The 57,671-nt window shown below is 75.5% G+C and carries 39 protein-coding genes (1 of these 39 running past the window's edge); 28 read left to right on the top strand and 11 right to left on the bottom strand.

All coding sequences use genetic code 11. The annotated features are described in order from the left end of the window. Window positions 1–1,193: the 3' portion of a hypothetical protein gene (locus KBX43_RS25710; RefSeq protein WP_210887524.1), read on the top strand. Its footprint begins 1,162 nt before the window's first position; the window shows 1,193 of its 2,355 coding nt (coding positions 1,163–2,355); its start codon lies beyond the left edge, outside the window; the stop codon is at window positions 1,191–1,193. Between the two features lie 32 nt (window positions 1,194–1,225). On the opposite strand, the gene KBX43_RS25705 is transcribed toward KBX43_RS25710, so the two are convergent. From KBX43_RS25705 to KBX43_RS31715, 4 genes are all read right to left on the bottom strand, one after another. Continuing rightward, window positions 1,226–3,247, bottom strand: coding sequence for a BTAD domain-containing putative transcriptional regulator (locus KBX43_RS25705; RefSeq protein WP_210887521.1), 2,022 nt, complete (start codon window positions 3,245–3,247; stop codon window positions 1,226–1,228). Further along, window positions 3,244–5,433, bottom strand: a complete 2,190-nt coding sequence (locus tag KBX43_RS25700; RefSeq protein WP_210887518.1) for a BTAD domain-containing putative transcriptional regulator — start codon at window positions 5,431–5,433, stop codon at window positions 3,244–3,246. Before KBX43_RS25700 ends, KBX43_RS25705 begins: the two co-directional genes overlap by 4 nt. A gap of 277 nt (window positions 5,434–5,710) precedes the next feature. Beyond that, complete coding sequence (locus tag KBX43_RS25695) at window positions 5,711–6,943, bottom strand: cellulose binding domain-containing protein (protein ID WP_210887514.1); 1,233 nt, start codon at window positions 6,941–6,943, stop codon at window positions 5,711–5,713. A gap of 178 nt (window positions 6,944–7,121) precedes the next feature. Further along, window positions 7,122–7,835, bottom strand: a complete 714-nt coding sequence (locus KBX43_RS31715) for a Clp protease N-terminal domain-containing protein (RefSeq protein ID WP_210873311.1) — start codon at window positions 7,833–7,835, stop codon at window positions 7,122–7,124. 226 nt (window positions 7,836–8,061) lie between these two features. Between KBX43_RS31715 and KBX43_RS25685 the strand changes: the two genes are divergently transcribed. Genes KBX43_RS25685 through KBX43_RS25655 form a run of 7 tightly spaced genes read left to right on the top strand, consistent with a single transcriptional unit; the run spans window position 8,062 to window position 13,896 of the window. Next, window positions 8,062–8,781: a class II aldolase/adducin family protein gene (locus tag KBX43_RS25685; protein WP_113974339.1), complete on the top strand. Its 720-nt coding sequence runs from the start codon at window positions 8,062–8,064 to the stop codon at window positions 8,779–8,781. Then, window positions 8,778–9,752 carry an ABC transporter substrate-binding protein gene (locus tag KBX43_RS25680; protein ID WP_210887511.1) on the top strand — a complete coding sequence of 325 codons (975 nt, stop codon included), beginning with the start codon at window positions 8,778–8,780 and terminating at the stop codon, window positions 9,750–9,752. The genes KBX43_RS25685 and KBX43_RS25680 overlap by 4 nt, the downstream gene beginning before the upstream one ends. After that, on the top strand, window positions 9,749–10,510 hold the full coding sequence (locus tag KBX43_RS25675; RefSeq protein ID WP_210887508.1) for an ABC transporter permease: 762 nt from the start codon (window positions 9,749–9,751) through the stop codon (window positions 10,508–10,510). The genes KBX43_RS25680 and KBX43_RS25675 overlap by 4 nt, the downstream gene beginning before the upstream one ends. Next, window positions 10,507–11,271 (top strand): ABC transporter permease, encoded by a 765-nt coding sequence (locus KBX43_RS25670; protein ID WP_064446292.1) that lies wholly within the window; start codon window positions 10,507–10,509, stop codon window positions 11,269–11,271. Before KBX43_RS25675 ends, KBX43_RS25670 begins: the two co-directional genes overlap by 4 nt. After that, on the top strand, window positions 11,268–12,053 hold the full coding sequence (locus KBX43_RS25665) for an ABC transporter ATP-binding protein (protein WP_210887505.1): 786 nt from the start codon (window positions 11,268–11,270) through the stop codon (window positions 12,051–12,053). Before KBX43_RS25670 ends, KBX43_RS25665 begins: the two co-directional genes overlap by 4 nt. Continuing rightward, window positions 12,050–12,967: an MBL fold metallo-hydrolase gene (locus KBX43_RS25660; protein ID WP_210887503.1), complete on the top strand. Its 918-nt coding sequence runs from the start codon at window positions 12,050–12,052 to the stop codon at window positions 12,965–12,967. The genes KBX43_RS25665 and KBX43_RS25660 overlap by 4 nt, the downstream gene beginning before the upstream one ends. Next, complete coding sequence (locus KBX43_RS25655) at window positions 12,967–13,896, top strand: amidohydrolase family protein (protein ID WP_166456528.1); 930 nt, start codon at window positions 12,967–12,969, stop codon at window positions 13,894–13,896. The genes KBX43_RS25660 and KBX43_RS25655 overlap by 1 nt, the downstream gene beginning before the upstream one ends. An 8-nt stretch (window positions 13,897–13,904) precedes the next feature. Here KBX43_RS25655 and KBX43_RS25650 read toward each other — a convergent pair whose 3' ends face one another. Then, window positions 13,905–14,468, bottom strand: a complete 564-nt coding sequence (locus KBX43_RS25650; RefSeq protein WP_166456527.1) for a DM13 domain-containing protein — start codon at window positions 14,466–14,468, stop codon at window positions 13,905–13,907. An 84-nt stretch (window positions 14,469–14,552) separates the two neighbouring features. On the opposite strand from KBX43_RS25650, the gene KBX43_RS25645 reads away from it, so the two are divergent. Together KBX43_RS25645 and KBX43_RS25640 are read left to right on the top strand one after the other, a co-directional pair. Then, the gene (locus KBX43_RS25645; RefSeq protein WP_140946063.1) at window positions 14,553–15,266 is read left to right on the top strand and encodes a response regulator transcription factor; all 714 of its coding nucleotides are present in this window, start codon (window positions 14,553–14,555) and stop codon (window positions 15,264–15,266) included. Further along, window positions 15,263–16,285, top strand: coding sequence for a sensor histidine kinase KdpD (locus tag KBX43_RS25640; protein WP_210887500.1), 1,023 nt, complete (start codon window positions 15,263–15,265; stop codon window positions 16,283–16,285). The genes KBX43_RS25645 and KBX43_RS25640 overlap by 4 nt, the downstream gene beginning before the upstream one ends. A 16-nt stretch (window positions 16,286–16,301) precedes the next feature. Here the strand turns inward: KBX43_RS25640 and abc-f are convergent, their stop codons facing one another. Continuing rightward, window positions 16,302–17,939, bottom strand: a complete 1,638-nt coding sequence (gene abc-f, locus KBX43_RS25635) for a ribosomal protection-like ABC-F family protein (protein WP_166456525.1) — start codon at window positions 17,937–17,939, stop codon at window positions 16,302–16,304. A gap of 294 nt (window positions 17,940–18,233) precedes the next feature. Here abc-f and KBX43_RS25630 point away from each other — a divergent pair, with 294 nt between their 5' ends. The 11 genes from KBX43_RS25630 to KBX43_RS25580 all read left to right on the top strand — a co-directional run bounded on the left by KBX43_RS25630 (window position 18,234) and on the right by KBX43_RS25580 (window position 44,787). Continuing rightward, entirely contained in the window at window positions 18,234–18,998 is a 765-nt protein-coding gene (locus KBX43_RS25630) for a thioesterase II family protein (RefSeq protein ID WP_240925724.1), read from the top strand. 212 nt (window positions 18,999–19,210) lie between these two features. After that, complete coding sequence (locus tag KBX43_RS25625) at window positions 19,211–20,173, top strand: class I SAM-dependent methyltransferase (RefSeq protein WP_223201121.1); 963 nt, start codon at window positions 19,211–19,213, stop codon at window positions 20,171–20,173. Further along, on the top strand, window positions 20,170–22,815 hold the full coding sequence (locus KBX43_RS25620; protein ID WP_307851580.1) for an amino acid adenylation domain-containing protein: 2,646 nt from the start codon (window positions 20,170–20,172) through the stop codon (window positions 22,813–22,815). Before KBX43_RS25625 ends, KBX43_RS25620 begins: the two co-directional genes overlap by 4 nt. Then, window positions 22,796–23,947 (top strand): potassium transporter TrkA, encoded by a 1,152-nt coding sequence (locus tag KBX43_RS25615; protein WP_210887497.1) that lies wholly within the window; start codon window positions 22,796–22,798, stop codon window positions 23,945–23,947. The genes KBX43_RS25620 and KBX43_RS25615 overlap by 20 nt, the downstream gene beginning before the upstream one ends. After that, window positions 23,944–25,299 (top strand): DUF6002 family protein, encoded by a 1,356-nt coding sequence (locus KBX43_RS25610; protein WP_210887494.1) that lies wholly within the window; start codon window positions 23,944–23,946, stop codon window positions 25,297–25,299. The genes KBX43_RS25615 and KBX43_RS25610 overlap by 4 nt, the downstream gene beginning before the upstream one ends. Then, on the top strand, window positions 25,296–27,659 hold the full coding sequence (locus KBX43_RS25605; protein WP_210887491.1) for a non-ribosomal peptide synthetase: 2,364 nt from the start codon (window positions 25,296–25,298) through the stop codon (window positions 27,657–27,659). Before KBX43_RS25610 ends, KBX43_RS25605 begins: the two co-directional genes overlap by 4 nt. Next, window positions 27,656–29,308 carry a polyketide synthase gene (locus KBX43_RS25600; RefSeq protein WP_210887488.1) on the top strand — a complete coding sequence of 551 codons (1,653 nt, stop codon included), beginning with the start codon at window positions 27,656–27,658 and terminating at the stop codon, window positions 29,306–29,308. The genes KBX43_RS25605 and KBX43_RS25600 overlap by 4 nt, the downstream gene beginning before the upstream one ends. After that, window positions 29,305–32,814 carry a non-ribosomal peptide synthetase gene (locus KBX43_RS25595; protein WP_210887486.1) on the top strand — a complete coding sequence of 1,170 codons (3,510 nt, stop codon included), beginning with the start codon at window positions 29,305–29,307 and terminating at the stop codon, window positions 32,812–32,814. The genes KBX43_RS25600 and KBX43_RS25595 overlap by 4 nt, the downstream gene beginning before the upstream one ends. After that, complete coding sequence (locus tag KBX43_RS25590) at window positions 32,811–35,126, top strand: lantibiotic dehydratase (protein ID WP_210887482.1); 2,316 nt, start codon at window positions 32,811–32,813, stop codon at window positions 35,124–35,126. Before KBX43_RS25595 ends, KBX43_RS25590 begins: the two co-directional genes overlap by 4 nt. Continuing rightward, window positions 35,123–39,472 carry an SDR family NAD(P)-dependent oxidoreductase gene (locus KBX43_RS25585; RefSeq protein WP_210887479.1) on the top strand — a complete coding sequence of 1,450 codons (4,350 nt, stop codon included), beginning with the start codon at window positions 35,123–35,125 and terminating at the stop codon, window positions 39,470–39,472. The genes KBX43_RS25590 and KBX43_RS25585 overlap by 4 nt, the downstream gene beginning before the upstream one ends. Continuing rightward, window positions 39,469–44,787, top strand: a complete 5,319-nt coding sequence (locus tag KBX43_RS25580) for a non-ribosomal peptide synthetase/MFS transporter (RefSeq protein ID WP_210887476.1) — start codon at window positions 39,469–39,471, stop codon at window positions 44,785–44,787. The genes KBX43_RS25585 and KBX43_RS25580 overlap by 4 nt, the downstream gene beginning before the upstream one ends. Here the strand turns inward: KBX43_RS25580 and KBX43_RS25575 are convergent. Then, window positions 44,755–47,070: a lantibiotic dehydratase gene (locus tag KBX43_RS25575; RefSeq protein WP_210887473.1), complete on the bottom strand. Its 2,316-nt coding sequence runs from the start codon at window positions 47,068–47,070 to the stop codon at window positions 44,755–44,757. The two genes, KBX43_RS25580 and KBX43_RS25575, sit on opposite strands and share 33 nt — an antisense overlap. 45 nt (window positions 47,071–47,115) lie before the next feature. Here KBX43_RS25575 and KBX43_RS25570 point away from each other — a divergent pair, with 45 nt between their 5' ends. The 6 genes from KBX43_RS25570 (at window position 47,116) to KBX43_RS25545 (ending at window position 53,485) form a co-directional block, all read left to right on the top strand. After that, window positions 47,116–48,126 carry a 3-oxoacyl-[acyl-carrier-protein] synthase III C-terminal domain-containing protein gene (locus KBX43_RS25570; RefSeq protein ID WP_210887470.1) on the top strand — a complete coding sequence of 337 codons (1,011 nt, stop codon included), beginning with the start codon at window positions 47,116–47,118 and terminating at the stop codon, window positions 48,124–48,126. Then, window positions 48,123–48,362, top strand: coding sequence for an acyl carrier protein (locus KBX43_RS25565; RefSeq protein ID WP_223201113.1), 240 nt, complete (start codon window positions 48,123–48,125; stop codon window positions 48,360–48,362). Before KBX43_RS25570 ends, KBX43_RS25565 begins: the two co-directional genes overlap by 4 nt. Beyond that, complete coding sequence (locus KBX43_RS25560) at window positions 48,359–49,261, top strand: thiamine pyrophosphate-dependent dehydrogenase E1 component subunit alpha (RefSeq protein ID WP_069090125.1); 903 nt, start codon at window positions 48,359–48,361, stop codon at window positions 49,259–49,261. Before KBX43_RS25565 ends, KBX43_RS25560 begins: the two co-directional genes overlap by 4 nt. Beyond that, on the top strand, window positions 49,258–51,402 hold the full coding sequence (locus KBX43_RS25555; RefSeq protein ID WP_210887467.1) for a 2-oxo acid dehydrogenase subunit E2: 2,145 nt from the start codon (window positions 49,258–49,260) through the stop codon (window positions 51,400–51,402). Before KBX43_RS25560 ends, KBX43_RS25555 begins: the two co-directional genes overlap by 4 nt. 264 nt (window positions 51,403–51,666) lie before the next feature. After that, entirely contained in the window at window positions 51,667–52,890 is a 1,224-nt protein-coding gene (locus KBX43_RS25550; protein WP_043324765.1) for a multidrug effflux MFS transporter, read from the top strand. Window positions 52,891–52,936: 46 nt separating this feature from the next. Next, window positions 52,937–53,485, top strand: a complete 549-nt coding sequence (locus KBX43_RS25545; RefSeq protein ID WP_113974309.1) for an adenylate kinase — start codon at window positions 52,937–52,939, stop codon at window positions 53,483–53,485. Here KBX43_RS25545 and KBX43_RS25540 read toward each other — a convergent pair whose 3' ends face one another. From KBX43_RS25540 to KBX43_RS25530, 3 genes are read right to left on the bottom strand one after another with little or no spacing between them, the layout of a single operon-like run. After that, complete coding sequence (locus KBX43_RS25540; RefSeq protein ID WP_210887464.1) at window positions 53,486–54,433, bottom strand: acyltransferase domain-containing protein; 948 nt, start codon at window positions 54,431–54,433, stop codon at window positions 53,486–53,488. 49 nt (window positions 54,434–54,482) lie between these two features. Next, on the bottom strand, window positions 54,483–54,797 hold the full coding sequence (locus tag KBX43_RS25535; RefSeq protein ID WP_210887462.1) for a TraR/DksA family transcriptional regulator: 315 nt from the start codon (window positions 54,795–54,797) through the stop codon (window positions 54,483–54,485). Between the two features lie 2 nt (window positions 54,798–54,799). Then, a complete protein-coding gene (locus KBX43_RS25530) occupies window positions 54,800–55,639 on the bottom strand; it encodes a rod shape-determining protein (protein ID WP_043324762.1) in 840 nt (279 codons plus the stop codon). 362 nt (window positions 55,640–56,001) lie between these two features. Here KBX43_RS25530 and KBX43_RS25525 point away from each other — a divergent pair, with 362 nt between their 5' ends. Further along, window positions 56,002–56,232 carry a hypothetical protein gene (locus tag KBX43_RS25525; RefSeq protein WP_043324761.1) on the top strand — a complete coding sequence of 77 codons (231 nt, stop codon included), beginning with the start codon at window positions 56,002–56,004 and terminating at the stop codon, window positions 56,230–56,232. A gap of 26 nt (window positions 56,233–56,258) precedes the next feature. Here the strand turns inward: KBX43_RS25525 and KBX43_RS25520 are convergent, their stop codons facing one another. Then, window positions 56,259–57,479, bottom strand: a complete 1,221-nt coding sequence (locus KBX43_RS25520; protein ID WP_064446529.1) for a CdaR family transcriptional regulator — start codon at window positions 57,477–57,479, stop codon at window positions 56,259–56,261. Between the last annotated feature and the right edge of the window lie 192 nt (window positions 57,480–57,671).

The following is a 57,671-nucleotide window of genomic DNA, read 5'->3' as shown; positions in this document are numbered from 1 at the left end:
CGGCCACCCGCGGGCGTACGGCGGTGCGTCCGTCCTCGTCGGTGGCGCCGGCCCGGGCACCGGCCCCGCCGCACGGGGCGCGCCGGCACGCGGCGGTTCAGGCCCTCGTGCCCCCGGTTCCCGCCCCACCGCCGGTCGACCTCACTGTGGCCGGCCCGGTCGCCGCGCCGGTGGCCCCCGAGGTGGCCGTGTCCGCAGTGACTGACGCACACGCGGCCCGACCCGCAGTGTCCCGAGGAGACGCGCCCCGTCCCGCCGTGGCCGGAGCGGCGGCGGCCTTCTCCGCCTTGGCCGGGGCGGAGGCGGCCGTTCCCGCTCTGGCTGGAGCGGAGGCGGCCTTCCTCGGCGTGGCCGGGGCGGGTGGCGGGGGCGTGACCTGGGCGAGCGCTCCGACGATGGCGCTGCCGGTGCACCGCCCGGCGGTGGCGCCCGCCCGCTTCCAGCGCACCCCGGTCGACGAGGCGCGGGGCGTCCGTCCCGGTCCCGACCTCGACGAGGAGCGGGCCTGGTTCCGCCGCGCGTTCCGGCGCCAGATCGCCGCGCTCGCCGCCGACGTCGCCCGCGTGCTCGCGGCGCACCCGGCCCTGCCCGACGGCGCGGACGCGCTGGAGTACGCCACAGCGGTCCGCCTCTACCTCACCGCCGCGGGGGACGGCGTCGACCAGGCGCTGCGGTCCGCCGAGCCGGGTGGTCACGTGCCGTTCGCCAGGTGCGTGGCCGCCGGTACGCGCCCGCTGCCGGTGCACAGTGGCGTCACGTACGCCGCCGCCGACCTGACCCGGGCGGACCTGCGCCGGATCGCGCAGCGCCGGGTGCTGACCGACTGGGGGTTCACCAACGCGCTCGCCGAACCGCCCGCCGACCTGCCGGGAGACGTCGAGGTGCTGATCTGGTCGGCCACCGGCCGGTGCACGGGCGCGCTGGAGACCGGCGACGGCGTGCCGTCCCGCGTCCTCTTCCTGCCCGGCACGGCCTTCGCGGTGCTCCAGGTGCGGGAGCCGGCCGCCGGGGCTCCCGGGCGGCTGCTGCTGCGTGAGCTGTCCGCCGGTGACGCGGCGGCCGACGGGCGGGCGCGGTACGACGCCCTGGCCCTGGCCGCCCTGGACCGGCACGTCGCGGGCGGCGCAGGCCCCGGCACGCCGGTCCCGCCGGCCGCGGCGCGCCGCTTCGTCGGCGTCCCCGGGCTGCGCTGAGCGCTAGCGGCCCAGGCCGTCGAGGAACGGCGCTAGCCGCCCAGGCCGTCCAGGAACGCGGCGAGCGTCTCCCGCTGCTCCGGCGCGCACCGGCCGCTGGCCAGGGCCCGGCGGAACAACTCGCGGGCCGGCCCCGGCGCCTGCCGGAACACCTCCTCGCTGTGCGCGACGAGCCAGCCCACCTGCCAGTCGTCGACCTCGGGCGGCCCGGCGAGCAGGTGTCCGGCGACCCGGGCGGCGGCGCTGCCGTTGTCCGCGAGCGCCTGTGCCGCGTACCGGTGCAGGGTCGGCCGCAGCGCGGCGGGGATGCTCCCGGCGAGCGCCCGCCGCAGCACCGGCTGCCGGAACGCCAGCTCGCGGCCCGCGCCCACGAGAACTGTCGCGGCGACCGCCTCCTCCAGGTCGGCCATCAGGTCGAACGGCGTCCGCCCGGTGACCGCGGCGAGGTCGGCGACGGCGAACTCGTCGCCGAGCAGGGCCGCGTACCGCAGCGCCTCCCGGGCGCCGGGGGAGAGGTGGTCGAGGCTGGCCCGGACGGTGTCCACGAGCGAGCGCGGCATGCCGTCGGCCCGCGCGTCGACCTCGGCGAGCCCGTCGACCACCCGTACGCCGTCCTCCGCCACCAGACCGCTCACCAGCTCCCGCGCGTACAGCGGGTTGCCGCCGGTCAGCGGCGCGAGCGACCGCAGCGTGGCGCCGGGCGGGACACCCACCGCGGTGCCGAAGATCTGCTCGATGTCCGCCCGGGGCAGGGGAGCGAGCCGGATCAGGTGCCCGTCACGTGTCGCCACGCCCCGCCGCAGCCGGGCCAGGTCGCGGCGGCCGGGCTCGGGCCGGGTCGTCGCGACGAGCAGCAACGGCAGCCACCGGGTCAGCGCGGCCAGCCGTTCCCAGGCCAGCAGGCTCGCCTCGTCGGCCCACTGGAGGCGCTCGACGGCCAGCACCAGCGGACCGGCGGCGGTCAGCCGACGGACGTGTGCGAGCACCCGGTCGAGCGCCGCGCCCGGCTCGTCGTGCGGTACCGCCTCCTCGCCCAGCGCCGCCCGCATCACGTGCAGCGGGATACGGCTGCTCAGTTCCTCGGCGACGCCACGCGCGACCCGCAGGCCGAGGGTCCGCGCCTCGTGCAGCGCCGCGTCCAGCAGCGCGGACTTGCCGATGCCGGGCTCACCCTCGATCCACACGATCGCGCTGCGTCCCTCGCGCGCCTGACCGAGCAGGCCGCGCAGCAGCTCCAGCTCGCCGTCGCGTCCGACGAGGCGGCGGCGACGCGGCGCGACCGGACGGGCGACGACGGCGACCGCGGCGGTCGGTCCCGACTCGGTGAGAATCCGGCTCTGCAGCTCGCGCATCGCCGTACCGGGCTCGACGCCGAGCTCGTCGGCCAGCACCCGGCGCGCCGCGTGGTAGACGTCGAGCGCCTCGGTGCCGCGACCGGCCCGGTGCAACGCGCGCATCAGCAGCTCGTGGAACGGCTCGTGCAGCGGGTGGTCGCGGACCAGGGCGGTCAGGTCGGCGATCGGGCTCTCGTCACACCCACCGTCGAGGATCAGCCGGGCCCGCCGCTCCGCCGCGGCGATCCGCAGCTCCGCCAGGCGGTGCCGGTCGAGCTCCGCGAACAGCGCGGCCACGTTCGCGTACGCGTCGCCGTGCCACAGCGCGAGCGCCTCGTCGAGCAGCGCCACCGCCTCGCCGGGCCGGCCCCCGGCGGCCGGCGCCTCGGCCGCCTCGCACAGCGACACGAACCGGTCGGCGTCGAGCGCGCCCGGTTCGAGCCGCAGCGTGTAACCGGCCCGGCCGGACAGCAGCCGCCCGCCGGCCGTCCCCAGGCTGCGCCGCAGGCCGGAGACGTACGTGTAGACGTTGCCGGCAGCGGCGCCGGGCGCGGAGCCGCCCCACAGCGCCCGGATCAGCTCGCCCCGGGTGACCGGCCGGTTGGCGTTGGCGGCGAGCATCGCGAACAGGGCCCGCCGTCGGGCCGGTCCCAGGTCGATCTCGGCTTCGCCGCGCCAGGCGCGTACCGGCCCCAGGACGTTGACGCGCAGGTCCGTCACGAGCGGCCGACGACGGCCTGCCCGGCGCTGCGGGGCGGGTCGTCGGAGCCGGCGATCCGGCTCATCTCGGCGCGCGTCGCGGCGTCCCCGGTGTGCGCCGACACCCAGGTCGCCTCGGTCCGGGCGGGAAGGCCGCAGCGGTGCAGCACCCGGGCCAGTTGCGCGGTGAGCAACTCGCGGGACGACGCGGAGAGGCCCGGTGAGGCGACGGCGTGCCGCAGCACCGCGATGGCCGGCGCGGGGGCGGCGGCGCTGAGCTGCGCGGCGTGGGCGGTCAGCCATCCCTGCACCCAGGCGTCCACCGGCACCGGCCCGGCCAGCAGCTGGCCGGCGACCCGGCCGAGGTCGCCGCCGGCCTCGGCGATCCGCTGCGCGAACTGCCTGTGCATCAGCACCCGCAGCGCGGTCGGGATCGCGCCGCGCAGCACCCGGCGGATCACCGGGTGCCGGAACCGCAGGCGGCGGCCGTCCTCGACGAGCACCCCGGCGGCGAGCGCCTCCTCCACCGCCGGGACGAGCTGCGGCGCCGACCTGCCGGTGACCGCGGCGAGGTCGGTGACCAGATAGTTGTTGCCCAGGAACGCGATCGCCCGCAGCAGCTGCCGGGTGTCGTCGGCAAGCGGTTGCAGGTGCCGGTTGACGGCTTCGGTCAGCTCGGGCCCGGGCGTGTCGGCGGTCCGGCCGTCGCGGTCGGCGAGCACGAGATGGCGGAGATAGAACGGATTGCCGGCGGCGGCCGCGACGAGCGCGCGTACGGTGTCCGCGCCCGGGCCGGGCGGGCGGGCCCAGGAACGCGCCAGCCGGGTCGCCGTGTCGTCGTCCAGCGGGCCGAGTTCGACGAGCGCGGTGCCGTTGCGGGGCAGCACCCTGCGCAGGAGCCGCACCTCGTAGCCGGCGGGCACCGGGCGGCAGGCGGAGACGAGCAGCAACGGCAGCCGCCCGGTGAGGTTGTGCAGCGCGTGCCAGACCAGCAGGGACAGGTCGTCGGCCCACTGGAGGTCGTCCAGGACGAGCAGCAGCGGCCGTTCGGCGCAGCGCGCCACCACGAACCGCTGGACCGTGTCGACGACCGTCATGGTCGGTGGCGCCCCGCCGGAGCAGTCGTGCAGCGAGGCGGGCAGGCCGGCGTCGTCGCCCAGCGACAGGCACTCCAGCATGATGCTCAGCGGCATCCGGTACGCCAGCTCGTCGCCGACGCCCCAGCCGACCTGGACGCCGAGCGGCGCCGCGTCGCGCAGCCCCTCGGCGAGCAGTGCCGACTTGCCGATGCCCGCCTCGCCGCTGATCCAGACGCTGCCACCGCGCCCGGCCGCGAGCGCGGTGACCGCCTGCCGCAGCCGGGCCAGCGCAGCCGTACGCCCCTGGAAGCAGGGGAGTGAGGGCGGCGCCGGGATGTGTCTGCGCCTCGCGGTGGGATCGGTGCCGAGCATCTGTTCGTGGATCTGGCGGACGGCGGCGCCGGGCTCGGTGCCCGACTCCGCCACCAGACGGTCCCGGAGAGTGGCGTACAGCGCGCGTGCGTCGGCGGTGCGGCCCTGCGCGGCGAGCGCCCGCATGGTCACCGCGTACAGGCTCTCCCGGCCGGGGTGGCGTTCGACGAGCGAGAGCAGGCGGTCGACGACCTCGGCGGCGAGCCCGAGGCCCAGCATCAGCTCCGCCCGCCGCTCCACCGAGGTCAGGTACAGCTCGCCGAGCCGGACACGCTGGCTGGCCGCCCGGGGCCCGGGGACGCCGACCAGCGCCTCGTCACCGCGCCACTCGGCGAGCGCGGCGTCGAGCGCGGCCAGCTCGCCGGCCACGTCACCGGCGGCGCGGGGCGTGCGGGCGCGTTCGCGCAGGCGCTCGAAGCGGTGGACGTCGACGGCGTCCGCCGCGACGTGCAGGCGGTAACCGCCGCCCTCGGACGTGAGCACGCCGCCGGAGGACCAGCGGTCGCGATCGGGTTCGAGCACCCGGCGCAGCGCGGAGACGTACGTGTAGAGGTTGCCCTGCGCGCTGGCCGGCGGTCGGTCGCCCCAGACGGCGGCGATCAGCTCGTCCTTGGACAGTCCCCGCTGCGGGGTGAGGGCGAGCGCGGTGAAGACGGCCCGGCGCTGGGCCGACCGCAGCGTCAGTTCCTGCCCGGCGTACGTGACCCGGAGGGGGCCCAGCAAGCGGATGTCGAAGCCACTGCACTGTGCCGTCATGCCGTCCTCGTGGTGACCCTGTCCCGGTGACAACCATCCGGGCGGAACCCTAGCTCACCCATCCACTATGTCAACTTCGTCGACATGGCCGGAACCCTTACGGCACATGGCATTCCGGTGCGCCGCGCGATCGCGGAAGGCCCCTGCCGATCGCGCTAGCAGGGGCCTTCCGGCGGCGGGCGCGCACCGGCCGTGCCGGCGGCCCGGCACCCGCCCGGTGCCCGGCGAGACGTTACTCACCTCCCGCCGGGCCGGTCGCCGCCGTGTCAGTCGCGTCTCAGCTTCCGGCGCACGTGACGGTGGCGCCGCTGCCGTTGCCGGCGCCCTGGAATCCGAAGGTGGTGGTCTGGCCCGCGCCGACCTGCCCGTTGTAGCTCTGGTTCGCCACGGTGACGGTGCCGCTGGTGCCGCTGGGCACACCGTTCCACAACGAGCTGATCGACGCGCCGCCCGGCAGGGCGAGCGTCACCCGCCAGCCGGTCAGCGCGGTGGTGCCGGCGGTGACGGTGACGGTGGCGACGAACCCGCCGTTCCACTGGTCCTGCACCACGTAGGCGGCCGAACAGGACGGGCCTCCGCCGGGCGGCGGCGTAGTGGGCGGGGGAGTCGTGGGCGGCGGCGTGGTGGGGGGTGGCGTGGTCGGGGGTGGCGTGGTGGTGGGCGGCGGGTCGAGCGTCAGGTTCTTCTGCTGGACCGTCCACTGGGTGCGGCACAGGCCGCAGTCCGGGCCGACGAAGTTGGCCCCGGCGCCCACGTCGCCCTTCAGGCGCCACTTCAGGTAGAGCACCGCCACCCGGCCGAACTCGCCGCCGTTGGGCTGGTCGTAGGTGCCGCCGTGACCGACGTTCAGGTTGCCCATGAACGCGGGCAGCCCGGACGGCAGCTTGCCCCAGTCGTCCATGGCGTTGGGGTAGGCGATGTCGCTGGGCCCGCCGATGAAGTACGCGATGGGCTTGGTCAGCCGGCGCAACTGGTAGTCGTCGGCGTCGTTGAGCAGCCCGCTGCTGAAGATGCCGGTCGTGGTGACGCGCGGGTCGTTGGAGACGGCGTACGCCTCCACGCCGCCGCAGGAGAAGCCGGCCACGGCGATCTTCGTGGTGTCCAGCCGGTTGAAGTACTTGCTGCCCGACCGGGAGTTCTCCGCCACCGCCCAGTCGATGGACTGGGTGAGCATCTGGGCGTTCGTGGAGCCGGAGCCGTTCGGCGCGCCGTTGGCGATGGCGAGGAAGCCGTGGGAGGCGATCTCGCGGAGGAAGTTGCCCTGGGACAGGCCGTTGGCGGAGCACGCGCCGTTGCCCCAGACCAGGATGGGAAGGCGTTCGGACGGGAGGGTCTGGGGCCGGAAGATGGTGTGGTTGGCCAGGGTGGACGAGGTTTCGTAGTCGGCGGGGTAGGGGCCGGAGCCGCCGATCGCGGCGCCCGCGGGCGTCGCGCCGAACGTCATGGTCACAGAGGCGGCCGAAACGACGGCGGCGGCCAGTCCCGCGTAGATTCTCGATCTCCTTCTCATGGGTCCTCCAGCGACTGACGCGTAGGCGCCCTTGGTGGTGTCGGTGTGCGGTTACTATCACCGGCGTAACGAAAAGTGTCAATGTAACGTCCGCTGTGTGGACGCGACTTCGCGCTGGTCGGGGGCCTGAGGCGAGGCCCCGGCGCGATCAGTTGGCGACCGTCCTCTGCGCCGCGCGTCAGGCGTCCGTCGCGTCGAGCCGCTTCTGCAGCCGGTCGAGGCGGTCGAGGACGTCGTGCATCATCACGCGCAGGACCGTCGTGTCGGCGTCGCGTCCGGGCAGCATCCGCCCGAACGCGACGCCGTAGTAGAGGGCGGAGAGCGCGGCGGGCGTGACGACGGCGCTCACTCCGGTGCGGCGCAGCGCGGCGCCCGCCTCGCCGTCGTCGCGCAGCAGCCCGAGCAGCAGGTGGCTGCCGGTGGTGACGGCCGAGGCGTGCGCGGTGGCCTGCTCGGCGGCGGCCGCCAGCACCGCCCGGGTGGCCGGTGATGTGGCCGGCTCGCTGGGCGTCGCTGCGGCGGCGGGGGCCTCGCCCAGGGCCGCGCGGATCGTGGCGGCGGGGAAGCCGAGCAGTTCGACGGTGTTCAGCACCAGGCTCTCGCCCTCGTCGAGAAAGGCCCGCAGCAGGTGGACCGGCTCCACCGTGCCCGCGCCGGAGGCGGACGCGAGGGCGTACGCCTGGTGCAGGATCGCCGCCACGTGGTGGTTGGCGGGCGGGGTCAGGGTGAGCCCGGCGGGCAGCGCCCGGGTGGTGGGTGTCTCGTGAGTCGCGCCCACGGCGCCGTCCAGCGCCTGGGTCAGCGCGGTCTGGCAGATCCGGGAGACCGGCAGTCGGGCGTCTCGGACGCGGTCGGCGAGGGCGTCGGGTAGATAAACGTTGACCTTGGGCACCTGACCGATCCTGTCACGCGGGGGCCGGGCCGGGCACCCCTTGATCGCCTACATTCCCTAGGGTTATAGTAGGGTTATGCCCGCGCTGCTGACCACCCGACGAGCCCTCGACCAGGGCCGTACGTCCAGCGCGCTCTGTCGCCGCTGAGCCCCACCGGCTCGCTTCGCACACGTCGCCTCGTCGTGCCCTCCTGGGCACGGCCGACTCCTTAAGGCCCGACACGCCATGACTCAGCACGACCCTGTCCAGAAAGCCCGCGTCGACCTGACCGCCGGCATCAACAAGCTCTTCGCCGCCTCGGCCATGTCGGCCAGCGGACACGGCAACATCAGCGTCCGGATCCCCGGCCACGACGACCGCCTCCTCGTCAACGCCGGGGAACTGCTGCGCCCGTGGCCCGCCGACGACCTGCGGGTCGCGGCGCCCGCGCTGCGCACCGTCAACGACGACGTCGTCGTGGTCGGCCTCGACGGGACCGTCCACGAGGGAACGCCCAGCCCGTCGGTGGCCGCGATCCTGAAGATGCACATCGGCGTCTACCAGGCCCGGCCCGACGTCAACGCCGTCATCCACACCCATTCGCCGTACGCCACCAGCTACGCCCTCGCCGGTGTGTCGCTGCCGGCCCGGTACGAGGCCCTGCTGGTGCACGGCCAGCCCGTCGACATCCCGGTCGCGCCGTGGGCGCCACGCGGCACCGAGGAGGCGGTGCGGTCGATCGCCGAGACGTTCGCGGCGCACCCCCGCACGTACGCGATCCTGCTCGGCAACCACGGCCTGCTCGTCGCCGGCGACTCCGCCCGGCACGCCGCGAGCCTCGTCGTGGCGATCGAGGAGGCGGCCGTCTCCAGCATCGGCGCCGAGCCGCTCGGCGGCCCGGTGCCGTTCCCCGACCACGTCCACGACCTCGACCTGCGCCTGCGCTTTGAGGAGCCGACCGCATGACCACCCGTAGCCGCCGGATCGCCGGCGCCCTCGCCGCCGTCCTGCTCACCACGTCGCTCGCCGCCTGCGGCGGGAACGACGAGCCCGCCGAGGCGAGCGCCGACGGCCTCACCACCGTCCGGCTCGCCTCGTCGCCGCTGGGCCACCTCGCGCCCATCTACCTGGCGCAGGAGCAGGGCATCTTCGCCAAGCACGGCCTCAAGGTCGAGGTCGACACCGAGACCTCCGACCTGACCTCCGTGCCGGCCGTGCTGGCCGGCAAGGTCGACTTCGCCACCGGCGACCTCACCACGCTGATCGTGGCCCGGTCCAAGGGCCTCGACGTCAAGGCCGTGGTGCCGGCGTCCGCGTCCACCGGCAAGGAGGGCGCCGACTACGGCGCCCTGGTGGTCAAGGGCGACTCCGGCATCACCAGCGCCAAGCAGCTCGAAGGCAAGACCGTCTCGGTCAACGTCCTCACCAACATCGCCGCCGCGGCGGCCCGCGAGGCGGTCCGCGCCGACGGCGGCGACCCGACGAAGGTCAAGCTCGTCGAGATCCCGTTCCCGCAGGCGCCCGCCGCGGTCAGCACCGGCCGGGTGGACGGCGCCTGGGTGGTCGAGCCGTTCCTGTCGGCGGCCAAGGCGCAGGGCGCGGTGCCGGTCGGCTGGGGCTTCACCGACCTGGCGCCCGACCTCACGGTCTCCGCCTGGTACGCGGCCGGCTCCTACACCTCGAAGAACGCGAAGACCGTCACCGCGTTCCGGGACGCGGTGCGGGAGGCGTACGCGTACGCCCGCGACCACGAGGACGAGGTGCGCGCGAAGATCCCCACGTTCACCGAGATCAAGCCGGAGGTGGCCGCGAAGATCACCCTGACCGGCCTGCGTGACGAGGTCAGCCGGCAGGCCGCCGAGAAGCTCGCCGGCTACGCCCAGCGCGACGGGCTCATCACCACCACACCCGACCTCGACGAACTGATCCTCAAGTGAGAAGGGGGTGGCTCGGCGCCGTGGGCCTGGCGGGCGCGGCCACGGCGTACGAGATCCTCGCCCGCCTGTTCTTCGACCCGGCGCACGTGCCGCCGCTGAGCGCCGTGGTTCCGGAGGCGCTGCGCCTGCTCACCGAGGAACGGTTCTGGACGGCGACCGGCCGTACGCTGGCGGCGGTGGCGGTCGGCCTGGTCATCGCGCTGGCCGCCGGCATCCTGGCCGGGTTCGCGCTCGGCTCGGTGCCCCAGGTACGCCGGGCCACCTCCTCCACTCTCGACTTCCTGCGGCCGGTCCCGTCGATCGTGCTGATCCCGGTGCTGGTGCTCGTGCTCGACGTCCGGCAGATCACGGTGCTGCTGGTCGCCGTGTCCTGCTTCTGGATCGTCGTGTTCCAGGTGCTCTACGGCCTGCGGGACGTGGACCGGGTGGCGGTCGAGACCGCCCGTGCCTTCCGGCTCGGCCGGCTGGCCCGGATCGTGCACGTCACCTGGCCCACGGTGCTGCCGTACCTGGGCACGGCGCTGCGCCTGATCGTCTCGGTCGCGCTGGCCCTCGCACTGACCGGCGGGCTGGTCATGGGCGCCGCCGGGCTCGGCGAGATGATCTGGAGCAGCCAGGAGTCCGGCGAGTCCACCGGCATGTACGCGCTGGTGCTGCTCACCGGTGGGCTCGGCATCGGCCTCGACCAGCTCGCCCGGCTGGCCGAGCGGCGGCTGCTGCACTGGCACGTGGCGACCCGCCGGGAGGCCCTGGCATGAAGGCCCTCGGCTACGCGCTCGGCCTGCCCGCGGCGCTCGTGGCCGCCTGGTGGGTGGCCAGCGACGGCAGCACCAACGTGTTCCTGCCGCCGCTGCGCACGATCGTCGAGGCGTTCCGGGACGTGTGGTTCTCCGACACGTTCGCCCGCGACGTGGTGCCCAGTCTGTGGCGCCTCGCCGCCGGCTACACGATCGCGCTCGCCGCGGGCGTCGTCCTCGGCTTCGTGATCGGGCGGTGGGCGGTGCCCCGCGCGCTGACCGGCCCGCTGCTGGCGTACTTCCGGGTGCTGCCCGCCCCGGTGCTGATCCCGGTGCTGCTGGTGGCGGTCGGCATCGGCGACACGACCAAGCTGGTCGTCATCACTGTGGGCGCGGTCTGGCCGATCCTGCTCAACACCGCCGACGGCGTCCGCGCCGCCGACGAGGTCGGGCTGGAGACCGCCGCGGCGTACCGGCTGCCGCGCCGCACCCGGCACCTGCTGGCGCTGCGCGGCGCGAGCCCGCAGATCTTCGCCGGCGCCCGGCAGGCCCTCGGCCTGTCGATCATCCTGATGGTGGTCAGCGAGATGCTGATGAGCACCGACGGGCTCGGCTTCACAGTGGTGCAGTTCCAGCGCAGCTTCGCCATCCCGCAGATGTGGAGCGGGGTGCTGCTGATCGGCCTGCTCGGGTTCGGGCTCGCCAAACTCTTCGAGCTCGTCGAGCGGCGCGCGTTGCGCTGGCATCGCGGCCACACCGGACAACTCACGGAGCGACCATGACCTCCCTGCTCGAGATCGCCGGGATCGGCAAGACCTACCGGGCCCGGGAACGCACCGTCGAGGTGCTGACCGCGATCGACCTGACCGTGTCCGAGGGCGAGTTCGTCGCGCTCGTCGGCCCGTCCGGCTGCGGCAAGACCACCCTGCTCAAGATCGTCGCCGGGCTGCTGCCGGCCACCGTGGGGCAGGTCCGGTTCGGCGGCCGTCCGGTCACCGAACCGCCGCCCGGCCTCGGCGTCGTCTTCCAGGAGTACGGCCGCAGCCTGTACGCCTGGAAGACGGTCCGGCAGAACGTCGAGCTGCCGCTGCGGCACCTGGACCTGAGCCGGGCGCGGCGGCGGGAACTCGTCGCCGACGCGCTCGACGCGGTCGGACTCGGCGCGGCCGGCGACGCGTACCCCTGGCAGCTCTCCGGCGGCATGCAGCAGCGCGTCGCGATCGCCCGCGCGGTCGCCTACCGGCCCCGGCTGCTGCTGATGGATGAGCCGTTCTCCGCCGTCGACGCGCAGACCCGCGCCGACCTGGAGGACCTGGTGGCCACGCTGTGGAAGCGCTACGGCATGACCATCGTGTTCGTCACCCACGACATCGACGAGGCGGTCTACCTCAGCCAGCGTGTCGTGGTGCTCGGCGCCGGCGTCTCCGGCGTCCAGGCCGACATCCCGGTCGACCTGCCCGCCGACCGGGAACAGGTCGGCACCCGTTCCTCCGCCCGCTTCGGCGAGCTGCGCACCCGAGTGTGGACGCAGGTCCGCCGTACCCCCGAGAGCGAGATGGTATGAGCAACGCCCGATGGACCGACACCGGCGGCGGCGACGGCCCGCTGTGGTCCTTCCGAGTCGGTGAGGTCGAGGTCTTCCCGATCCGCGAGGTCGACTACTTCGTGGACCCGGCCGAGTTCTTCCCGCAGCTGGCGACCGAGTCGTGGACCGACGGCGCGTTCTACACCCGGGAGCCGTTCACCCACGACGGCCGGATCCTGCTCAACCAGGAGGCCCACCTGCTGCGTACGCCGGACCGGCTGATCCTGGTCGACGCGGGCGGGGGCAACGGCAAACCGCGCAACGGCGGCGTGTTCGACCGGGCGGACCGGCCGTTCCTGGAACAGTTCGCCCGCGCCGGGGTGTCGCTCGGCGACATCGACACCGTCGTCTTCACCCACCTGCACGTCGACCACGTCGGTTTCGCCACCAGCGCGGACGGCCGCGGCGGCTGGGAGCCGACCTTCCCCAACGCCCGGTACCTGGTGGTCCGGGAGGAGTTCGACTGGTGGACCGGCCCGGACGGCGCGCGGGCCATGCAGCGTACCGGCGACTACATCGCCGACAGCATCCTGCCGCTGCGCGACGCCGGGGTGCTCGACCTGATCGAGGCCGACCACGTCCTGTCCCCGCAGGTGCACCTGGTGCCCGCGTTCGGTCACACGCCCGGCAACGTCTACCTGGTCGTCGAGTCGGCCGGGCAGCGGGCGCTGTTCGCCGGCGACATGCTGCACCACGGCGTCCAGCTGGAACGGCCGGAGTGGAGCATCCGCTACTGCGTGGTGCCGGGCGACTCCGCCGACCAGCGCCGCCGGCTGCTGGAACGGGCCGCCGACTCTGGTGACCTGCTCGTGCCGGCGCACTTCCCGTTCCCCGCGGCCGGGTACGTGCGCCGGGCCGAGCGCGGCTTCACCTACACGTTCCTCGACGTCTGATGCTCATCGCCGACTTCCACACCCACCACGCCTGTCCGGACTATCCCGCGGTGCTGCCGCACAACGCCACCGGCGTGCTCGCGACCCGCTGGGCCGACACGGCCCGGCGGGTCGCCGACCTCGACGGCCTGCTCGCCGAGTCCGGCCGGCACGGCGTTGACCTGCGCGTCCTGAGCGCCCCGCCGGCGATGGTCACTCCGCACGGCGAACGGACGCGGCCGGACGATTTGCGGCGGCTCAACGACCACCTGGCGGCCGTGGTCGCCGCGAATCCGGGCCGCCTCGCCGGGCTCGCCACGATCGACGCCTTCGGCGGCGACGCGGCCGCCGGGGAGGTGGTCCGGGCCGTCCGCGAGCTGGGCCTGCCGGGCGTCGTCGTCGACTGCGCCGCCGCGGACGGGCGGCTGCTCGGCGACCCGGCCGCCCGTCCCACCCTGTCCGCCGCGGCCGAGCTGGGTGTGCCGGTCTTCGCGCATCCGATCAGCAGGTCCACGCTGACCGCCGAGTTCGCCGGCCTGGGCCGGCTCGGCACGTCGCTGGCCCGCGGCACGATCAACGCCGCCGCGCTGCTGTCCCTGCTCACCGGCGGCGCCCTGGCCGCGCTGCCCGGCCTGCACGTGGTCTTCCCGATGCTCGGGGTGGCCGGCCTGGCGCTCGCCGCCGCCACCGACGAGGGCGCGTTGCTCAGCGCGCCCGACCGTCGCGCCCACGTTTACGCCGACACCATGGGCTTCGCGCCGTCGGCGATCCGCTTCGCCACCGACCTGCTCGGGGTCGACCACGTGGTCGTCGGCGGGGACTGGCCGGTCGCCGAACGGGAGACCACCCGGGAGCGGGTCGAGGCGGCGCTGCGCGGCGCGGGCCTCGACCCGGACGAGCGCGCCCTGGTGGCCGGCGGCAACACGCTGCGCCTGCTGGGCCGCGGCTGACGCGCCGATCAGGCCGGCGCCGATCCCGTCCCCGCCACGGCCAGCGGGGCCGCGCCGAACGACACCGCGAACCGCTTGCACCAGATCGACACGCTGCGCAGCCCGTCCAGGTCCACCGACGCCGGGATGTCGTACGCCTGGTCGCCGATGTTGCCCTTGAGGCGGCCCAGTTCCACCCAGCGGCCGTCGTCGAACACCTGCCAGCCCGCGCGGCCCTGCTGCACCTTCCGGTCGGTGAGCCAGACCCGCAGGTCGGGACCGTCCGATGTGTTCAGGCCCCGCAGCAGCAACTGGCGGCGGCCGTCGGCGAGCCGGATGAGCTGCGCCCGGCCGGACGTGTCGTGTTCGTGGGTGACGAAGTCACCGGCGGCCAGGACCACGTCGGCGGGCGGCCCGCCGGTGACCGGCGGACCGCTCGTGCCGGCCGTCGGCGGCTCCGTCACCGTGGGCAGCGCCTCGCGCACCTCGCGGTCGGTCACCAGCCGCCACGGCTGGAACAGGTACAGGCTCACCCCGAGACCGGCGACCACCACGACGGCGAGCACCGACAACACCACACGTCTTCTGCCCATGCTGTGAACCGTAGGGCCGTTCCCGGCCGGAGGATCTTTCCGTCCGCTTACGGCCCGACCGCGGGCCGCCGCGCCGGGACGCCGATGGGTAGCGTCGGGCCCATGGAGCGCTACGTGCTCGTCGTCGACGACGACCGGACGGTCAGCGACGTCGTCCGCCGCTATCTCGAACAGGACGGCTACCGGGTCCGGCTGTCCTTCGACGGGGCGGACGCGCTCGTCGCGGCCGGGGAGCAGCCGCCCGACCTGGTGGTCCTCGACCTGATGATGCCGGGCCTCGACGGCATCGAGGTGTGCCGGCGGCTGCGGCGGAGGCTGCCGGGGCTGCCCGTCGTCATGCTCACCGCGCTCGGCGACGAGGCCGACCGGGTCGCCGGGCTGGAGGTCGGCGCGGACGACTACGTGACGAAGCCGTTCTCCCCCCGGGAACTGGTGCTGCGCATCCGGTCGGTGCTGCGGCGCACGGCGCGCGACGACCGGGGACCGGCCGGGGTGCTGCGCGACGGCGACCTGACCGTCGACGCCGGCCGGCGGGTCGCCGAGCGAGGCGGGGAGCCGCTGGCGCTGACCGTGCGGGAGTTCGACCTGCTCGCGTTCCTGCTGGCGAACCCGGGTCGCGCGTGGTCCCGGGCCGAACTGCTGGACCGGGTGTGGGGCTGGCGCTTCGGCGACCAGTCGACTGTCACCGTCCACGTCCGGCGGCTGCGGGAGAAGATCGAGGACCGTCCGGCGCAGCCGTGCCGCATCGTCACCGTGTGGGGCGTCGGCTACCGCTACGAGCCGCTGGGGTCCCGGTGAGCGAGCTGCTGGTCATCGGGTCCTACGCCCTGCTGGCCGGCGCGGTCGTCGGCGCGCTCGGCGTGGGCGCGCTGCGGCTGGTGCGCCGCCGGTCGATCCTCGCGCACATCGCGGTGCTGCTCGCGGTCACGATCGCCTCGGTGACGGCGGGCGTCACCGCTGTCGCGCAGGCCATGTTCCTGTCCGCGCACGACCTGCAGGTGGTCCTCGTGACGGTCGCGGCGTCCGCGGCGGTCAGCCTGGCCGTCGGTGTGGCGTTCGCCCGCCGGCTGGCGCGGGCGGCGGTCTGGGCCGACCAGGCCCGGCAGCGGGAACGGCAGTTGGAGGCCAGCCGCCGCGAACTGGTCGCCTGGGTCTCCCACGACCTGCGGACACCGCTGGCCGGCCTGCGGGCGATGGCGGAGGCGCTGGAGGACCGGGTGGTGGACGATCCGGTGACGGTGGCCGAGTACCACCACCGGGTCCGGGTCGAGACCGACCGGATGACGCGCCTGGTCGACGACCTGTTCGAGCTGTCCCGGATCAACGCGGGCGCGCTGCGGCCCGCGCTGTCCCCGGTGCCGCTCGGCGACGTCGTCTCCGACGCGATCGCCGCCACCGCGCCGCTGGCCGCCGACCGGGGGGTGCGTGTGCTCGCCCCGGAGACCGGCTGGCCCACGGTCCGGGCCGGCGAGGCCGAACTCGCCCGCGTCGTCACGAACCTGCTCGTCAACTCGGTGCGGTACACGCCGCCGGACGGCACGGTGCGCGTCGACACCGGCCACGACGAGGGCGACGTGTGGTTCGCCGTCTCCGACACCTGCGGCGGCATCCCCGAGGCGGACCTGCCCCGGGTGTTCGACGTGGCGTTCCGGGGGACCCGGGCCCGCACACCGGCCGGCGCGGACCAGCCGGCGCCGGCCGGTGGCGGGCTGGGCCTGGCGATCGTGCGCGGCCTGGTCGAGGCGCACGGCGGGCGGGTGCACGCGCACAACGTCACCGGCGGCTGCCGGTTCGTCGTCCGCCTCCCGCCCGCCTGACAGCCGCCGCGCCCGGTCAGGCGGCGTCCGGGGGACCGGTCTGCGTCAGGCGCCCGTCGGCGAGCCGCAGCCAGCGGTCGACCCCGATCGCGGCGAGGAACCGCTCGTCGTGGCTGACCACGAGCAGCGCCCCCCGGTACGCGTTCAGCGCGCTCTCCAACTGCGCGACGCTGAGCAGGTCGAGGTTGTTCGTCGGCTCGTCGAGCAGCAGGAGATGCGGGGCCGGTTCGGCGCCCAGGACGCAGGCCAGCGTCGCCCGCAGCCGCTCGCCGCCGGAGAGCACCCCGGCCGGCAGGTGCGCCCGCGGGCCGCGGAACAGGAAGCGGGCCAGCAGGTTCATCCGCTGCGCGTCCGGGGCCTGCGGCGCGAACGCGGCCAGGTTCTCCGCCACCGTACGGTCGGAGTCCAGCAGGTCGAGGCGCTGCGACAGGTACGCGATGCGGCCGTCGGCCCGGCTGATCCGGCCCTGCTCGGGTTCCAGGTCGCCGTTGATCAGGCGCAGCAGCGTGGACTTGCCCGCGCCGTTGCCGCCGAGCAGAGCGATCCGCTCCGGTCCCCGGATCGTCAGGTCGACGCCACCGGTGGCGAACAGCTGCCGGTCGCCGTACCGGATCTGCGCTCCTTCGGCGGTGAGCAGCGTGCGGCCGGCCGGCACCTCGGTGGCGGGCAGCTCCACCGAGATCCTCTGCTCGTTGCGCAGCGCCCGCTCGGCCTCGTCGAGCCGGGCCCGGGCGTCGTCCACCCGCCCGGAGTGCATCTCGTTCGCCTTGCCGGCGGCCACCTGCGCGTCCCGTTTCATGCCGCCGGCGACGATCCTCGGCAGCCCCGCGTTCTTGAGGTTGCGGGCGGCGTTGCCGGCCCGGCGGGCCGCCCGCTCGCGGGCCTCCTGCAACTCCCGCTTCTCCCGCTTGAGGTCCTGCTCGGCGTTGCGGATGTTCTTCTCCGCCACCTCCCGCGCGGCGCGCGCCGCCTCCTCGTACGCGGTGAAGTTCCCGCCGTGGAACCGCACCTCGCCGCGGTCCAGCTCGGCGATGCGGTCCATCCGGTCCAGCAGCGCCCGGTCGTGACTGACCAGCAGCAGGCAGCCGGTCCACTGCTCCAGCACGTCGTAGAGCCGGTGCCGGGCGTCGAGGTCGAGGTTGTTAGTGGGCTCGTCGAGCAGCAGCACGTCGGGCTGTTTGAGCAGTTGCGCCGCCAGGCCGAGCGAGACGACCTGCCCGCCGCTGAGGGTGTCCAGCCGCCGGTCGAGCGCGAGGTCGCCGAGGCCGAGCCGGTCCAGCTGGGCGCGGGTGCGCTCCTCGATGTCCCAGTCGTTGCCGATGGTGGTGAAGTGCCGCTCGTCGGCGTCGCCGGACTCGATGGCGTGCAGCGCCGCGATCAGCGGGGCGATCTCCAGCACCTGCGCCACTGTCAGGTCGCCGGACAGCGGCAGGCTCTGCGGGAGGTAGCCCGGCACACCGTGCACCGTGACCGACCCGGCGGCGGGCCGCAGCTCACCGGCGATCAGCTTGAGCAGCGTGCTCTTGCCGGCGCCGTTCGGCGCGACCAGGCCGGTCCGGCCCGCGCCGAGGGTGAAGGAGAGGTTCTGGAAGACCGGAGTGTCGTCGGGCCAGGAGAAGGTCAGGTTCGAGCAGACGACGAAGGAATCGGACATCAGGAGGACGACCTCGAAGATGAGGGCGGGCGGACCTCAGCCGCCCGGCGGGGGACACGGTCTCGGGGTACGACGACGCGACCACGGTGCCTGCCTGTGGTCGGTCACATGTCCGGTCTCACCCGGAGATGTCGTCGTCACCCGCCATGTCTGGTCTCCCTGTGCGATCTTCGCGCTCGGACGGCCTCGCCGGTGCGCCTGGTCCACCGTAGCACCGGCCGGTGCCCGGCGCGGGCGTGCCGGACCGGCGTCCGCGCGGCGGTCCGCCGCGCCGTGCGCCCTATGCTCCTGGCCATGTCCCAGGTGACTGCGAGCCGCTGGTTCGGGCCGGCCGGATCCTCGACCGGCGACGCCCAGGTGTTCGTCTTCCCGTACGCCGGCGGCGTCGCCGCCTCCTTTGCGCAGTGGCGGGAACTGGCCGCGCCGGAGCTGTCGGTGCAGGTCGCGCTGATGCCGGGCCGGGGCGCCCGGCTGCACGAGCCACCGGTGGACGACCTCGCGGAACTGGTGGACGCGCTGGCGACGGCCGTCGCCGAGCGGGCGTCCGGGCCGTTCCTGCTGTTCGGCCACAGCCTGGGGGCGCTGGTGGCGTTCGAGGTGACCCGGGAGCTGCGCCGCCGGGGCGTGCCCGCACCGCTGGCGTTGCTGGTCGGCGGCGCGGAGGCGCCGGGGACCCGGCTGGTACGGCGGCGCGTCCACGACCTGGACGACGCCGGTCTCATCGACGCGCTGCGCGACTTCGGGGCCACGCCGGCCGCGCTGCTGGCCGACCGCGACCTGATGGAGCTGATCCTGCCCGGGGTGCGGGCCGACTTCGCGCTGTCCGAGCGGTACGCCTATCGCCAGGGGCCGCCGCTGGAGGTGCCGGTGCACGTGCTGCTCGGCGACGGGGACGAGCACGTGGACCCGGAACGGGCCGCGGGGTGGGCCCGGGAATGTGTCACCGAGCCGCGATGGCACGTGTTTCCCGGCGGGCATTTCTTCCTTACCGACCATCTGCCGGAAATCATCGACCTAATGCGACACATCGTCGTCAGTCACACCCCTGTGGCGGAATAAGCGACAAAGAGCAGGTAAGGACTCGTACCCGCGCCGGACCTTCCACAATGTCCGGTATTCGACCTGGTGAGTGGCCGAGAAGCGGTGTTAAAGTTCGCCATCCGTTCGCCGAAGGGACGTCGCTGACGAGGCGGCATACTGTCGCGTGCGCCGAGGTGTTCATGAGCCGGCCGTACCTTCCGTCCCTGGTCCTACGCGATTACCTGCACACCGTGGCGACCCTCCACCCGCAACTGCGCGAGCTGCTCGACTTCGGCCGTCCCGGCGCGGACGCGGCCCTCGCGGAACTGGCCGGCACGGTCAGCGAGTTCGACACCGACTCCACCGGCCGGGGCGATTCCTATCGCCGGGCTCAGCGGGACACGCTCGTCCGCTGGACCGGTATGCGGCGGCTGCTGGACCTCGCCACGCCGGACGCAGCCGCTCCGGTCACGCTGATCCTCGACGTGCTCGGCGGCGACGGCACGGTGGCCCGCGCTGCGGGCAGCCAGTCGGCCTGCTTCGAGTCCAAACTCGCATTCATCACCGGCGACCTGTCCGGCCACATGGTCGACAAGGCGCTCGCCCACGGCCTGCCCGCCGTCCGCCAGGCCGCGCACTTCCTGTTCCTGCGCGACGCCGGCGTGGACGCGGTGCTGCTGGCGTACGGCACGCACCACATCCCGGCGGCCCGGCGGCCGCAGGCGGTCGCGGAGGCGGCCCGGGTGGTCCGACCTGGCGGCCGGATCGTGCTGCACGACTTCGACGAGTCCAGCCCGATGGCCGGGTTCTTCGGCGAAGTGGTGCACCCGCACGCCGCCGGCGGCCACGACTACCGGCACTTCAGCCGCGCCGAGCTGACCGGCCTGTTCACCGCGGCCGGGCTGCCGGTACGCGTCCTCGACCTGTACGACCCGCTGATCGTGCGCGCCGACAGCGCCGAGTCCGCGTCCGCGGGCATGCGCGACTACGTCGGCGACATGTACGGCGTGCGCGACTACTTCGCGACGCTCACCGACGACGAGGTGTGGCAGCTGCTGACCCGCCACTTCGACCACACCCGTTACCTGGCCGGGATCGGCCGCGACGACCTGCCGGCCCGTCCGCTGGTCTACCGGGCCGACGGGCAGTTCGTGGCCGAGGTGCCCCGGATGGCGATCGTCGCGGTCGCGACGAGGACGCAGGTAGCGCCGTGACCGGCCCGAGCCACCTGACCGGCCCGCGCTACCTGACCGACCTGGTGCACCGGCCCGCCGGCGCCGGCGGCGACCGGCCCGCGATCGTCGGCCCGGACGGCGAGCTGAGCTACACCGCGCTGTGGGAGCGGGTCGGCGCGACGGCCGAGCTGCTGCGCCGCGCCCGCGTGCGGCCGGGTGACCTGGTGGGTCTCTACCTGCACCGGTCCGCCGACTATGTGACGTCGCTGCTGGCGACGCTCGCGGTGGGCGCGGTGGCGGTGCCGGTCGACCCCGAGCTGCCCTCCGGCCGGGCCGAGCAGATGCTCGCGGCGGCCGCGCCCCGGCTCGTCCTGTACGCCGACCGTCCGCCCGCCGTCGCCGCGCCCGCGTCGACCGGGTGGCGGGACGTGCGTACCGCGCGGGCCGGGTCGATGGCCGACCTGACCGATCGCACCGGCTGGCTGCCGCCGGGCGAGCACGCCGCGCTGGTGCTGTTCACCTCCGGCTCCACCGGCCGGCCGAAGGGCGTGGTGCTGCACCACGCCGGGCTGGTCAACCGGCTGGCCTGGGGTCACGAGTGGTTCGGCTTCGGCGCCGACGACCGGGTGCTGCACAAGGCGTCGATCGGATTCGACGCGTCGGTGCACGAGATCCTCTCCCCGCTGATCGCGGGCGGCGCCGTGGTCGTCGCCGGGCCGGGCCTGCAGTTCGACAGCCTCGGGTTGGTCCGGCTGATCCAGCGGGAGGCGGTCACCACCGCGCACTTCGTACCGACCATGTTGCGGCACGTGCTCGACGAGCCGGAGTTCGCCGGCTGCCTCACGCTGCGGCGGGTGCTGTGCGGCGGCGAGGCGCTGGACATGCGGCTGGTCCGGCGGTTGCGCGAGGTGCTGCCGTGCGGGCTGTTCAACGGGTACGGCCCGAGCGAGACGTCGATCAACGTGTCCTACTGGGACTGCGCCGAGCCGTACGCGGGCAGCATCGCCCCGATCGGCCGGATCATCGACGGCGTCACCGCCCACGTGCTCGACGACGATCTGCGCCCGGTGCCCGAGGGCGGGACCGGCGAGCTGTGGATCGGCGGGGTCGCGGTCGGGCTGGGCTACCTGCGCGACGACGAGCGGACGGCGGAACGTTTCCGCGCCGACCCGGCGCGGCCGGGCGCGCGGCTCTACCGCACCGGCGACCTGGTGCGGGTCGCGCCGCAGGGCTTCCTGGAGTTCCGCGGCCGGGCCGACGACCAGGTCAAGATCCGGGGGGTCCGGGTGGAGCCGGGCGAGGTGGCCGCCGTGCTGCGCGAGCATCCCGCCGTGCACGACGCGGTGGTGGTGACGGTCCCGGACGCCGACGACGGCCCCCGCCTGGTCGGCTACGTCGTGCCGCAGCCCCGGCAGGCCCCGGCGGTCGGCGGGCTGCCGCGCTTCCCGCTGCCGAACGGCATGGCGGTCACCGCGGCGTCGCCGGACGAGGCGGTCTTCCTCTACCGGCAGATCTTCGACCAGGCCGAGTACGCCCGCTTCGGCGTCCGCGTCGGCGACGGCGCCGTGGTCGTCGACGTCGGCGCCAACATCGGGCTGTTCTCGCTCTGGGCGTCCCGGCAGGCGCGCGACGTGCGACTGGTGGCGGTCGAACCGAACCCGGACACCCTGCCGTACCTGCGCGCCAACCTCGGCCTCTACGCCGGGTCGGCGTCGGTCGTCGAGGCCGCCGTGACCGACGCGGCGGGCACCGCCGAGCTGACCTCGTTCCCCGAGCTGAGCTACCTGTCCGGCCTCGGCGCCGACCGGGCCGGCGTCGCCTCCGACCTGGTCCGGTCGCACTACCGCAACGGTGGCGGCGACGCCGACGAGACCGAACAGGCGGCGCTGCTCGCGGACGCCCGCCGCCGCCTCGCCCCGGTGGCGCACGTGGTGCCGACGGTGACGCTGTCGGACCTGCTGGACCGCTTCGGGCTGGACCGCGTCGACCTGCTGAAGATCAACACTGAGGGCGCCGAGCTGAGCGTGCTGCGCGGGCTGCGCCCCGAGCACTGGCCCCGCATCCGCCAGGTCTGCCTGGAGGTCGAGCGCAGCAGCGTGACCACGCCGCTGGTGCGCGAGCTGCTGTGCGCGGCCGGGTTCGAGGTCAACGACATCGGCGACTGGAACGTCGGCGCGGACGCCGACGTCAGCTACGTCTACGCCGTACGGCCGCAGGACCCGCCGCCCGCGGCGACGCCCCGGGACGAGCCCGCCGACCACCTGCTGACCACCGGGCTGCTCCAGGGCTACCTGGCCTCGGCGCTGCCGCCCGCGATGCGCCCGGACCAGATCGTCCTGGTCGACCGGCTGCCCCGCCTGCCCAACGGCAAGGTCGCGCGGCTGGAGCTGCCACCACCACCGCCCCGGCCTACCGGGCCTGCTGCGGAACCCGGCGGCGGCGCCCTCACCGACCGGCTGCGCGAGGCGTGGCGGGCCACGCTCGGCGTCGACGCGGTGCACGACGACGACACGTTCGTCGCGCTCGGCGGGCACTCGCTGACCGCGCTGCGGATTGCGCTGCGGGTACGGGAGATGGCCGGGCTGGAGGTGTCCCCGGCGAGCTGCCTGCGCGCCGGGTCGTTCGCCGACTGGGTCGACCGGGTCACGGAGGCGGGACGCGATGTCAGCCCGGTCCGCTGACACGCGGCACGTCGTCGTGGTGGGCGCCGGCCGGCTGGCCCGCTCGCTGTGCCACGCCCTGGCCGCGACGCCCACCCCGGCGCCGCTGCGCGTGACGGTCCTGGCCCGCGACCCGGACGCGGCGCTCGCGCTCGCCCGCGCCGCGCGGGTGCGCGCCACAGTCGCCGGAACCCCCGTCGCCGTCACCGCCCGGCCGTTCACCGCCGAACCCGGCGCCGACCCGGGGGAGGGGTACGCCGCCGACGCCGCCTCGATGGCCCGGCTCCGGCCCGACGTGCTGGTCTGCGCCGCGTCCGCGCAGTCGCCGTACGAGCGGGCGGCGGCGCCGTCGGCCTGGACGGACCTGATCGCCGCGGCGGGCTTCGGCGTGACGCTGGCGTTGCAGGCCGAGCTGGTGTCCCGGCTGGCCGCCGCGCTGGCCGGCGGCGCGCCCGGCGCGACGCTCGTCAACGGCGCGTTCCCGGACGCGGTCAACCCGCTGCTCGCCGCACGGGACCTGCCGGTGCGCTGCGGCATCGGCAACGTGGCGACGCTCGCCGCGTGCCTGGACGCCGCGCTCGGCCGTCCCGGCCAGCGCCGCCTGGCGGTGCTCGGCCACCACGCCCACCTCGCCGCGCCCGGCCCGGACGACGAGGACACCGCCGAGGTACGCGCCTGGCTGGACGGCCGGCCCGTCCCGGACGTCACCGGGCTGCTCGCCGGCTACCGCGCGCTGCCCCGGCCGGAGCTGAACGCGCTCGCCGGGCACGCCGGGGCCGCCCTGGTGGCGGCGCTCGCCACCGGCGACGAGGTGACGGCGAGCCTGCCCGGGCCACTGGGACTGCCGGGCGGCTATCCGGTCCGGCTCACCGGCGGCCGGACCGAGCTGCGGCTGCCGGCCGAGCTGCCGATGGCGCAGGCGGTCGCCTGGAACACCGCCGCCGGGCGCCGCGACGGCGTCGAGGTCGGCGGCGGCCACGTCCGCTACCCGGAGCGCGCCCGGGCGGCACTGGCGGCGTACCGGCCGGACCTGGCCGGCGGCTGGCACGCGAGCGAGCTGCCCGAGATCGCCTGCCGGTTCACCGCCCTGCGTGACCATCTGCGAACGGTGCCGCCGGCGCCGGCCCGGAGTGTGTTGGAGGAAGCCCGATGACCGTGACCACCCCGGCCACCCGCAACATGATCACCGACTACTACGACGTCATCGCGTCGGCGGTGCGCCGGTGCGGCGCGGCCCCCGGCGACGCGCCCGGGACTCCCGGCTTCGCGCCCGGCTTCGACCTGCCCGAGCTGACCCCCGAGGTACGCGAGTTCTACGCCGCCGCCACGGTCAGCTGGTCCCCGCTGGGCCACTACGGCGGGCACGACCTGACGATGCTCGACCTGACCGCCAACCCGGGCACCCGGACCACGAAGACGTTCGCCTCGATGGTGATCGTCGCCCGCGCGGTGGAGCACATCCGGCGTACCGGCGAGCGGCTGTGCATCGTCACCCCGACCTCCGGCAACAAGGGCGTCGCGCTGCGCGACTCGGTGGCCCGCGCGTACGCGGCCGGGCTGGTGACCCCGGAGCAGCTGTCCATCGTGGTGCTGGCGCCGGCGGCGACCCGGCACAAGTTCCGCCACGACGCGCTCGCCGACGATCCCGCGACCCGTGCGGTGAACCCGCTGCTGCGGTACACCGGCGCGGACCCGGAGGGCGTGAAGGCGCTCGGCCGGGCGTTCGTCGACGAGTACGCGGCCACCGCGTACGACAAGCGCGGCATCACCCTCTGGTACACGCTCGACCTGCGTAACTACCTGGTCGCCGACGCCGCCCGGGCCGCCTTCGAAGCCGACGTGTCGCCCGCCGCCGGTTCCCGCTGGCACGCGCACGCCGTGTCCAGCGCGTTCGGCCTGCTCGGCTACAACCTGGGCCGCGACGTGCTGGAAGCGGCCGGCGACGCCGACCCGGCTGACCGGCCCGGTTTCCTGCTCGTGCAGCACCTCGGCACGCCGGACATGGTGCTCAGCCTGCGCCACGGCTCGTTCGAGCGGGACCACTGCCCGGCGTACACGCTCGACGAGAGCCGGGGCGTCTGGACGCAGGACGCCGACCTGCGCTTCCCGGCCGTCACCGACGACCCGGCCGAGGTGCTCGACCCGACGTTCTACACCCATCGCCCGGTGACCTCCCCGGCCATGAACGCGCTCATCGAACGGCACGGCGGCGACGGCATCGTGGTGTCGCGGCGCGAGTGCGTGCGGCGCTATCCGGTCGCCCGGCAGTGGCTCTCCGACGCCGGTCTGACGCTGCCCGAGGACCCGGCCCGGCTGCGGGAGTGGTCGATCCTGATGGCGCTGACCGGCGTCTGCAACGCCGTCGACCGGGGCCTGGTGCCGGCCGGGTACGAGATCGTGGTGCACGGCACCGGCAGCTACTGCGACGACTTCCGGATCGCCGAGGCCGACGCCGAGGTGTCCACGCTCGCCGACGTGGTCGCCGCCGTCCTGGACCAGCGGTGAGCCCGTCTCCGCAGCCGCTCGGCCTGCCGCCGCGGCTCGCCGCCGGGGCGCGCGCCGCGGGCGTCGACCCGGCCGCCGTCGTCCTCACCGCCACGGCTCTGGTGGTACGCCGGTACACCGGAGCCCCCGCGGTGACGCTGCGGCACGGCGACGACCCGGTGACGCTCGACCTGACCGCCGACGCGCCGATCCGGGAGTTGTGCCGGTCGCTGTGCCCGGCGCCGCCGGACCACCCGGTCGACGCCACCGTCGAGGTGAGCCCCGACCTGGCCGGCGTCACCGTCTCCGGGCTGCCCGCCGCGTACGCCGACGACCTCCGCGCGGACCTGGCCGACGTCCTGTCCACGCTGGACCCGGACGCCTCGTCGGCGGGGTTGCTGCCGTCGGCCCGCTACGAGCGGCGTCCGGCGCCGGACCTGTGGCGGCTGCACGGTGGCGACGGCACCGAGGCCGATCGGGTCCGCGGCGACACCATCCCGGCCGCGTTCGCCGCGGCGGTGCGGGCGTACCCGGACAGGCCGGCGGTGCTCGCCGACGACGCGACGGTGACCTACCGGGAACTCGGCGCGGCAGTCGCCGCGACCGCCGAAGCGCTGGCCGGGCCGGGTGACGTCACGGCGCCGGTGGCGGTGCTGTGCCGCCACGGCGTCGCCACGATCACCGGCATCCTGGCGGCGCTGGCGTCGGGGGCGCCGTACGTGCCGCTGGACCCGGCGTACCCGGCGGCCCGGCTGGCCGCGATGCTGCACGACGCAGGCGTCCGGGCGATCGTCGCGGACCCCGGCCACGAAGAGCGCGCCGCCACGCTCGCTGCCGCCGCCGGGCTGGAGCTGCCGGTCGTGTCGTTGCGCCGGGGCGAGGCCGGCGTGCCGGTGCCGGCCGGGCCCGCGCGCCCGGACGACCCGGCGTACGTGCTCTACACCTCGGGGTCCACCGGGAAGCCGAAGGGCGTGGTGCAGAGCCACCGCAACGTGCTGTTCGGCGTCCGCAACCACGTGCGCAACTTCGCCGTCCGGCCGGACGACCGCACGAGCGTGCTCACCTCGTTCGGCTACGACATGGCGGTCACCGACACGTTCGGCGCGCTGCTGTCCGGCGCCGCCGCCGTCCCGGTCGACGTCCGCACGCACGGCCTCGGCCACCTCACCGGTGCGCTCGCCGGCCGGGGCGTCACCGTCTACCACTCCACCCCGACCGTCTTCCGGTACGTGATGGCGAGCCTCGGCGAGCACGGGCGGCTGCCGTCGGTCCGTGCTGTCGTCCTCGGCGGCGAGGAGGTCACCCGGCACGATGTGACGCTGGCCCGGCGGTCGTTCGCGCCGGGCGTGGTGTTCGTCAACGGGTACGGCACCACCGAGATCAGCTTCGCCGCGCAGCACCACCTGCCGCCGGACGCCGACCCGGGGCGCGCAGTCGTGCCGATCGGGCACCCGCTGCCGGGCGTCGAGGTGGTGCTGACCGACCCGGCCGGACGCCCCGCCTGCCTCACCGGCGAGGTGGTCGTGCGGACCCCGCACGTCGCGCTCGGCTACCTGGGCCTGCCGGAGCTGACCGCGGCCCGGTTCACCGAGCACGACGGGGTGCGCGCGTACCGGACCGGTGACATCGCGCGGCGGCTGCCCGACGGCACGCTCGTCTACCTGGGCCGCGGCGACCGGATGGTGAAGATCCGCGGCTACCGGGTGGAGCTGGGCGAGATCGAGGCGTGCCTGGCGGCGCTGCCGGGGGTGGCCCACGCGGCGGTGGTGGCGCGACGCGGTGCGTCCGGCGCGGGCGAGCAGGAGATCGTCGCGTACGTGGTCGGCGCCGCCGGGACGGTCGTCGAGCCGGGAGCGCTGCGGGAACGGCTGGCCGGTGTGCTGCCGGACTTCATGGTGCCCCGGGCGGTGGTGGCGGTGCCGGAGCTGCCGATCGGCCCGACCGGCAAGCTCGACCAGGCCGCCCTGCCCGACCCGGACGCCGGCCACCCGGCCGCCGGAGGGCCGCACGCGGGGCAGCCGGACGCCGGCCGCCCGGATGCCGGGGGACCGCCGGCCGGGCCGGTCGAGCAGACCATCGCGGCGGGCTGGTGCACGGTGCTCGGACTGACCACTGTGGGCCGCCTGGTGAACTTCTTCGAGGCGGGCGGGCACTCGCTCCAGCTCGCCCTGGTGCAGGGGTACCTGGAGGAACACCTCGGCCGCCGGGTGCCGCTGGCCCGGCTGGTGGAGTTCCCGACGGTGGCGGCGCTGGCCGCGTACCTGGAGACGGCCGGGGACGCCGCGGGCGTACCGGAGGACGGCCGGCTGGCCGCGGCCGGACGCCGGATGGCCCGCCGTGCCGCCGCGCGGGCCGCCGGCGGCGGGGAGGGACGGGCGTGAGCGAGGACGACCGGATCGCGGTGGTGGGCCTGGCCTGCCGGGTGCCCGGCGCGGACGACGCACCGGCGCTGTGGCGCAACCTGCTGTCCGGGGTGGACTCGGTGCGCCGGGTCCCGGCCGGGGCGGGCGCGCCGGGCGGACCGGACTGGGTGTCGGCGTTCGGCCGGCTCGACGACCTGGAGGGCTTCGACGCGGACCTGTTCGGCTATCCCGCCGCGGCGGCGGCGCTGCTCGACCCGCAGCACCGGCTGTTCCTGGAGGTCGCCTGGCACGCCCTGGAGGACGCCGCGATCGACCCGGACCGCGACCCGGCCCAGATCGGCGTGTTCGCCGGATGCGCGCCCAGCCGCTACCTGCACCACCACCTGCTCGGCAACCCCGCGCTGGCCCCGGCGGCCGGCACGCTCGCCGAGGACTGGGACGACGCGCTGACCGGCTCCGGCTGCGACTATCTGCCGACGCGCACCGCGTTCGCGCTGGGGCTGTCCGGCCCGGCCGTGGCGGTCCAGACCGCCTGCTCGACCTCGCTCGTCGCGGTGTGCCAGGCCGGGCAGAGCCTGCTGGACTACCGCTGCGACGTGGCGATAGCGGGCGGCGCTGCGGTGGTCTCGACGCGGCAGGCCGGTTACCGGCTGCGGCCGGGCGGGCTGCTGGCCACCGACGGGGTGTGCCGCCCGTACGACGCCGCCGCCACCGGGCAGGTGTTCGGCAACGGCGCCGGGGCGGTGGTGCTGAAGCGGCTCGCCGACGCCCGCGCCGACGGCGACCACGTGTACGCCGTGCTCGCCGGGTGGGCGGTGAACAACGACGGCGCCGACCGGCCCGGCTTCACCGTGCCGGGCGTGTCCGGGCAGGCGGCGGTGATGGCGGAGGCGCTGGCGTCGGTCGGCTGGGACGCGGTCGACGTCGGTTACCTGGAGGGGCACGGCACCGGCACGCCGGTCGGCGACGCGATCGAGGTGGACGCGCTGGCCCGGGTACGCCGGGGCGCCCGCGCTCCGCTGCTGCTCGGCTCGGTGAAGGGCAACCTCGGCAATCTGGACGCCGCGGCGGGCGTGATTTCCCTGATCAAGGCCGTGTACGCGGTCCGCACCGGGCAGGTGCCGGGTACCGCGCACTTCACCGGCGCGCACGACGACGTCGACCTGGCCGCCGCGGGCGCCGAGGTAGACGCGCAGACTCGGCCGTGGGCCTACGAGCGGCGCGCGGGCGTCAGCTCGTTCGGTCTCGGCGGCACCAATGCGCACGTGCTGGTCGAGCCGGCGCCCGCGACGGACGCGCCGGACGCCGGGGCACCCGGCCCGGTGGTGCTGGGACTGTCCGCGGGCAGCCCGGCGGCGCTGCGGGAACTGGCCCGGCGGCTGGCCCTCCGGCTGGCCGACGGCGACCTGGCGGTGGCCGACGTGGCGCACACGCTCGCGGTGGGACGGCGGCGGCTGGCGTACCGGGACGCGGTCGCCTGCGCCGACGCGGAGGAGGCGGTGCGCCGGCTGACCGCGCTCGCGGCGGGCGACCCGGCCTCCGACGACGACGCCGCAGTCCGCGCCTGGCGCGCTGGTGACGAGCCGGCCGTCCCGCCGGGCCGGCGGGTGCCGCTGCCCGGCTACCCGTTCCGGCGGACCCGGCACTGGATCGAGGCACGACGATGACCGTCCGCGACGATCAGCGCGACCAGCAGGTCGGTCCCGAGCTGCCCTACCCGCAGGTGTGCCTGCCCGACCTGGTCGCGGCGCACGCCCGGCGGCGTCCCGGCGCCCCGGCCGTGGTGCAGGGCGACCTGACGCTCAGCTACGCCGACCTGGTCGGCCGGGCCGCCGCGCTGGCCGCGTCGCTGCGCGCCCACGGCATCGGCGCGGACGACCTCGTCGGCGTCTGCGTGGACCGTCGCCCGGACCTGGTGGTCGCGCTGCTCGGCGTGCAGGCGGCCGGCGCCGGGTACGTCCCGCTCGACCCGGCGCTGCCGCCCGGACGGTTGCGCGAGCTGGCCGCCGAGGCCCGGCTGCGCGTCGTCGTGGGTACGCCCGCCGCCGAGGCGTTCACCGGACGCACCGTGCTGGACGTCCCCACCGGCACCGCGCCCTGGCAGCCGACACCGGCGACGCTCGGCACCAACGCGTACGCGATGTTCACGTCCGGGTCGACCGGGCAGCCCAAGGGCGCGGTGATCGAGCACCGGGCGCTGACCGAGAAGGTCACCTCGATCGCGGAGTTCTCCGGGTTCGACACGGCGACCCGGTGCCTGGCGTTCGCCTCGATCGGGTTCGACGCGTCGGTGGTCGACATGCTCGCCCCGCTCGCCGCCGGGGGCACCGTCGTGCTCGCCGGTGACGCCGAGCGGGCCGACCCGACCCGGCTCTACCGGATCTGTGCCGAGCAGGCGGTCGACGTGGTGGTGCTGCCGCCGCCGATCCTGCCGCTGCTGGACCCGGTCCGGCTGCCCGGCGTGCGGCTGGTCGTCACCGGCGGCGAGGCCACCGGCCCGGAACAGGTCGGCCGCTGGACCGCCGGCGGGCGCCGCTTCGTCAGCGTGTACGGCCCGACCGAGGCGACGGTGCTGGTGACCTGGTTCGAGGGCAGCGGCGACTGGACCCGGCCCATCCCGATCGGCCGGCCCGCCGCCAACCACCGCATCCACCTGGTCGACGACGAGCTGCGCGAGGTCGGCCCGGGGGAGATCGGCGAGGTGCTCGCCGGTGGGCCCGGGCTCGGCCGCGGATACCTCTTCGACGCCGCCCGCACGGCGGAACGGTTCCTCCCGGACCCGTTCTCCGGAAAGCCCGGGGAGCGGCTCTACCGCACCGGTGACCTGGCCCGGTGGCTGCCGGACGGGAGCCTGGAGTTCCTCGGCCGGGCCGACCGGCAGGTGAAGATCCGCGGGCAGCGGATCGAACTGGGCGAGGTCGAGGCGGTGCTGCGCCGCCACCCGGACGTCGACCTGGCCAGCGTCCAGGTCCGCGCCGGCGCCGGCGGTCAGGAACTCGTCGCGTACGTGGCGACCGGCCTGGACACCGCCGAGCTGCGTGACTACTGCGCCCGGCTGCTGCCGCCCGCCGCCGTACCGGCCCGGATGCACACCATGCCCGCGCTGCCGATCACCATCAACGGCAAGATCGACACCGAGCGGCTGGCCGCGCTCGACCTGGCCGGACCGGCCCCCGTGCCGTCCGGCGAGCCGCCCGCCACCGACACCGAACGCCTCGTCGCGCAGGCGTGGGCGGCGCTGCTGGACGTGCCCGCGGTCGGCCGCGACGACGACTTCTTCCACCAGGGCGGGCACTCCATCACCGCGATGCGGCTGGTCGCCGACCTGCGCGAACGGCTGGGCCGCGACCTCGCCATCGAGGACGTGCTGGTCGGGCGGACGCCACGCGGCATCGCCGCCCGCGCCGACGCAGCCGCCGGAACCGGCCCGGCCCCGGTCGTCCGGGGACGGCCACCGGCGCTGTCCCCGGCACAGCAGCGGCTGTGGTTCCTCGACCGCTACTTCCCGGCCGCCGCGTCGGCGTACAACGTCGCGTTCGCCGAACGGATCACCGGCCCGCTCGACGTGGCGGCGCTCGCCACGGCGCTCACCGCCGTCGCGGACCGCCAGCAGGTCCTGCGCTGGCGCATCCCGGAGCGCGACGGCGTGCCGTACGCGGTCGCCGACCCGTCCACACCGGTGCCGCTGCCGGTACGCGACCTCGCCCCGGGCACCGACCTCGCCGGCCACCTCGCGGCGAGCGCCGCCACACCGTTCGCGCTGGGCACCGACACGCTGTGGCGGGCCGAGCTGATCCGCACCGGCGACGGCGAGCACGTGCTGGCCGTCTACGCCCACCACGCCGTGTTCGACGGCTGGTCGCAGTCGCTGTTCTACGCCGGCCTGGCCGCCGCGTACCGGGCCGTGCTCGGGGACGGGCCGCCGCTGCCGCCGCTGCCCGCCACGTACGGCGACTACGTGGCCTGGCGCGCCGACCGTGCCCGGCGTCGCGCCGCCGCCGACCTCGACTGGTGGCTGGACCACCTGACCGGGGCGCCGGTGGTGCTGCGGCTCCCCGGTGGACGGGACCGGCCGGCCGAACAGACGTACACCAGCGCGACGGTGCGTACCCGGCTGGACCGGGCCGCCACTGCCGCGCTCACCGACCTCGCCGCCGGGCTCGGCGCGACCCCGGCGGCCGCCGTGCTCGCCGCGTTCGCGCTGGTGCTGGCCCGGCGTACCGGCCTGCCCGACCTGGTGGTCGGCACACCCACCGTGGACCGGCGGGCCGCCGACTTCGAGCCGATGGTCGGCTTCTTCATCGAGATCGCGCCGCTGCGGCTGCGCCGGACGCCCGGGGCCGGCTTCGCCGCGCACGTCCGCGCCGCCTGGGAGGAACTGCTCGCCGCGCTCGCCCACCCGGAGGCGCCTGTCGAACGCATCGTCGGCGGCCTCGGGCTGGGCGGCCTGCTCGACCGCAGCCCGCTGGTGCAGGTGCTGTTCAACATGTACACGTTCGACGAGCCCCGGCTGGACCTGGCCGGACTGTCCGCCGAGCCGGTGCCGGTGCCCGCGCCCGGCTCACCGTTCGACCTGACGCTCTACGGCATCACCCGGGACGGGCGGCTGCGCGTGGAGATCGTCTTCAACCCGGACGTCTACGGCGAGGCCCTGATCAGCGACGTGCTCGCCGACGTCGAGCGGTTGCTGCGGGCCGGCGTCGCCGACCCGGAGCGGCCGGTGGCCGAGCTGCCCGCCTGGACCGCCGTCCCGGCCGGAACGGCCGACGACGTGCCCCGGGCCGCCCGGGTGAACCGGGCCGGAGGCCGCGCCGGGGTGCCCGCCGCCCGCCCGGCCACCGCCACCGAGCGGCGGATCGCCTCGGTCTGGTGCGACGTGCTCGGCGTACCGGAGGTGGCCGCGACGGACAGCTTCTTCGACGTCGGCGGCGGCTCGCTCGCGGTCGCGGTCGTGCAACGGCAGCTCAACCGGCTGCTCGGCACGAATTTGCGGGTCGTGGACCTGTTCCACCACCCGACCGTCCGCGCGCTCGCCGCGCACCTGGACAGCCTCGGTGCGCCCTCGTCCGGCGAGGACGCCGAGGACGAGGCGGTGGAACGCGCGGCGCGCCGGGGCGCGCTACGCCGCCAGCGGGTCCAGCGCCGCCCGGTGGTGGAGGAGGAGCCGCGGTGACGTACCTGGTCCCCCTCGGCGACACCGGCTGGTCGGTGTGGCGGGACGTGCTGCTGCGCAGCGCCGGGTTCCCCGCCGACGGACTGGACCGGTTCGCCGCGCCGGACTGCGCCGACGCGGCCGACCGGCATCTGTCCGGCGAGCTGGACGAGACGGCTTTCAGCGCCGCGTACGCCACCGCCGTCCGGGCGTCGTCGGCGGCGCTGTGCGGGATCGCCGCCGACCCGCTGTTCCGTGAGGCCGTCGCCTGGCAGAACCCGGAGGCGCTGGTGGCGCTGGACGGGCTGCTCCGCGACGGCCCGGACGCACCCCGCAACGTGCGCCGCCGGGGCCGGGAGAACGTCGTCGCCGGGTACTGGCAGCGCTACGTCGCCAAGTGCGAGACCATCGGCTTCTTCGGGCCGGTGTGCTGGGGCACCGTGGCACCTGGTGCGCCCGGCGTCACCGCCGTGCCCGGCCCCGGACTGCTCCGCCGCCGCGCCGTCCACCTCGAACACTGGGCGCTCGCCGCGTACGCGGACCGGCTGGCCGCCGACCCGCAGGTCCGGCAGTGGCTGGCCCCGGTCCGGGCGCCGCACGTCCACCTGGCGGACCGGGTCGTGCACCGGCCGGCCCAGCGCCCGGAACCGGTGTCGCTGAGCGAGTCGATCGCGCTGTGCCGGTGCGACGGCACCCGCCCGGCCCGGGACGTCGTCGACGACCTGGTGCGCGACGGGCAGACCGGTGTGCGCCGCGCCGCAGAGGGGTTCCTGCTGCTCGCGCAGCTCGTCGAGCGAGGGCTGCTGCGCTGGGACTTCGACCTGCCGCAGGGCTTCGCCGCGCAGGAGCACCTGCGGGAGCGGATCGCCGCGATCGGTGACCGGGAGTGCCGCGCGCGGGCGCTGGCCGGGCTGGACCGGCTGGCCGCCGCCCGCACCCGGGTCGCCGACGCCGCCGGTGACCCGGCCGCCCTCACCGCCGCGCTGTCCGCGCTGGACGCCGAGTTCACCGCGCTCACCGGGTTGCCGCCGCGCCGCCGGGCCGGGCAGAACTACGCCGGGCGGGCGCTGTGCCACGAGGAGACCGCACGCGACGTGGACCTCACCGTCGGCGGCGGCCTGCTCGACTCCCTGGCCCCGGCGCTGGACCTGCCGCTGCGGGCGGCGCGCTGGCTCACCGCCGAACTGGCCACGGCGTACGGCGACGCGCTGCGCGACCTGTACGACGACCTCGGCGGCGACGGGCCGGTCCGGCTCGGTGACCTGTGGTTCGTCGCGCAGGGGCCGCTGTTCGGGCCCGGTGACCGGCCGGTGGACCGGGTCGCGGCAGAGTTCGCCGCCCGCTGGGAGCGGGTGCTCGGACTGGCCGGACTGCCCGAGGGAACGACCCGGGTGGAGTTCGCCGCGGCCGAGCTGGCGCCCCTGGTGGCCGACGCGTTCCCGGCCGGCCGTCCCGGCTGGAGCGCGGGCCGGGTGCACAGCCCCGACCTGCAACTGTTCGCCGAGTCACCCGAGGCGCTGGCCGCCGGCGAGTTCGGGGCGGTGCTCGGCGAGCTGCACGCCGCGTACGCCACGTTCAACGCCGAGCTGTTCACCCACTGCCACCCCGACGTGGACCGGCTGCGGCGCGCGTACGCGGCCGACCTGGGCCCGGGACGGCTGCGCCCGCTCTACCCGGTCGACTTCCCCCGCGTCGGCGGGCGGTTGTCCGCGTCCCTGCACGGGCCGGACGACCACCGGCTCGCGTTCGCCGACGCGCCCGGCGCGCCGCGCGACCGGCTCGTGCCGGCGAACGCGGCGATCGTGTCCGAGGTGGACGGCGTGCTGGTGGCGACCGGCCCGGACGGCACGCGCTGGCCGCTGGTCGAGGTGTTCTCCGACCTGATCGCGGTGCACGCCGGTGACGCGTTCAAGCTGATGACCGACCGCCCGCACAGCCCCCGGGTGACAGTCGACCGGCTGGTGCTGGCGCGGGAGACCTGGCGCACCACGGTCGGGGCGACCGGCCTGGCCGACGCCGTCGACCAGGCGCGGCGCTACCTCGCGGTACGCCGGTGGCGGACCGCGCTGGGCCTGCCGGAGCGGGTCTTCGTCCGGGTGGCCACCGAACTCAAGCCCACCTACGTGGACCTGACCAGCCCGCTCTACGCCAACCGGCTCTGCCTGCTGCTGCGCGCCGCCCGGCGGTCCGGCGGCGACGACGTGACGGTGACCGTGTCGGAGCTGCTGCCCGCGCTCGGGCAGGCGTGGCTGCCCGACCGCGCGGGCCGCCGCTACGTCAGCGAACTGCGCCTGCACATCAGCGATTCGGCCGAGCCGGAGGTCATGGCGTGAACGAGACAGTGGAGCCGATCGCGATCGTCGGGCTCAGCCTGCGCGTGCCGGGGGCGGCGTCGGCGGAGGAGTTCTGGCGCAACCTGGTCGTCGGCGCCGAGTCGCTCACCCGGTTCACCCGAGCGGAGCTGCTGGCCCGGGGCGTCGCGGCGGAGCAGCTCGACGACCCGGCGTACGTGCCGGTGGCCGCCGTGCTCGACGGCGTGGACCGGTTCGACGCGGAGCTGTTCGGGCTGAGCCCCCGCGACGCGGAGCTGACCGACCCGCAGCAGCGGTTGTTCCTGGAGCACGCGCACGCCGCGCTCACCGACGCGGGCTGCGACCCGGCCCGCTACGACGGCGAGATCGGCGTGTACGCGGGCGGCAACGCCGACCTGTACCAGTGGCTCAACGTCCGGCGGAACCCGCGTGCGCTCGCGGACGCCGGTGAGCTGCGCGTGTCGCTCGGCAACAAGCCGGACTACCTGGCCAGCACCGTCGCGTTCCGGCTCGGCCTGCGCGGCCCGGCGATGACGGTGCAGACCGCCTGCTCGTCGTCGCTCGTCGCGGTGCACCTGGCCGCCGAGGCGCTGCGCAGCGGCGAGTGCGACACGGCGCTGGCCGGCGGCGTGTGCGTGGAACTGCCGCACGGCGTCGGGTACGTCGCCGACGAGGGCTACACCTCCGCCGACGGGCACTGCCGCCCGTTCGACGCGGACGCCGACGGCACCGTCTACGGCAGCGGCGTCGGCGTGGTCGTGCTCAAGCGGCTCTCCGACGCGCTCGCCGACGGCGACGACATCCGGGCGCTGGTCATCGGCAACGCGGTGAACAACGACGGCTCGGCCAAGGCGAGCTTCACCGCGCCGAGCGTCACCGGTCAGGTGGAGGTGGTCACGCAGGCGCTCGCGGTGGCCGGCGTCGCCCCGCGTTCGGTCGGGTACGTCGAGGCGCACGGCACCGGCACGGTCCTCGGCGACTCGATCGAGCTGGCGGCGCTGAGCACGGCGTACGGGCGGCGCACCGCCGAGCGCGGCTGGTGCGGGGTCGGCTCCACGAAGGCCAACATCGGTCACCTCAGCGCGGCCGGCGGCGTGATCGGTCTGATCAAGACCGTGCTGTCGATGCGGCACCGGCTCATCCCGCCCACCGTCAACCACGACCGGCCGCACCCGGACATCGACATCGAGGCGAGCCCGTTCTACGTGGTGTCCACGCTGACCAAGTGGGAGCCCGAGGACCAGCGGCCGCTGCGGGCCGGCGTCAGCTCGCTCGGCCTCGGCGGCACCAACGCGCACCTGGTGCTCCAGGAGGCGCCGCCGCGCGTACCCCCGGAGCCGGATCACGGCGGCGGCGAGCTGCTCCAGTTGTCCGCCGCGACCCCCGACGCGCTGGCCGCTGCTTGTGCCCGGCTGGCCGAGCGGCTCACCGGCGGGCCCGATGTGGGGCTGCGCGACGTGGCGTACACGTTGCGGGAGGGCCGGCCGGCGTACCGGCACCGGGCCGCCGTCGTCGCTGTCGACCGGGCCCGGGCGGCGGCGGCGCTCACCGACCCGAAGCGCCGGGCCGCCGGGGACGCCGCGACGCCGCCCCGGGTGGGCCTGCTCCTGCCCGGCCAGGGCGCGCAGCACCCCGGCATGGGCGCGCACCTGGCCGCTACCGAGCCGGTGTTCGCCGCCGCCGTGGACGAGTGCGCCGCGATCCTCGGCTGGGACGCGGGCGAGATGATCTTCGACGCCGGACCGGGCGCGGACGAGCGGCTGGCCGGACCGGCGGTGGCGCAGCCCGCGCTGTTCGCCGTCGAGTACGCGCTCGCGGCGCTGTGGCGGCACTGGGGCGTCACGCCCGCCGCGATGATCGGCCACTCCGTCGGCGAACTGGTCGCCGCCACTGTGGCCGGGGTGTTCGACCTGCCGGACGCGCTGCGGCTCGCCGCCGCCCGGGGCCGCCTCGTGCAGGCCGCGCCGGAGGGCCGGATGCTCGCCGTGCAGCGCGGCGCCGACGAGATCGCGCCGCTGCTGCCCGACGGTGTGGCGGTGGCGATCAGCAACGGCCCGCACACCTGCGTGGTGGGCGGCGCGCCGGAACCGGTCGCCGCCGCCGAGGTCCTCCTGCGCGAACGTGGCATCGGCTGCACGCCGCTGCGGTCGCCGTACGCGATGCATGTGCCGCTGCTGACGGCGGTGCGCGACGAGTTCGCGGCGCTCGTGGCGGCGGTGCCGCGCCGGGCGCCGGACCTGCCGGTGTTCTCGGCCGCGACCGCCGCGCCGTTCACCGACGAGCAGATCACCGACCCGGCGTACTGGGCCGACCAGTTCTGCCGGCCGGTGCGGTTCGGCGCCACGGTGGCCGCGCTCGCCGCGACCGGCGCCGCCGACGACTGGCTGCTGCTGGAGTGCGGCCCCGGCCGGCAGCTCGCCGGTCTGGCCCGGCTGAGCCTGCCGGCGGGGGCCCGGGCGCCGCTGCGCACGCTGCCCGCGCCGGGGGAGCGGCTGACCGGCAGGCAGACCGCGTACGAGGCGGCGGGCCGGCTGTGGACGGCCGGGGTGCCGGTGCGACTGCCCGCATCCGGCACGCCGCGCCGGGTGCCGCTGCCCGGTTACCCGTACCAGCGCGCCCGGCACTGGATCGACCCGGAGCCGGCGGCCGCGCCCGCCGGACCGGCCACCGACGAGCGGTACGACGACGGCGTGGTCGAGGTGCCGGTCTGGGGTCAACTGCCCGACCTCGCGCCCGTCGAGGCGCCCGGCCCGCTGCTGTTGTTCGCCGCAGGGGAGCGCGGCACGGCGCTCGCGGACCGGCTGCGCGAGCGCGGCGTGGACGTCACGGTGGTACGTCCCGGACCGGCCTTCGCGGTCCGCCCGGACGGCTACCGGCTGCGCCCGGCCAGCGTCGCCGACCACCAGCGCCTGCTCGACGAGTGCGCCGACGACGGCCGGGCCGCCCGGATCGTGCACGCGTGGGCGCTCGACGGCGACCCGGCCGGCCCGGACGCCGATGCCGTGGCGGCGGCCCAGGAACACGGGTACCTCGCGCTGCTGACCCTGCTGGAGGCGTTGCCTGCCGCCGACGTGACGCTGGACGTGGTGACCGCCGGGACGGCCGACGTGACCGGATCCGACCTGCTGCGCCCGGAACATGCCACAGTCGCCGGGGTGGTGCGCTCGGTGCCGCTGGAACGTCAGGGACTGCGTTGCCACTGGGTCGACGCCGACCCGGCCGACCCGGGCGCGGACGCGCTGGCGGACGAACTGCTCGGCGCCGAGCGGGCCGACGCGGTCGCGCTGCGGCTGGGCGGGCGCCGCTGGACACGCGGGTTCACGGCCGCGCCGGCGCGCCGGCGTACCGGGCCGGCACTGCGCGACGGCGGGCGCTACCTGATCACCGGCGGACCGGGCCGGATCGGCGGGGCGTTCGCCGCCGAACTGGCCCGCCGGGGCGCGCGGCTGGTGCTGGTCGGCCGGACCGCCCGGCCGGACCTGGTCGAGGCGCTGGAACGGGTCGGGGCGCAGGTGCGCCACGTGCGCGCCGACGTGACGGACGTGGACGCGCTGCGGGCGGTACGCGCCGACGTCGAGGACGACCTCGGCGGACTCGACGGCATCGTGCACGCCGCGCGGCTGCCCGACACCGGACTGTCCACCGGGTCGCGGCCGGCCGAGGCGACAGCCGAACTGCTGCCGAAGGTCACCGGCGCGCTGGCGCTGCGTGCGGTCTTCGGCGACATGCCGCTCGACTTCGTGCTGCTCAGCTCCTCGGTGACCGCGCTCGCCGGTGGCCTGGGCCGCGCCGACGACACGGCCGCCAACGCGTTCCTCGACGCGTACGCGCGCAGCCCGCACGGCTGGCGGTCGCCGGTGCTGTCGGTGGCCTGGGGCGCGTGGCGGGAGGAGGGCGTACCCGACCACGACGGGCTGGCCCCGGACGCGGCGGTGCGGGCGGCGCTGCGGGTCCTCGCCGAGGGGCGGACCGGCTCGGTGGCGATCGGCGCCTACACGGTGGGGGCGGTCGCCGGGCACGAGCGGCGGCTCGCCGCGACCACGGCGGCCACCGCCTCGACGGTGACCGCCGCCGACGGCGACCTGCAGGACACCGTCGCCCGGATCTGGCGTGACGTGCTGGGCGTGGCCGAGGTCGGCCCGCACGACGACTTCTTCCGGCTCGGCGGCACCTCGCTCGTGGCCGCGCAGCTGGTGCTGCGGATCCGGCAGGCGGTGGGCGCCCGGCTGTCCATGCGGGTGCTGTTCGACGCGCCCACCGTCGCGGCGATGGCCGCCCGGATCGAGTCGCTGCGCGCCGCCCCGTCCGCCTCCGCATCTGCTGAGGCGCCCATCCCGCGTCTGCGCCGACCGGGACGGCCGGGATGACCGAGTCGCGCCACGACGTCACGCCGGTGGACGACGTCTACACCGTTCCCGCCTCGTACGCCCAGGAGCGGGTCTGGTTCACCGCCCAGCTCAGCCCCGGGCAGCCGCTTTTCACCATGACCGACGCGGTCACCCTGCCGGCGGGCGCCGGGCCGGAGCAGGCGCTCGCCGCGCTGCGGACGGTCACCGACCGGCACGAGGCCATGCGCACCACGCTGCGCCTGCACGACGGGCGGCTCTACCAGGACATCCACTCCACGGTCCCGGTGGAGCTGCCGGTCACCGACCTGTCCGCGCTGCCCGAGCCGGAGCGGGACGCCGCCCGCGCCCGGATCGTCGCCGAGTACGCAGGTCTCGACCTGTCGATGGACGCCGCCCCGCTGTGGCGGGGCCGGCTGCTGCGGCTCGACCCGGACACCTGGTGGCTGCTGTTCGCCGGGCACCACGTCGTCCTCGACGGCACCTCCCTGCTCCACCTGCGCGCCGAGCTGACCGAGCTGTGCGCCGCCGCCGTCGCCGGCCGCGCGCCGGACCTGCCCGAGCTGCCGATCCAGTACGCCGACTACGCGGCCTGGGAACGCGACCGCCTCGACGGCCCCCGCTGGGACGAGCTGCGCGACTACTGGCGGGAGACACTGACCGGCCTGCCGGCAGTGCACGCGCTGACCACCGACCGGCCGCGCCCGGCGACGCTCACGTTCGACGGCGCCGACGTCCGCCGCACGCTGCCCGGGCCCGTGACGGCGGCGCTGCCGGAGCTGTCCCAGCAGGCCGCCGCGACCCCGTTCATGGTGCAGCTGGCCGCCTACGTGGCGCTGCTGCACCGCCTGTCCGGGAGCGACGACGTGGTGGTCGGCATGCCGGTGGCCGGCCGGGACCGGGCCGAGCTGGAACCGCTGCTCGGCATGTTCATGAACATGCTGGTGCTGCGCGTCGACGTGTCTGGCGATCCACCGTTCCTGACCCTCGTCCGCCGGGTCCGCCGGGTCGTGCTCGACGCCTGGGACCACCAGGACATGCCGTTCCAGAAGCTCGTCGAGGAGCTGGCGGTACGGCGCGACCCGGGTGTGCCGCCGCTCTACCAGCTCACGTTCCACCACCTGCCGACCGGCCGGGGCGAGGCGTTCGGCGGCGCCATGGACGACCTGTCGCTGGAGATCGCCGGGGACGAGCTGCGGCTGGAGTACCGCACCGCGCTGTTCGAGCGTGCCGCGATGGAGGCGTTCGCGGACCGCTACCTGCTGCTGTTCGCCGCCGCCGTGGCGGCGCCCCGGACCCGGGTCAGCGCGCTGCCGGTCATGCCGGACATCGAGCACGCGGCGGTCGTGACCGGCTGGAACGCCACCGCCGCCCCGGTGCGCCGGACCACGCTGGCGGAGCTGTTCGACGCCCAGGCCCGGCGCACGCCGGACGCGGTCGCGCTGGTCGACGGCGACACCCGGATGACGTACGCGCAGTTGTCCGACGCCGCCGAGCAGGTGGCGTCGCGGCTGGTCGCGCACGGCGTGGGACCGGAGTCGGTGGTCGCGATCCACGAGCCCCGCTCCCGCCGCCTGATCGCCGGGCTGCTCGGCATCCACCGGGCCGGCGCGGCGTACCTGCCGCTGGACCCGGACCACCCGCCGCAGCGGCTGGCCTTCATGCTCGCCGACGCCGGCGCCGGGGTGCTGCTGGCCGACGAGCTGCCGGACGGGCTGACCGTCCCGGGCACCGTGCTGCCGCTGACCGCGCCGGACCGGCCGCGCGCCGCCGGGGGCACCGCCGCCGGGCCGGGGAACGCGGCGTACGTGATCTACACGTCGGGCTCCACCGGACGGCCGAAGGGCGTGGTCAACGAGCACGCCGCGATCGTCAACCGGCTGGACTGGATGCAGGACGCCTTCGCGCTCGGACCGGACGACGCGGTGCTGCACAAGACACCGATCGGGTTCGACGTGTCGGTGTGGGAGGTGTTCTGGCCGCTGCTCGTGGGCGCGCGGCTGGTGCTCGCCGCGCCGGGCGGGCACCGCGACCCGGCGTACCTGCGGGAGCTGATCGAGCGGGAGCGGGTCACCACGGTCCACTTCGTGCCGTCGATGCTCGACGCGTTCCTGTCCACGGCCGACCCGGCCGGCCCGGCCCGCTGCGGGTCGCTGCGGCGGATCGTGTGCAGCGGCGAGGAACTGCCCGCCGACCTGGCCCGCCGCGCCGTCGCCGCGATCCCGTCGGCGGCGCTGCACAACCTGTACGGACCGACCGAGGCGGCGATCGACGTCACCGCCTGGGCGGCCACCCCCGACGCGCTGACCGGCGTGACCCGGGTGCCGATCGGCGGGCCGATCCGCAACGTGCGGACCTACGTGCTCGACGAGGCGATGCGCCCGGTGCCGGTCGGCGTGGCCGGGCAGCTGCACCTCGGCGGCGTGCAGGTGGCCCGCGGCTACCTGAACCGCCCCGGACTCACCGCGGGCGCGTTCGTCCCCGACCCGTTCGGCGAGCCCGGCGGCCGGCTGTACGCCACCGGCGACCTGGCCCGCTGGCGTACCGACGGGACGCTGGAGTTCCTCGGCCGCATCGACGACCAGGTGAAACTGCGGGGCCTGCGGATCGAGCTGGGGGAGATCGCCGCGGTGCTGCGCGAACAGCCCGGCGTCGGCTCCGCGGCCGTCGTCGTGCGCGGCGCCACGCCCGCCGAGCAGCGTCTCGTGGCGTACCTGACGGGCGAGGCCCCGGACCCGGCGGAGCTGCGGGCGGCGCTGAAACGGCGGCTGCCCGAGTACATGGTGCCGTCGGCGTTCGTGACGCTCGACGCGCTGCCGCTGTCCGCCAACGGCAAACTCGACACCGCCGCGCTGCCCGCACCCTCGTCCGGCGTCGCCCCCGCGCAGCGCCGTCCCCCGGTGACCCCGGTCGAGCAGACGGTTGCCGCCACCTGGCGCGACGTGCTCGGCGTGCCCGAGGTCGGCCTGGACGACGACTTCTTCGAGCTGGGCGGTCACTCGCTGCTGGCGATCCGGATGCTGGCGCTGCTGCGCGAGGCGTACGGGCAGGTCGACGTCGGCGTGATGGACGTGTTCGCGCACCCGACGGTGCAGGGGCTGGCCGCGCTGATCGACGCCCCGGCGGACGGGGAGCGGCAGCGCCCGCTGCTGTACGAGCTGACCCGGCCGGTCCCGGCGGACCAGCGGGTGCGCTCGTACGTGTGCGTGCCCTACGGCGGCGGGCTCGCCAGCATCTACCAGCCGCTCGCGGACGCGCTGCCGGCCGGGCACACGCTGTTCTCCGTGGCGATCCCCGGCCACGACGTCGGCGTCCGTGACACCGAGCTGCCCTTCGACGAGCTGGTCGAGCGGTGCGTGGCCGAGATCCAGGAGCGGGTGGACGGCCCGCTGGTCCTGTACGGCCACTGCGTCGGCGGCGCGCTGTTGACCGGCATCGCCCGGCGGCTGCACGAGCGCGGACGTCCCATCGAGGCGATCTACGCCGGGGGCGTGTTCCCGACCGCCCGCCCGGACAACATGCTCGGCCGGCTCGTCGACTGGGCCGACTCCCGGGGCGCGGACCGGCGGTACGAGACGTTCCTGCGCTCGATCGGCGCGGAACTGGCCGACCTGGACCCGGCGCAGGTCGACCGGTTCGTCCACCACGTACGGCGGGAGGCCGCCGAGGCGCAGGAGCGGTTCACCGAGTGGCTGGACGGCGAACCGGTGCGGGTGCCCGCACCGGTGATCTCCGTCGTCGGCACCCACGACGTGCTCACCGAGTACTACGAGGAGCGGTACCGCGAGTGGAGTTTCCTCGGCGAGTCCACAGCGCTCGTGGTGCTGGACGAGGCCGGGCACTACTTCGTCAAGCAGCGGGCCGAGGCGCTCGCCGAGGTGCTCACCCGCACCCATCCCCGGCTCGCCGAGCCGTCCGCCGCGCCGTCCGCCGCGCCACGACAGCTCGCCGGTGACGGCTGGGCACTGGCGGCCACCAGCACCGATCCGGTCACCGCCGAGACCGGCGTGCAACCGGGCGTACGCCGGTTCCTGGCGATCACCGCCAGCCAGCTCATCTCGTCGACCGGCTCGGCGCTGACCCAGTGGGCGGTGCCGGTCTGGGTCTACCTGGAGACCGGCTCGATGCTGTGGTTCGGCCTGTCCGGGGTGATCGCGTACCTGCCGGCGCTGCTGACGCTGCCGGTCGCCGGCGCGGTCGCGGACCGGTTCGACAGGCGCCGGGTGCTGCTGGCCGCGTGCGCGACGGCGGTGACAGCGGAGGCGCTGCTGGCGCTGCTGCTCTGGACCGACCGGCTGGGGCTGGCGGCCGTCTACACGCTCGTGTGCGTGCTCGGCGCGGCGTCGGTGTTCCAACGCATCACCTACCTGGCCGCGATCCCGCAGGTGGTGCCGAAGCGCTATCTGGGGCACGCCAACGGCATCGCGCAGCTCGCGGTCGGGCTCAGCTCGCTCGCGGTGCCGCTGCTGGCTGCGGGTCTGCTGGCCGCGATCGGCCTGGCCGGCGTCCTGGTCATCGACATCGTCAGCTACGTGGTGGCGATCGGTGTGCTGACCGCGGTGCGGTTCCCCGACCTGCTCGGCCGGCGGCGCAAGGAGCCGTTCCTGGCGGAGCTGATCGGCGGCGCGCGGATGACGTGGGCCGAGCCGGGCTTCCGGGCCATGCTGGGCTTCTTCTCGCTCTACAACCTGTGCCTGGCGAGCCTGCTGCTGGTGCCGCCGATGGTGCTCGCGTTCGGCACGATGGGCCAGGTCGGCACCGTGGCGTTCGCCGAGGCGCTCGGCGCCGTCCTCGGCGGACTCGCCATCGCGGTGTGGGGCGGCCCGACCCGGCGCCGGATGCCCGCGCTGATCGCCATCGCGTTCGGCGTGGCGGTCAGCCTGGTGCTCAGCGGCGTCCGGCCGAGCCTGCTGCTGGTGGCGCTCGGCAGTTTCGGCGTGGGGCTGGGCCTGGGCCTGCACAACGGCATCTACCTGTCGATCATCCAGGTGAAGGTGCCGCAGCGGTTCCACGGCCGGGTGCTGGCGATCATCCAGACGCTGACCTGGGCGACGCTGCCGCTGGGCTTCGCCGTGCTGGTGCCGCTGAGCGGGTCGCTGCTGGAACCGATGTTCGCCCCCGGCGGCGCGCTGGCCGGCAGCGTCGGCGCGCTGATCGGCACCGGCCCCGGCCGGGGACTCGGGTTCGCGTTCGTGGTGTCCGGGCTGGCCCTGGCCGTGGTGGCGCTCGGCGCCTACGGCGTACGCCGGCTGCGCCGGTTCGACACCGAGACCCCCGACGCGCCGGCGGACGCCACCGAGTGGCTACCGCACCTGCGCCGGGTCGACGATCTGTAGCCGCAGTTCCGAGGCGTACGCCCGGCCGGCCCCGTCGGTCAGCCAGGCGTCGTCCGGGCCGGGCAGCAGCTCGGTGACGGTGAGCCCGACGCCGTCGCCGCCCTTGGCGTGCGCGCCGCGCAGGAGCGTGCACAGCAGCCGGGTGTAGACGCCGCTGGTCAGGTCCACATAGCTGGGTTTGAGTTCGGTGTCGACCCGCACGAAGATCCGCTCGGGCAGGCCGAGCGCGAGCCGCCAGCGCCGTACCGCGAGGTAGCGTTCCCGCTCGCCCTTGACCGTGTGCAGGCCGGTCTCGCCCACAGTGGTGCGCCACGTCTCGCGGACCAGCACCAGGTCGTCGACGGTGACGCGTGGCGTGCGCCCGGCGTTGCCGGCCAGCTTCCACGTGTCGAACACCTGGTAGTCGAACAGCGGCGCGAACACCTCCAGCAGCGGCCACCGCCGCCCGTCGTCGGCGTGCGCGGAAAGAGTGCCGTCGTCGTCCGGCCGCACGGTCAGGGTCGTGATCGGCACGAGGCGGTCCGGGTCGGCGCCGGGCGCGTCGACGAACCCGAGCTGGGCGTCGGCGGGCCCGTGCAGCCACTCCGCGATCCGGGCGGTGTGCCGGGGCCAGTCCACCGGCGGCAGCAGCCGGACCCGGCCGCCGGGCAGGTCGGCGCGCATCCCGTCGCGCAGCCGCTGCGGGTCCGGGTGCCCGTACGCGAAGAAGTGCGTGTCGAACGCGGCCAGCGCCACGTGCAGCTCGCCGAGCACGACTGTGAAGTCGCCGCGCAGCAGCGCCGCCTCGTCCGGCGCGCACACGTGCACGTCCGGGCTGTGGATGCGGGCGGCGGCCCAGCCGGGCGCGTCGGCGGGGAACGCGGCGGCGACCCGCTCGGTCAGCGCGGCGGCGTCGAACCGCAGCTCCCGGGCGTCGGTGTCGGCGTCGGCCAGGCCGAGCACCGTCGACCACCGGGCCAGGAACTCGGCGGTGACGGCGGCGGCGGGCGGGTCCGCCCCGAACACCACCGCCTGCGCCAGGAACCACAGGTCGGCCACCGGCACGTCCGCGGTGGCCGACTCCGCCGCCAGGTCGCGGTACAGGGCGGCCAGCGCGTCGGCGTACGCCTGCCCGATCGCCGCGGTCAGCCACCGCGCCGACAGCAGCAGCGGTTCCAGCGGCGCGAGCCGTGCCAGCAGCGCGTCACCGAAGCGGACGTCCAGGTCGCGGACCGTCTCCAGGTGGCACAGCGTGCGGCCGGCGTACACCTCGCCGGGCTGCTGCCGCGCCTCCCGGCCGGTCAGTTCCACGAACCGCCGGTCCAGCGCGGACATCGCCGCGGCCAGCGCGTCCGGGCCGTCGGCGGCGGCCACCGCGTCGCGCAGGTCGCTCACCGTGGTTAGGTCGCCGAGCACCCGCTCGCGGACCGTGTCGTCGCCGATCGCGGCGAGCTGCTCGCGCAACGCGTCCTCGGCCGTGAGGTCGACCGGCAGGTCGAAGCCGATCCGCAGCACGCCGCGCCCGGCCAGGTCGTCGAGCTGCGCGTGCACGTCAGGGGCCCGGCGGAAGCCGCTCGCCGGGTCCGCGAGCAGCGCGGCGACCAGGTCGGCCACGCGCGGTCCGCGCCGCGCCAGCGTGAGCAGCGCGGCGGTCGCCGCCGGGAGCGTCTGCGGTGGATGGTGCGGGCGCCGCAGCACCCGGTCGCGCAGGCTCAGGTGCGGGGCCAGCCGCACCGGCAGCCAGTCCCGCACGCCTGGCCCGCGGGCGAAGGCCTCCGCGAGCGCGTCCAGGCCCCACCGCTCCAGGAACACCTTCCGGGTACGCGTCAACGCCGCGCCGGGACGCACCGTCGCGATCGGACCGCTGCCGCCCAGCTCGGTCCAGCAGATCGGGCCGAAGAAGCCCACCGTGTCGTTCTTCAGGCAGTACCGCTGCCAGTACTTCGCGACGACCTCCTCCCGGTGCCGCCGGCGCAGGTTGCGCGGGGCGTGCGGGCCGTCGCGCCGGATCGCGTCGACGGCGAGCAGGACCGCAGGGTTCTGCCAGGTCAGCGCCGTACGGAAGGCGTCGTCGCAGGCGATGCCGTAGACCGCCTGCCCGAGGTCGGCCGCGGCGGCGTCGAACGCCGCAGCGAACTCCGCCGCGTCGCCGTCCCCGCGCAGGTGCCGGTCGGCCGCCTCCGCGAGCGCCGGAGCGGCGAACCGGCTCATCCCGCCGGCCGGAAAACCGGCCGACCGGAGCAACGCGGAACGCCATACGTGCCAACGGGTTCCGGGCAGGGACGTGAGATGCTCTCGGGGCATGGGGGAATGGTAAGCAGCGGCGGATCTGCGGCGGGACGGTCGAGCATGAGCTTCGGGCTGGTGTCCTTCGGTGAGGCGCTCGGCGACCCGGCGCCCGTCGCCGACGTGGTGGCGCAGTACACCGACGACGTCAACCGCGTCCTCGGCTACGGCTACCGGCGGGTGCACCGCGCCGCGCCGGACGTCGGCCTGACCGACCTCGCCGAGCGGGCCGCCCGCCGCGCCCTGGACGCCGCCACGCTGCCCGCCGCGCGGGTGGACCTGCTGGTGCTCGCCGTCACCGACCTCACCGAACACCTCTACTGGGACGCCGCCGCCGACCTGGCGTACCGGCTCGGCGCGGCCGGCGCCGAAGCGGTGCTGCTCACCCAGGCGTGCACCACCGGCGTGCTCAGCCTCGACACCGTCGCCGGCAAGTTCGCCACCCACCCGGAGTACGACACCGCGCTCGTGATCGCGGCCAACCGGACCTGCGAGGCGTACTGGAACCGGATGGAGACCCAGCCGATGGTGTTCTCCGACGGCGCGGTGGCCACAGTGGCCCGGCGCGGGCACCCCCGGCTGCGCTGGCAGGTCACCGAGGCCGCCACCGACGGCCGCTACGCCGGGTTCTACCGGCTCGACGGCGGTGGCGCCGCGGCGCCGTTCGCACCCGGCGCCGAGCCGCCGGCCGCCCGCGACGTGTGGCACGTGATGGAGTTCTTCGACTACGACCCCGAGCAGTTCGCGCAGTACGCCCGCCACCTCGACGAGCGGATGGTGCGGGTCACCGAACGCGCCTGCGAGCGGGTCGGCGTCACCGTCGCCGACCTGGCGCGGCTGATCCTGGTCGCCGACAACGAACGCGCCATGACGTCGCTCGCCGAGGCCCACAAGGTGCCGCCGGAGCGGACCAACCGGGCACTGGCGGCCGAGTACGGGCATCTCGGCGCGGCGGATCAACTGTTCGGGCTGAGCCGCCTGCTCGACGCCGGTGAGCTGCACGAGGGCGACCGGGTCGCGTTGATCTCGTTGGGCCGGGGCACCCACTGGGCCTGTACGATCATCGAGGTATGAGCATGTCCAGCCGGCTGGTGCGGCTCGTCGCCGACGTGCTGGAACTGCCCGTCGACCAGGTCGACGCGCAGACCGGCCCCGCGACCACCGCCGCGTGGGTGAGCCTGCGTCACCTCCAGATCGTCGTGGCCGTCGAGGACGCGTACCGGATCTCGCTGACGCCCCGGGAGATCCGGACCGTGCGGTCGGTGGGCGACCTGCGCGCGCTGCTCGCCCAGCGGGGCGTGCCGGAGTGAGCGCCGCGCCGGCCCCGCTCGACGACGCCGATCTCGACGCGGGGCTGCTCATCCGCCGCTTCGAGGAGCACCTGCTGCGCCTGTACGCCGACGGTCACCTCGCCGGCACCACGCACACCTGCCTCGGCCAGGAGTACGTCCCGGTCGCGCTGGCCCCACTGCTGACCGGGGACTTCGTGTTCAGCAACCACCGCGGACACGGGCACTACCTGGCGCACTGCGGCGACCCGGAGGGCCTGCTGGCGGAACTGCTCGGCCGCGACGGCGGGGTGTGCCACGGGTACGGCGGCAGCCAGCACCTGCGCCGGGACCGGTTCCTGTCCACCGGCGTGCAGGGGGAGAGCCTGCCCGCCGCTGTCGGCGTGGGACTGCACCTCAACCGCACCGGGCAGGACACGATCGTGGTGGCGTACATCGGCGACGGGACCTGGGGCGAGGGTGCTGTCTACGAGGCGCTGAACATGGCCGCGCTGTGGCGGGTGCCGCTGCTCGTCGTGGTCGAGCACAACCGGATCGCCCAGTCCACCCCGACCACCGCGCAGCTCGCCGGCACCATCGCGGGCCGGGTGGCCGGGTTCGGCATCACCGTCAGCGAGTCCGGCTCGTTCGACCTCACCGAGGTACGCGCCGCCGCCGCGCCGCACGTCGAGCGGGTCCGCGCCACCCGGACGCCGCACGTGCTCGTGCAGCACACGGTCCGGCTCGGCCCGCACAGCAAGGGCGACGACACCCGGCCCGCCGACGAACTCGACCGGCTGCGCCGCCTCGACTGGCTCCAGCGGTACGCCGAGGCGTACCCGGAGCGGTTCGCGGCCGCCGACGCGCGGGCCCGGCAGCGGGTCGCGGAGGTCTCGGCCGAGGTGCTGGCCCGGCCGCTCGCGCGCGGAGCGGCGGCGTGACGCGCGCGGAACGGGTGAGCCGCAACCTCAACCGTGCCCTGCACGCGCTGTTCGCCGCCGACGAGCGGGCCTGGCTGCTGGGGGAGGACGTCGCCGACCCGTACGGCGGGGCGTTCAAGGTGACCCAGGGCCTCTCCACCGCCTACCCCGACCGGGTGCTGTCGACGCCGCTGAGCGAGAACGGCATCACCGGCGTCGCGGGTGGCCTGGCGCTGTGCGGCGACACAGTGATCGTCGAGATCATGTTCGGGGACTTCGCCGGTCTCGCCTTCGACCCGATCCTCAACCTGATCACCAAGTCCGTCGCCATGTACGGCGAGCGCACTCCGATGCGGGTGGTGATCCGCTGCCCGGTCGGCGGCGGGCGCGGCTACGGCGCGACGCACAGCCAGAGCCCGCAGAAGCACTTCATCGGCATCCCGCACCTCGCGCTGTACGAGCTGTCCCCGCTGCACGACGCGGCCGACGTGCTGGCCGCCGCGCTGCGCCGCGACGAACCGGCGATGCTGTTCGAGGACAAGATCCTCTACACTCAGCGGCGGTACGTGGACGGCCGCGTCGACGACCGCCTCGCCTTCGAGTCGCGCGGCGCGGACGGCAACTGGGCCCGCGTCCACGACCCGGACGCCACCGGCGCGCCGACGCTCGTCATCGCGCCGGGCGGGGTCGCCAACCGGGCGATCGCCGCCGCCACGCGGGCCGCCGAGCGGGGACGTACGGTCGAGGTGCTGGTCCCGGCGCGGCTCTACCCGGTGGACGTGGACGGCCTGCGCGACCTGCTCGCCGGCGCGCACGGCGTGATCGTCGCCGAGGAGAGCACCGCGGGCGGCACGTGGGGGAGCGAGGTCGCGGCCCGCCTGCACGCCGAGGCGTGGCCGCTGCTGCGCGGCCCGGTCGAGCTGGTCAGCTCCGCCGACCGGGTCATCCCGTCCGCGCCGCACCTGGAACAGGCGGTGCTGCTCGGCACCGACGCGATCCTGGACCGGATCATGCGCCTGCCCGCCGCGCCGGTGGCGACCGGCTACCGGGGCGGACCGGCTGACGCCCCGGCGACTCCGGCCGGCGTGTCTCCGGGCGTGCCCGGCGCGGTTCCGGTTCCGCGCACCGATCCGTCACCCGTCGATCCGCCGCCCTCCGCTCCGACGACGGCGGCGCAGGCGGGCGTCCCGGTGGACGTACCGCGGCTCAACCCCAACGACGACAGCTACGTGCTGCTGGAATGGCTGGTCGCGGACGGCGCCACGGTGGAGGCCGGCGAGCCGGTCGCGGCGGTCGAGACGTCCAAGGCGATCGAGGAACTCGCGGCGACGCGGGCCGGCGTGCTGCGTCAGGACGTGGCAGCCGGTGCCGACTGCGCCCCGGGCGCTCCCATCGGCCGGATCCTGCCCGAGTCGGCCGTGCCCGCCCCGCCAGAGCCGCTGGGCTCGCCCGCTGCGGCGTACCCGGAGCAGGTGGAGGCCGTGGGGACGCGGACGGCGACGCCGGGACGGCCGCTGCCACCGGCGCAGCGCCGCATCGCCGACGTGGTGTCCACCTCGCACCGGGAGATCCCGGTGGCCTTCACCGCCGTGCGCGTCGACGTGACGGCAGCGCTCGCCTATGCCCGCCGCGCCGCCGACGAGACCGGCGCCACGGTCGGCCTGACCGAGGTCGTCATCGCCGCCGTGGCCGCGCTGCACGAGCGGTTCGGTGCCCTCTACGCCCGGCTCACCGGCGACGGGCTGGTGGTCGACGCGGAAGCGCCGTCGATCGGGCTCACCGTGGACGTCGGCACCGGACTGTTCCTGCCGGTGATCCGCGACGCGGCCGGACTGGACCTCGGCGACCTCGCTGACGCCGTGGTCGCGCTGCGGATGAAGGCGCTGCGCGGACGGCTCCGCGAGGAGGACATGGCCGGCATGAACTTCCTGGTCGCGCTCAACGACACACCCGGCGTCACGGTGTCCCGGCCGATCATCCCGCCCGGCGTCACCTGCGCCCTCTCGGTGCCGGACGTGCACCGCGAGGTCGTGCTCGACGGCGACGGCGGGGTACGCGAGCGGGCGGTGGCGGACCTGGGGCTGGCGTACGACCACCGGCTCGTGAACGGGGCGCAGGCCGGGGCGTACCTGGCCGCGCTCGGCGAGGTGCTGCAACGCTGACCGGCACCCCGGATCGGCCGCCGTGCGGTCGCCGCAGCCGCCTCGTCCCCGTCCGGCGCCGGCAGCGACGTCGGCCCCGGCGGCGTGCCGCACCGGTGGGCAGGCGCGTGACCTGCGTTACCTCTCGCCGAGACGGGAATGTGATCACCGGGGGCGCATTTGACTCACTGTGTGAGTGCCGCACCCTCCCGCGCCCGGTCGCACGACCGGGCCGGGACGCCCCAGACGACCGATGCCACCCCGACGCCCACCCCGGGTGACCTGATGAGCCGCAGCCAGCGCCTGAGGCTCGTGCTCGTCCTCGGCTCGCTGATCGCCGTGGGTCCGCTGACCATCGACATGTACCTGCCCGCGCTGCCCGCGATCGTGGCGGACTTCGCGACCACGTCGGCGGCGGTGCAGTTGACGCTCACCGGGACGCTCGCCGGGCTCGCCGTCGGCCAGTTGCTGATCGGGCCGCTGTCGGACGCGGTCGGGCGGCGCCGTCCGCTGATCGCCGGTCTGCTGCTGCACATCGTGGCGTCGGCGCTGTGCGTGGTCGCCCCGAACGTCGCCGTCCTGGGCGTCCTGCGGGTCGTGCAGGGCCTCGGCGTCGCCGCGACCGCAGTGGTCGCGATGGCGGTGGTGCGCGATTTGTTCAGCGGGTCGGCGTTCGCCACCATGCTGTCCCGGCTGCTGCTGGTGATGGGCGCGGCGCCGGTCCTCGCCCCGACGCTCGGCGGTGGTGTGCTGCGGTGGACGGACTGGCGTGGCGTGTTCGTGGTCCTGGCCGTCTTCGGGGTGCTGCTCGTCGTGCTGGCCACGCTCGCGCTGCCGGAGACGCTGCCGCCCGCGCGCCGGCAGCGCGGCGGAGTGGTGGCGACAGTGATGAACTACGGCGGGCTGCTGCGGGACCGCGTCTTCGTCGGCCTGGTCCTGGTGGCCGGCCTGGCCATGGCGGCGCTGTTCGCGTACGTGGCCGGCTCGTCGTTCGTCCTCCAGGACGGGTACGGCCTCAACGAGCAGGAGTTCGGGCTGGCGTTCGGGGCGGGCGCGGTGGGCCTGATCGGCGCGACCCAGTACAACGTGCGGCTGCTGCGCCGCTACTCCTCCCAGTGGATCCTGGTGGCCTCGCTGGCGGGGGGCACGGTGGCCGGGCTGGCGCTGCTGGTGTTCGCCGCGACCGGCTTCGGCGGGCTGCCCGCGCTGCTGGTGTCGCTGTGGTTGGTGCTGGCGGCGGCGGGTCTGGCCATGCCGAACGCCCCGGCGCTGGCCCTGTCCCGCCACGGCGAGGCGGCCGGCACCGCGTCCGCCCTGCTGGGCGCGGTGCAGTTCGGCGTGGGCGCGGTGGCGGCGCCGCTGGTGGGCGTGCTCGGCACCGGCGCGGTGGCGATGGCGCTGGTGGTGGCCGGCGGGATGGTGGCGGCGCTGGCGGTGCTGCTGGTCGTGGTGCGGCCGTCGCAGCTCGCCGGCCTGGAGGCGGATCCGGCGGTCGCGGTCGCGCACTGACGGACCGTCCGGCGCGCGGGGTGCGGGCAGCGCCTACGCTGCTGCCATGACCGCCCCGGCCCGCATCCTGGTCGAGGGGATCCACGGGTCCGGCAAGTCGACGCTGGCCGCGCGGCTGGCGCAGCGCTACCGCCTGCCCTGGTATCCGGTGGACGACCTGCTCTGGGAGCCGGGCTGGGTGGAGGTGCCGGTCGCCGAGCAGCGACGGCGGATCGCGGAGATCTGCCGACGTGACCGCTGGATCCTCGACGGCGCCTACCACGGCTGGCGGGACGTGGTGCTCGGCCGCGCCGACCTGGTGATCGGCCTGGACTACCCGCGCGGGGTCTCGTTCCGGCGGCTGCTGCGGCGTACGCGGCAGCGGCTGGCCAGCGGCGAGGAGATCTGCAACGGCAACCGGGAGTCGTGGGGAAGCGTGCTGTCCCTCGACTCGGTGCTGGTGTGGCACGTGACCGGGTTCGGCCGGGCGCGCCGGCGCCTGCGGGCCTGGGCGGCCGACCCGGCCGGACCGCCGGTGCTGCTGTTCACCGACCCGGCCGCCCTCGACGACTGGCTGGCGCGCGGCAGCCGGGTGCCGGACCGGCGCGGGACGTGACTACATCGGAAAACGGCCGCGACGCCACTGCCAGTGGCGGCCGGCCCGCAGGTGGTCGATGACCGCGCGCTGGAGGACGGTGCGGCGGGGCAGCCGGTCCAGCGGCGTGTTCAGGCTGCGGAAGACGAAGCGCAGCACCTCGACGTCGCCGTCCAGCCCGTCCATCTGCTGGTAGGGCTCCAGCGTGAACCGCCGCTGGAACCGGACGATGTTGGAGTCCTCCGGCAGGTATTCGCTCAGTTGCGGGTCGAGCAGCCAGGAGCCACAGGAGAAGGCGGTGTAGCTCTCGTCGGGGAAGTGGCGCGGGAAGAACGCCCGGGCCCGCTCCAGCGACGCGTCGACCGCCTCCGGGGTCAGCGGCCCCGAGTCGGGGATGTGCAGGTCGAGGGCGCCGGTGTCGCCGCGCTGGTGCTGCAGGCGGCCCAGCTCGTAGAGGCCGCCGCGCGCGTGCAGCGTCAGCCATGCCTGCATGACCGGCCAGCCCTCACCGTGCATCCGCCGGTCGACGGCGAGGTTGTTGCCCAGGTCGGCGAGCGTCGCCCAGGAAACCTCGTCGGGCACGCCGTGGTCGGCGTGGTACGCCCGCACGACGTCGACCAGTGCCAGGTACGCGTAGGCGTAGAGGTGCCGCCAGGCCGGTCCCCGGTCGCGGGGCAGCGCCGGGCCCGGCGGCAGCCACGCGAAGCCGCCGAGGTCGGCCCGGACCAGGGCGATCGAGCGGTCGAGCAGCCAGCGCAGCTCCGGGGTCCACAGTGGGGACTCCGGGTCCGGCCAGCCCGCGATGATCTCGGCGGCGTCGTCGGGGCGCACCGCGAGCCGCCGCAGCAGCGCGGGCGCGTCCGCCCGGGCGGGCAGCGGCGCGGAAGGCCGGTCGCCGGCGAGCCGGCGCACCCGGTCGATCTCCTCGGCGGGCACGTCGAGCCGGCCGGCGACGTCGTCCACGTCCATGGGGACGACGCTACCGGCCGGCGCGCGCGCCGACAGCCCCGTGCGGTGCTCAGCGCCGTTGCTGACACGGCACGCAGAAGCGGGCCGCGGGCCGGATCTCCAGGCGGGCGGTCGGGATGTCCTGGCCACAGCGCTCGCAGACGCCGTACGTGCCGTCGGACATGCGCTTGAGCGCCTGGGCGGTGTCCGCGACACCCTGGCGCGCGGCCTCGATCAGCCGGCGCAGGGTGTCCGGGTCGTGACCGCCGTGGTCGGGCTGCCGCGTGTGCAGCGTCAGCTCGGTGAGCTGGTCGGTGTACTCGTTGAACTGCCGGTCCAGCAGTTCCCGCAGGGTGTCGGTGCGGTTGTTCAGGGCGTGCGTCATGATCAGGCGCTCCTTTCCGGGCGGCGCTGGGTGTCGTGCGGGTGGCGCAGGGCCGAGACAGCGGCCATGCCGGCGCCGGTCAGGGCGGCGGTCCGGGGTGAGGCGGCGCGGTGGACGGCGGCGCCGAGCCTCGCGACCAGGCGCGCGGTCACGTCCGGCCGGGTCGCGCCGTCGCCGATGACGATCGCGCCGCGGGCCAGGGCGGTGCGGACCAGGGGCCGCAGCGCCGGGTCCTGCCGCAGCTCACGGACCAGCCGGGCGGCGGCGTCGGCGAGCATGCCGGCGGTCGTCGCGTGGTTCAGGTCGCGGGTGCCGACCTCGGCGCGGCGGGCGGCGACGACCCGGCCGTCCTCTAGCAGCGCCACCTCGGTGAGCTGCGCGCCGATGTCGGCGAGCAGCAGGGTGCCGGCGGCGGCGCCGGCGCCGATGGCGCCCGCCCGGACGCTGTCGAGGAACAGCAGCCGGGACGGCGCGAGGACGGCGGCGAGCACGCGGCGCGTCGCCTCCTGCTCGGCCGGCGCGGCCAGCACCGGCCGGCAGGCGACCACGAGCGCGCCGACCGGCACCGACGCGCGGTGGTCACGCAGGATGCGTCGCAGCTCGGTGACGCAGGCCGGACCGTCCACGATCCGTCCGCGCCGCACGACCGGGCTGCGCAGGCCGTGACCGAGCGGGACGCTCAGCGTCCGGCCCGGACCCAGCCAGATCCGCAGCAGGCTGCTGCCGAGGTCCACGGCGATCGGCGCCGCGTCGGCGCCCACCGGCGGGCGGGTGGTGTGGGAGCGGCCGATCAGCAGACCGGTACGCGCCGGAGAACGGACGACGGTGACGGGATGCGGCATACCGACCTCTTTCGGATCAGGTGCCCAACCGGGCGGTGGACGGTGCGGGGGAGGGGCGTGGCCGGGGGCCGGGGCCGGATTCGCTCGACGGCACCGGCGGCCGGGGCTCAGGCGCGCCGCGGGTCGCCGCTCGCGGACCGGGACGCGACGAAACCGGCGAACACCGGTGGTGAAGCCATCGACGTGCGGGTCATGGTCACCACCTCCTCGCTACTCGGGTACCGCCTCGGACCTCCAGCTTCGCCCGGAATGCGGCGCTCGGCATTGCGCACGACCGGCCAACAAAGGGCCGAATGATTGCCGGTCACTGGACAACCGGTCCGGGCACCCCCCGGAGCTATGGTTGACCCGAGGAGGTTGACGTGATCATCGAACGCACGATCCTCCCCGGCATCGGGGTCCGGCACACGCTGACCACCGACGAGGGCCGCCGCATCGGAGTGATCGACTACCAGACCGGCGGCCGGCGCGACATCGTCCACGACGACCCGGACGACCCGGATCGCATGGTGGCTCTCAGCCTCACCCGCGACGAGGCGTCGGCCCTGGCGAACCTGCTCGGCTTCCCGGAACTGGTGGCCGTTCCCGCCTGAGCGTCACGCCGGCAGCGGCCTGAGCGTCACGCCGGCAGCGGCTTGCGCGGCCAGTCCAGCGCCCGCGCGCCGAGGACGGCGGCGTGCAACGTGAACCGGTCCCGCGCGTCGGCGGGGTCGTACCCGCTCAGTGCCCGGACGCGGGCCAGCCGGTAGGTGACGGTGCGGACGGAGACGTGCAGCCGCCGGGCCGCCTCGGTGCTCACCTCGCCGCAGGCGAAGTACTCGTTCAGCGTGTCCAGCAGCGGCTCGGCGCCGCCGCGCGCCTGGGCCAGCGGCGTCAGCACCGCCCGGACGAGGTCCACCATGGCCGGCTGGTCGCGCAGCAGCACGCGGTAGATGAGCAGGTCGTGCGCGTCGATCACGGACGTCTCGGAGTGCAGCCGCCGCGCCGTGGTCAGCGCCTCCCGCGCCTCCTCGTAGGAGCGGGCGATGCCGTACACGCCGGGGTGCGGGCGGCCCACCGCCACCTGCCACGGCCGGCCCCGCACCAGGCGGTCCAGCTCGCCGTGCATCAGCGTGCCCAGGTTGCCGGCCGGCCCGCGGCCTCGGTCGGTGGCCACCGGGTCGGCCGGGGCGATCACCACGAGCAGCCCCTCCTTCGTGGCCACCAGCACGTCCCGGTCGCCCAGCCGGTCGAACACGGCCCGTTCCAGCGCGCTGATCGCCGCCTCCGTGTCCGGCAGGCGGCGACCGGGCGCGGCGAGCGCCACCTGGTGTACGCGGGCGAGGTCGAGCCCGAACGGCTCGGCCCGTTCCACCAGCCCGCCGAGGTCGGAGTCGCCGCGCAGCAGGTCGTCGACGAGTTCCCGGCGCAGCGACTCCTCCCGCCGGACCAGTTCCCGCCGGGCCACGGCGTAGCCCTCGGCGAGCGTGGCGACGGCGGTGTCGACCACCTGCAGCACGGCGTCGGCGGCGGCGCGCACCGCCTCGCTGTCGTCGGAGCGGTCCAGGTGCGGAAACTGCCGCCACACCCGCCGCGCCGCGGACAGGTAGAGGCGTACCGCGCGTCCGGCGGACACCCCCTGCTCGGCCGCGCGCCGGCCGAGGGCGCCCACCGCGTCGAGTTCGGCGCGGCGCGGACGACGGCCGGTCACCGCCGCGTCGGTCAGCAGCCGCAGGTAGTCGCCGAGCAGTTCCACGGGTACGCCACCGGCGTCGGCGCTCGCCGCCCGGGCCACCTCGGCCAGCCACTGCTCGTCCTCGCCGCCCGCGGCCGGCGCCGGCCGGCGGACGTTGTCGGTCATCGCGGTCTCCCCGTGCCGGGCCGGCACCCGATGCCGGCCCACTGCGCCCAGCGTAGGCCGGGGGTCCGGCGCCGTCGGGCGCGACCGGCCCGCGCGGTCCGTCCGGGAGCGGGCGCGCCCGGCGTCATGCCCGCGACGGCGGGCCCGGGTCGACCACGAGCGCCGGACCGGTCCGCCGCCCACCCCGGGGGC

Source organism: Micromonospora sp. C41 (genome assembly GCF_018070485.1).
Lineage (GTDB): Bacteria > Actinomycetota > Actinomycetes > Mycobacteriales > Micromonosporaceae > Micromonospora > Micromonospora chalcea.
The sequence above is the reverse complement of the archived record's forward strand: the minus strand, read 5'-3'. Positions and strand labels throughout refer to the sequence as shown.

What these genes read in the sequence shown, in the direction of transcription:
- KBX43_RS25700 (WP_210887518.1), bottom strand. Translation starts at nt 5,433, where the DNA reads ATGACGGCACAGTGCAGTGGCTTCGACATCCGCTTGCTGGGCCCCCTC.
- KBX43_RS25695 (WP_210887514.1), bottom strand. Translation starts at nt 6,943, where the DNA reads ATGAGAAGGAGATCGAGAATCTACGCGGGACTGGCCGCCGCCGTCGTT.
- KBX43_RS25685 (WP_113974339.1), top strand. Translation starts at nt 8,062, where the DNA reads ATGACTCAGCACGACCCTGTCCAGAAAGCCCGCGTCGACCTGACCGCC.
- KBX43_RS25680 (WP_210887511.1), top strand. Translation starts at nt 8,778, where the DNA reads ATGACCACCCGTAGCCGCCGGATCGCCGGCGCCCTCGCCGCCGTCCTG.
- KBX43_RS25670 (WP_064446292.1), top strand. Translation starts at nt 10,507, where the DNA reads ATGAAGGCCCTCGGCTACGCGCTCGGCCTGCCCGCGGCGCTCGTGGCC.
- KBX43_RS25665 (WP_210887505.1), top strand. Translation starts at nt 11,268, where the DNA reads ATGACCTCCCTGCTCGAGATCGCCGGGATCGGCAAGACCTACCGGGCC.
- KBX43_RS25660 (WP_210887503.1), top strand. Translation starts at nt 12,050, where the DNA reads ATGAGCAACGCCCGATGGACCGACACCGGCGGCGGCGACGGCCCGCTG.
- KBX43_RS25655 (WP_166456528.1), top strand. Translation starts at nt 12,967, where the DNA reads ATGCTCATCGCCGACTTCCACACCCACCACGCCTGTCCGGACTATCCC.
- KBX43_RS25650 (WP_166456527.1), bottom strand. Translation starts at nt 14,468, where the DNA reads ATGGGCAGAAGACGTGTGGTGTTGTCGGTGCTCGCCGTCGTGGTGGTC.
- KBX43_RS25645 (WP_140946063.1), top strand. Translation starts at nt 14,553, where the DNA reads ATGGGTAGCGTCGGGCCCATGGAGCGCTACGTGCTCGTCGTCGACGAC.
- abc-f (WP_166456525.1), bottom strand. Translation starts at nt 17,939, where the DNA reads ATGTCCGATTCCTTCGTCGTCTGCTCGAACCTGACCTTCTCCTGGCCC.
- KBX43_RS25630 (WP_240925724.1), top strand. Translation starts at nt 18,234, where the DNA reads ATGTCCCAGGTGACTGCGAGCCGCTGGTTCGGGCCGGCCGGATCCTCG.
- KBX43_RS25615 (WP_210887497.1), top strand. Translation starts at nt 22,796, where the DNA reads ATGTCAGCCCGGTCCGCTGACACGCGGCACGTCGTCGTGGTGGGCGCC.
- KBX43_RS25610 (WP_210887494.1), top strand. Translation starts at nt 23,944, where the DNA reads ATGACCGTGACCACCCCGGCCACCCGCAACATGATCACCGACTACTAC.
- KBX43_RS25595 (WP_210887486.1), top strand. Translation starts at nt 29,305, where the DNA reads ATGACCGTCCGCGACGATCAGCGCGACCAGCAGGTCGGTCCCGAGCTG.
- KBX43_RS25580 (WP_210887476.1), top strand. Translation starts at nt 39,469, where the DNA reads ATGACCGAGTCGCGCCACGACGTCACGCCGGTGGACGACGTCTACACC.
- KBX43_RS25575 (WP_210887473.1), bottom strand. Translation starts at nt 47,070, where the DNA reads ATGCCCCGAGAGCATCTCACGTCCCTGCCCGGAACCCGTTGGCACGTA.
- KBX43_RS25570 (WP_210887470.1), top strand. Translation starts at nt 47,116, where the DNA reads ATGAGCTTCGGGCTGGTGTCCTTCGGTGAGGCGCTCGGCGACCCGGCG.
- KBX43_RS25565 (WP_223201113.1), top strand. Translation starts at nt 48,123, where the DNA reads ATGAGCATGTCCAGCCGGCTGGTGCGGCTCGTCGCCGACGTGCTGGAA.
- KBX43_RS25550 (WP_043324765.1), top strand. Translation starts at nt 51,667, where the DNA reads ATGAGCCGCAGCCAGCGCCTGAGGCTCGTGCTCGTCCTCGGCTCGCTG.
- KBX43_RS25545 (WP_113974309.1), top strand. Translation starts at nt 52,937, where the DNA reads ATGACCGCCCCGGCCCGCATCCTGGTCGAGGGGATCCACGGGTCCGGC.
- KBX43_RS25540 (WP_210887464.1), bottom strand. Translation starts at nt 54,433, where the DNA reads ATGGACGTGGACGACGTCGCCGGCCGGCTCGACGTGCCCGCCGAGGAG.
- KBX43_RS25535 (WP_210887462.1), bottom strand. Translation starts at nt 54,797, where the DNA reads ATGACGCACGCCCTGAACAACCGCACCGACACCCTGCGGGAACTGCTG.
- KBX43_RS25530 (WP_043324762.1), bottom strand. Translation starts at nt 55,639, where the DNA reads ATGCCGCATCCCGTCACCGTCGTCCGTTCTCCGGCGCGTACCGGTCTG.
- KBX43_RS25520 (WP_064446529.1), bottom strand. Translation starts at nt 57,479, where the DNA reads ATGACCGACAACGTCCGCCGGCCGGCGCCGGCCGCGGGCGGCGAGGAC.